Here is a 57,671-nt window from a genome sequence, read left to right on the forward strand (position 1 = left end):
GTCCCACCCGTCCCCCCGTGGTCATCGTCGGCGCGGGCCGGCTCGGAGGCGCGCTGGGACTGGCGCTCGCTGCGAAGCGCTGGCCGGTGCGCCTGCACTCCCGTGGCACCGAGGGACGTGAGCGCGCCGAAGCGCTCGGCCTGAAGTCCGCCTCCCCTGCCGACCTGCGTCGCGCCCGCGTCGTCCTCCTTTGCGTCCCCGACGCGGCCGTCCCCACGGTGGCCGTGGAGCTGTCCGCCACCCTGCCCCGCACCGCCGCGCTGGTGCACACGGCGGGGGCCCTGTCCCTGGACGCGCTTGGCGACGCGAAGGGCCGCGCGCGAGGCTCCTTCCATCCGCTGTGCGCCGTGTCCTCTCCCCGGGACTCTCTCGTCGGGCACGCGGTGGCGGTGAGCACTCCGTCGCGCGCGCTGCGGGACGTGCTGCGGCGCATGGCGGCGGACGTGGGGCTCCAGGTTCTCGACGTGCCGGAGTCGCACCGCGCGGCCTACCACGCGGGCGCGGTGATGAGCGCGGGCGGGCTGGTGGCGCTGGCGGACGCGGCGGTGTTGGCGCTGGGCGCCGCGGGCATTCCTCCCGACGCGGCGCTGGCGGCGCTGCTGCCGCTGATGCGCTCGGCGCTGCGAGGGGTGGAAGCCCGGGGCCTCTCCGGAGGACTCACGGGGCCCATCGTCCGGGGAGACGCGGGCGTGGTGGAGGCCCACCTGGGGGCGCTCCCGGAGGAGGTCGCCCCGCTCTACCGGCTGCTGTCGCGGCGCGCGCTGGGGCTGGCCGGAAACCGGCTCCGCCCCGAGTCACGCGCCGCGCTGGAGCGGCTGCTCAGGTCGTGATGATGAGCGAGCCCTGAAGGGACTTGCGCACCACGGCCAGCGCCTGCTCGGAAGCGGCCTCCGCCTCGGTGAGGCGGCGCAGGCACAGTTCGCCCTGCACCTGCGTCACCGAGCGCTTCAGGTCGGCGAGCAGCGTGAGCGCGGCCTTGAGCATCTCCTCGCCCTGCGGCGACGGCGTGGCCGGCTTGCCGGACTCCTTCACCATGTACTCGGTGAAGCGCTTGATGGTGTCCGCCGTCTGGTTCGGGTCGAACTTCTCCAGCAGCGGCTTGATGCGCGCCGAGTTGATGCGGATGAGCCGCAGCGCGCCCACCTTGGCGAAGCCCGGGTGCACGAGGCCAATCTCGCTCATCTCGAAGGCGCCCAGCAGTCCCTCCTCGGGGGCCTTGTGCGAGTGCGGAACGATGTCCACGAAGAGGGGCAGCGGGTCGGCTCCCTGGGCGAACATCTCCTTCTCCTCGTCATCGACGGGAGGGAAGCTCGCCGGGCTGCCGATGAACAGCAGCGGCAGGACGATTTCGTGCCAGAAGTCCTCGGGCGCCGAGCCCGTGCCGCCCACGGTGCCGAACAGGTGGGCCATCAGCTCGGCCAGGCGCGGGGCGCGGTCGGCCTGCTCGATGAGCGGCTTCGTCGCGTCCAGGCGCTGCAGGGACTGCACAATCTGGCCGTCGAACTGCTGGCGCGCCTCCTGCGGCAGGGGCGGCTGGGTGCGGCCCAGGGCGTTGCGCACGTCGCGGGCCAGCGCGTCCGGCTTGTTCTCCAGGGCCGTCTTCGTCTTGTTCGTGTCCAGGACGACGAACTGGAGGAAGCCCGGGTCGAACAGGCGCTGGTAGTCCACGGGGGACAGCTTCGGGGCCTGGTTGCCCAGGGCCTGGGCGGGGTTGACGCTCAGGCGGGCCTGTCCCAGCGAGCGGCGGATGTCCGCGGCCAGGTCGTCCAGGCGGGCCAGCTTGCCCTGCCCCAGCGAGTCCATCACCGCGCCGAACGGCGACAGCATGATGATGGCGTCGGGGAAGCCCAGCGTGGCGCCCTCGGGCGAGTCACGGTTGGGGAACCAGAAGGCCTGGTGCTCCTGGATGAGGCGCAGGGCGAAGGCGCCCGCGATTCCGAGCGCCAGCGTCTGGTGCTCCGGCTTGTTCACCTGGAAGGGGCCACCGAGCAGCTTGATGACGGCCTTCTCCACGTCAGGCCAGGGGGCCTTGAGCAGGTCGACGGGCTTGCCCTCGGACTTCTCGAGCGCGCCAGCAACCTGCATCTGGGCGTGGTGGACATGCTGGGGAACGGGATACCCCTGGGGAGCGGCGGGTTCGGACATGGAGGAATCCAGAATCGAAAGGGAGGCGACGCGCCCCCCAAATACCGTGAAAAACGCGGTCGTGGCTACGTTTTGTGCCCGTTAGGATGCCGCGCATGCCCGCTCCCCGCCGGCTGCCTTCCTGGCATGCCCTGGCTTTCCTTCTCCTCCTGACACACGTGGGGTGTGCCTTCGTCTCACCCCGTTTCCCGCAGAACATCCAGGCCTCGTTCGCTCGGGACGAGATGAGGAAGCTGACGACGGAGTCGCTGGAGCTCTACTACCCGGAGCACCTGCGCGGGCCGGCGCTGCGGATGGCGGCGCGCCTGGAGGGCTGCGTGGCCCGGCTGCGCGGGGACACGTGGAGCCAGGAATCGAGGGGCCGGGTGCTCGTCTACCTGACGAGCTCGGACTTCAACAACGCGTACGTGGTGCCGGACTACGCCAGCACGCCGCAGCAGATGGTGATGCCGGCGCACGTGACGCTGGAGCTGTTCCACCTGTTCGGCCTGGGGGAGGTGGACATCGGCGACGTGGCCTGCCACGAGGCCGTGCACTACGTGCAGCTCCAGCAGACGGACGGGCTCTGGGGGTTCCTCAACACCGTCACGGGCGGCCTGTTCCAGCCCAACTCCTTCACCGAGTCGTGGTTCCTGGAGGGGCTGGCCACGTACTACGAGGGCCGCTTCGGCAAGGACACGGGGCGTCCGCACAGCCCCGTGTGGCGGGGCTGGTACGAGTCGGTGGTGCAGGCGCGTCGCGGCGGGCTGAACCCGGGCTTCCTCTCGCCGGAGCACCGGGCGTTGGACCCGTTCGGTGGCAACTACATCACCGGCATGCACTTCGTGGAGTACCTCGCGGGGAAGTACGGCGAAAAGCGGCTGTGGCGGCTGGTGGATCAGCAGGGCGACTCCATCATCCCTCCGGTGGCGGTGACGCTGCGCTTCAAGCGGGTGTACGGGAAGGACATCGGGACGCTGTTCGAGGAGTACACGCGGACGCTGCAGCGGGGCGAGGACGTGCGCGAGCGGCCGGCGTCGCAGCGGGTGTGGCTGACGGATGCGGGGTACTTCTCGCGACTGGTCGCGCATCCGGAGAGCGGCGCGACGGCGCTGGTGAGCGTGGGACGGGAGGAGTACTCGCGGCTGACGGTGCGCGAGGCGGACGGGCGCGTGCGCTTCGAGCGTCCGCTGACGGAGCTGCTGCCCTTGCGCCGCTGGGTGCTGGGGAGTCCTTCGCTGGTGAGCGGCATGTCGTTCAGCCGCGATGGCGCGTGGCTGTACCTGGTGATGTCGGACCTGGACGCGGAGGGCGGCTACGAGGCGCGGCTGTGGCGGGTGGACGCGCGCACGGGCGAGGTGGTGCGGACATGGGACGGCGTGAAGGGAATGGGCGGCAGCGTCACGCCGGACAGCGCGGCGTACGTGTACGTGAGCGTCGAGGGTGACACGGCGAATGTGGCGCGGCTGGAGCTGGAGACGGGGCGGACGGAGACGCTCACCCGCTTCGACGCGAGCGCGCCGGTGGGGCCGCCCGCGGTCGCTCCGGATGGGGCGCGGATGGTGTTCCCGATGGCGGGGAACCAGGGCTGGGACCTGGTGCTGCGCGAGGCGGATGGGAGCCTGCGCTGGCTGACGCGGGATGGACTGTTCAACTACTCGCCGCGCTGGCTGGACGCGGAGCGCATCGTGTTCCTGCGCGAGCACGAGGGCCGGCTCCAGGCGCACGTGATGACCGTGGCCACGCGAGAGGTGGTGCGCATCACGGACGCGCCGCACCTGGTGATGGATGTGAATCCGGTGGGCACGGGCGAGGTGACGTTCCTCAACCGGGATGGAATGGGCTTCACCCTGGACCGTGCGCCGGTGGCTCCAGTGCCGGAACGGGCCGTTCCTCCCGCCGCGCAGGCCATGACTTCGCGGCCCGGGACTTCTTCGGGCACCGCATCACCGTCTCCCAGCGCGGAGACTCCTCCGGGCACCTCGTCACCGTCGCCCGACACGGAGACGCCAGCGGAAACCGCCGCACTCGCGGCACAGCCCACGCCATCGCCGGAATCGCTCGCCGGGCCCACGGGCTCGCAGTCCTCCACGGCCCCGGAAGTTGCAGCGTCTCCGGGTACATCGCCGCAAGTACCCTCGGATCAGGAGTTCGCGGAGTTCCCTGGCACCAGCGCGCAGGGCTCCACCGGCGACACCTCCGATGCACCCGAGGCCACGGCACAGGCTCCGGGGACGCCTCCCTCTACGGATGAATCCTCGGGAACGCCTTCGTCGCCTGAAGCCATCGAGGGCAACACGGAATCACCTCCGCCCTCCCCTCCCCCGGCCGACGCGCCCACGGCGCTCGCGGAGCTGGATGCGCCCGTTGTTCCACCGGCGGACCCGGGCAGCGACCTGAACATCCTCTCCGACAAGCCCTACTCGACGCTGGAGGGCTTCTTCATCCCCGAGTTCCGCCTCCCCTACATCCTCTTCGGCACGGACGCGGCGAATGCGGACCGGACGCTGGTCAGCGGAGGGCTCGCGCTGTCCGGGCAGGACCGGCTCGGCTTCCACGGGTACTCGCTGCTGGTGTCCTTCAGCTCGGAGGAGGACGAGCCGAGCGCGGCGGTCTCCTACGGCAACGGTCAGCTCGCGCCCTGGTACGTGCAGGCCTCCGTGTCACGCATTCGCGAGAACACGCGCACGGACCTGCAGGGCACGCTGTACGCGTCGCGCACGTTCTGGACCACGCCGGTGGCGATTGGCCTGCTGGCACTTCGGCGCGAGTACGACCGGACCGAGCGCTTCCCCGGTCTCGTCACGCGGCTCATCGGCCCGGAGGCGTCCATCGCGTACTTCTCGGGAGACTCCACCTCGTACGGAGGCACGCAGCGCGGCCTGGGCGTCACGTTGGGCGGCGGCGTGTACCCCGGCGCCTTCCGTCGCGACTCGACGATGGGCGACGTGCGCCTGGGCCTGGACGGCTTCCTGGGAGGACTGCCCTTCACGGGCCGGGACAATCTCCATCTCACCGCGGTGGCGCGCTTCCTGCCCGGCGCGCCCGCGGGCCTGCTGGAGGTCGGCGGCATCAGCGCGGGCGAGCTCTGGTACTCCAGCCGGGACTCCACGGAGACGTCGCGGCTCCCGCTCGAACTGCAACCCGGCGTCGCCTTCAGCGAGTACCTGCGCGGCTACGAGGACCTGACGACGCGCGCGCGTAACGTGCTCCTCGGCAGTGCCACGTACCGCTACCGCGTCCCCATCGACTATGGCTGGGCGTCCACGCTGTGGCTGCTGCCCTCCCTCTTCGTGAGCAACTTTGAGCTGGAGGGCTTCGGCTCGCTGGCACGCGTGGACAACCGGAACAACCTCGGCGCGGTGGGCACGTCGGCGACGCTGAGCGTCACCTTCGGGCAGGCGGTGCCGGTCTCCCTCTTCTACCAGTACGCCTACCGCTTCGAGCCCGGCCTGGACCACCTGCACCTGTTCGGCTTCGTCCTCTAGTACCCGGGGGGACGAGGCAGGTCCTCCCATTCGCGGAGTCGCACGAGCCACAGCTCGGCGATCCTCACCGCGTGGCGCATGTCCCCGCCATTGCGACCGTCCAGGTTGCGGGAGGCATCCTTGCTCCCGGAGATTCCCATCAGCAGCTCGAACTCCCAGACACTGCCCTCTGGCAGCGGAGTGAACCGGAGGTAGCGGGTCTCGCCATCGACGACCCTCTCCACCGTGAGGCGGGGAATGCCGACGAACTCCTGCTCACGAAAGCTGACTGGCCCAACGCTCGCGAACAACTCCGTCAGGGCCTGGCGAAGCACGTCGAGTCGGGACATAGCGCCTCCGGGTCTACCCTCGCACTCCCAGCCCGTACAACCCATGCGCCCGCGCGTGCGCCAGTGACCCCGCGGGCACGAGCTCCGCGGGCTCCACCCCGCGCGCGAGCATGTCGCGCACGAGCGTGGAGGACACCTCCGCCAGCGGAGGCCCCACGGTCTCCGGCGCCGGGTAGCCCGCGCGGTAGAGCACCACCACGCGAGACATCTCCCGGATGCGATGGAAGTCCTTCCAGTGCGGCAGGTCCTTGAGGATGTCGCTGCCGATGATGAGCGACCAGCGGGTGTCCGGATAGCGCTCCACCAGCAGGGACAGCGTGTCCACCGTGCGCCCGGTGAGCCCCGGCTCGCGTTCAATCAAGGTCGTCTTCAGCCAGCCGGACGTCTCCGCGCACATCGCCTCGCACATGGCGACGCGGTGCTCGAAGGACTCCATCTGCTTGCCGAAGGGGTGCTGCCAGGACGGCATCAGCCAGACCTCGTCCACGCCCTGGGTGGCGTGCACGTACGTGGCGGCCATCAGGTGTCCCACGTGGGGCGGGTTGAACGAACCGCCGAGGAGCGCGACCTGCACGTCGGGCCTCACTTCACTTGAGGGTCAGCTTCGAGGACTTCTTCTCCAGCACCAGCAACCGAGGCGCCACGATTTCCCGTCCATCCAACCGGAACGCGGAGAAGCCCAGATCGCGGTCCACCTTCTCCAGCAGCGCGCACGTCTGCTCGGCCGCGCCCACCAGCCGCCCCGGGGTGATGAAGTAGCGCGGGCCAATCTGCACCACCTTCGGCTCCGACTCCTTCCCGTGGATGAACACCGACGCGTTCAGCAGGTCATCGCGCGTCAGGTCGTTCTTGTCGTGCACGATGCAGCACAGCGTGTCGGCGACCATGTCCATCGCCTTGTTGTTGATGGACGGATCCCGGTACTGGAGCGACTCGCGCTCCGGCACGCGCACGAAGCGCTCCATGACGAGCCGCCGGTCGTCTTCGGAGCTCACGTCCGCCGGAGCCGCCCCGCGCGCGGGCGTGCGGGGCAGCGTGTCCTGGCTGCCCAGCCAGTTCGTCACGTCGGCCAGGAAGTCCGCGTCCGAGTACTCGCGTCCGCCCCGCGCGCGCTGGCGGCGCCAGAGCACCCACTCGTCCAGGTCCGTGTAGCGAGCACCAGCGAAGATGAAACGGCGAGCGCCCTTCGAGCGCAGCAGCTCATAGGCCGCGTCGAAAGCCTCCATGTCGCCGTGGCTGTCGGAGAAGACGCCAATCACGTGTGGAACACCCCACGCTCAAGCGTACAGCAGGTAGGGCGCCCTTTGCTTCGCGAAGGTCTCCGTCTGGGCGGAGAACCCCTCCATCAGCCGGTCCAGGGGCCACCCCTCCTCGATGCCGCGCCGCACCTGCTCCGTGCCGCACAGCAGGTCGAAGGCCGGCACGTCCTCGACGAACTCGTACGCGTCCGCCCGCCAGCCGAAGTGCTTCGGCCCGATGTCGTGCAGCGCCTGGAAGATGGCGATGCCCGTGCGCAGGGACAAAAACGCGTTCCGGTCCGTCACGTGGATGAAAGCGCCGTTGCAGGACTCACCCTTGTACTTGTCGAAGGTGGGGGTGAAGCCCACGGCGCGGAAGGCCACGCCCGGCAGGTCCTCCTTCGCCAGCCGCGCCAGCAGCGCGTCCGTGTCCACCCACGGGGCGCCGAACTGCTCGAAGGGACGGCAGGTGCCGCGGCCCTCGGAGACGTTGGTGCCCTCCCCCAGGCACATGCCCGGGTACACCAGCGCGGTGTCCGGCGTGGGCATGTTGGGCGACGGCGAGATGAAGGGCAGCCCCGTGTCGTTCCAGAACTGCGCGCGGCGCCAGCCCTCGCACGGCACCACCGTCAGGTCCGCGCCAAAGCCCTCCTGCGCGTTGAAGAGCCGGGCCAATTCGCCCGCCGTCATGCCGTGGCGGTTGGGCAGCGCGTACAGGCCCACGAAGGAGCGGAAGCCCTCGCCCACGAGGTTGCCCTCCATGGCCGCGCCGTTGAGGGGGTTGGGCCGGTCCAGCACGTAGAAGGGCACGCGCGCCTTCGCCGCCGCCTTCATGGCCAGCGCCATGGTGTAGACGTAGGTGTAGTAGCGGCTGCCCACGTCCTGGATGTCGAACACGAGCGCGTCCAGCCCCTCCAGCCACTCCGGGCGGGGCGACAGCGACTCGAAGGTGGAGCCGTAGAGGCTGTGCACGGGCACGCCGGTGCGCCTGTCTCGCGCGTCATCCACGGCCACCATGTACTGGGCCTCGCCGCGCACGCCGTGCTCCGGCCCGAACAGCGCCGCCAGCTTCACGCCGGACGTGCCGGCCAGCAGGTCCGCCAGGTGGCGGAAGCGCGAGTCCACGCTGGTGGGGTTGACGATGGCGCCCACGCGCTTGCCCTTCAACGCGGAGAAGCCCTGCTCCACCCAGACATCCAGTCCCGTCTTCACCTTCGTCACGGTGTTTCCTTCCTCACTCACCCCAGGCCCGCGGGCCGGGCCGTCAGTCCTTGAAAGCCTTGAGCGCGTTCTTCGCGGCGTTCTTCGAGTCACACTTGCCGAGCCCGAGGAAGCCACCGCCGCCGTCATCCGGCCCGCCGTCCTCCTCCAGGTCCTCCAGCTCGCCCACGGCGCTCTTCAGCTTGAGCGCCGCCACCGCGTACGCCGCCGCGCTGCGCACGCCGCACTTCGGGTGCTCCAGCAGGTCGATGATGCGGTCCTCCGCGTCGTCGCTGCCCGCCCGCACCGCGCTCCGGTACGCGTCGATGGCGTCCCCGGCGTCGCCCTGTGCCTCGGCCAGCCGGCCCGAGAGGTAGTGGCGACGGCCCGGGTCCTTTTCGTCCTGGATGAGCCGCTTCGCCTCGCGAACCAGCGGGAGGCGCTCGTCCTCGGGAGCATCCTCCACCGCGTCGATGGCCCGCATCGTCGCGCCGCCGCCGAAGGCGACCACGGCCGCGCCGGCGACCACCGCCGTCAGCCCCAGGCCCACCAGCACCTTCCGCCCGGCGACCTTCTCGCGCAGGCGAGCGCCCAGGCCGGGAGTCTTCAGTTCCTCGCTCAGCCGCGAGAACAATGACCCACCCACTGTGCGGGCCTGCTGCCCCAGCACGGACGCGCCCGCCGCCGCGCGCTGCCCCAGCACCGACGCCCCCGAGGCCGCGCGCTGGCCCAGCACCGCCACGCCCGCCGCGGCGCGCTGGCCCAGGGCGGACAGGTCCACCGGTGGGGAGAGCGTGGACTCGGGCACGCGCGACAGCGCCAGGTTGCCGAAGGGCGGCATCTTCTCCGTGCCCGGCGCCTCGGCGATGGTGGCGGCCGTCGGGGCCTCCACGCGGTACGGCGCGCGGGGCACGTGGAAGACGCGAATCTTCCCGGGGATGCCCTTCAGCTCGAAGGCACCCACCTCCTTCGAGGGGACCTCCGCCTTGTTCATGGCCAGATAGACGGCCTCGGTGAAGTACACCTCTCCGGCCTCGGCGAGGCTCTCCACCCGGGCGGCGATGTTGACCGGCTCACCGAAGACGTCGTTGGACTCCAGCCGCACCTCGCCCACGTTGATGGCCACGCGCACGTGGAGCTGCTCGGGCTCCGGGACGGAGCGGTTGTGGTGCCACAGCCGGTCCTGGATGGCGATGCCGCTGAGCACCGCCTGGGTGGGCGACTCGAAGGTGACGAGGAACGCGTCACCGATGGACTTGATGATGCGTCCACCGAAGGCCTTGAAGAGCGGCGCCAGCAGGGCGTGGTGGACCTGCAGCAGGCGCTGGTTCTCCTCCAGCGTCTGCCGGCTGGTCCGCTCGGTGAAGCCCTTGATGTCGGTGAAGACGATGGCGAGGTTGGCGGTCTTCAAAGCGGGCGCAGTGTACGTGCCACCGCCCGGGGCGCAATCGTCACGACCCGGTGGACGCCCGCCCGCTGTCAGCGACGCGAAGGCTTCAGCTCACGCAGGACGCGCTTCTGTTGCGGCTCCATCGACTTGCGAACCTTCTGCGCGAGCTGGGGGCGGCCCGTTCGCTCGTAGAAGTCGGCCAGCCGCCGGAGCACCAGCGGGCTGCCCGGCTGATAGGTCCTCGCGGCCAGGAGTTCCTTCTCGGCATCCAGGAGCCGCTCCTGGTTTTCCAGCACCTCGGCCAGCTGGAGGCGCACCTGCACCCACTCCGGCTTTGCGCGGGCGAGGTAGCGGTAGTGCAGCTCGGACTTGAGCCAGTCCCCCTGGGAGGCCCACAGGCCGCCGAGCCGGAAGCGGGCGTCCTCGTAGGAGGACCGGTACTGGACCGCCTGCTCGTATGCCCGGATGGCCTGAAGCCGGTCACCCCGCTCCTCCCACAAGAGCCCGCGCAGGTACCAGGCCCGGGGGTTATTGGGAGCCTTCGCAATCACCGTGTCGAGGTGCGCTTCGGCCCGGTCCAACGCCCCGCCCGTCTTCAGGAGGAGCCGGGCCGCCTCCAGCCGGGGCAACTCCCAGGCGGGCTGGGCGCGGATCAGCGCCTCCAGGGCGGAGAGCGCACCCGCGTCGTCTCCCGCGGCCTCGAGGGCCAGGGCGTCTGGGAGTGAGGAAGGGGCCGGCGCGGCTACGGGCGCGCCGGGTGCCGTCAGGGTGGACGGTTCCGCCGCGTCAGTCGCGCCCGCAAGCAAAGCCGCCAGGAAGACCCACTTCATGCGTGGCTGATAACAGAGCCGACCCGGGCTCCTCAACAGATCCCCTTGACGGCCGACCAGCCGCGCATGAAACCCATGACCGTGCAGATTTCTCAAAGGACATTGGAAGACCTGGGCTTCTCGGAAGTGCTCCGCGCGCTGACGCAGCGCTGCCGCACCGAGCCCGGAAGGGAACGGGTACTCGCCCGTCCGTTCCTCGACACCCCGGAGCAGGTCGCGGAGGCGCTCGCGCTCGTCGCGGAGGCCCGCTCCCTTTCACAGGAACAGTTCTCCCTCCCGCTGGGCGGCGTGGTGGACCTGCGCATCCCCATCGGCCACGCGGCCAAGGGTGGCATGCTGGAGCCCCGCCAGCTCATCGACTCGGCGCAGCTCCTGTTCGCCTTCGTCCGCACCCGTGAGGCGCTGGACGAGCGCAGGGAGCGCGTCCCCCGGCTGATGGAGATTGCCCGCCGGCTGCCCATGCTGGAGTCGCTGGCCCGCCGCATCGACCAGTGCTTCGAGCCGGACGGGGAGATTTCGGACCGCGCCAGCCCCGAGCTGCGCGAGGCCCGTGACAGGGCGCGCGGCCTGCATCGCCGCATCAAGTCGCGGCTGGACGAGCTGCTCCACGACGAGAGCTTCCTGCCGAAGCTGCGGGAGAACTACTACACCATCCGCAACGGCCGTTACGTGGTGCCGGTGGTGTCGAACTACCGCTCCGAGGTGGACGGCATCGTCCACAACGCCAGCCAGACGGGCCAGACGCTCTTCATGGAGCCGCAGGCCATGGTGGGCCTGGGCAACGACCTCGCCATCGCCCAGTCGGTGGTGGCGGAGGAGGAGCGCAAGGTCCTCCAGGAGCTGAGCGACCTCCTGGGCCGCGAGTCGGACCGCATCCTCGAGGGCCTCGCGGCGGTGGCGGAGCTGGACGAGGCGGAGGCGGTGGCGATTCTCGCCGCGGACCTGGATGCGACCACGCCCGAGTTCGCGGAGGTGAAGGACCTGGAGCTGCGGCTGTTGCGCCATCCGCGCCTGGTGCTGCGGGGCACGGAGGTGGTGGCCAACGACGTGACGCTCACGGGCGACGCGCGGGCGCTGGTGGTTTCCGGCCCCAACGCGGGCGGCAAGACGGTGACGCTGACGGGCGTGGGCCTGTGCTCGCTGATGCTGCGGGCGGGCCTGCCGATTCCGGTGGCGGAAGGCTCGCGGATGCCGCTGTACCGCTCGGTGCACTCCACGGTGGGCGACGCGCAGGACCTGGCCCAGGGCCTGTCCACGTTCAGCGCGCACGTGGTGATGCTGCGAGACATCATCGCGGCGGCCGGCGAGGGCTCGCTGGTGCTCATCGACGAGATTGCCGCCGACACGGACCCGCGCGAGGGCGCGGCCATCGCCATCGCGGTGCTGGAGGACCTGATGGCCAAGGGCGTGGTGGTGCTCGTCACCACGCACCTGGAGGAGCTGAAGGCCCTGGCGCACATGGACCCACGCTTCCTCAACGCGCGGGTGGGCTTCGACTCGAAGCGGATGGCGCCCACGTACCGCCTGCAGATTGGCGCGGCGGGTCAGTCCTCGGCCATCGAGATGGCGGCGCGGGTGGGTCTGCCCCAGCGGGTGTGCGAGCGCGCGCGGGAGCTGTCGCTGAACGCGGGCGGTCCTTTGTCCAAGGCGCTGGCGGCGGCCGAGGAGGAGCGCCGCAAGCTCTACGAGGAGCTGGAGCGGGCGCGCGTGGCGGCGAAGGAAGCGGAGGCGCTGCGGGCGGACCTGGAGAAGCAGAAGCAGCAGTTCGAGCGTGAGCGCCGCGCGAGGATGATGCAGTTCAACGAGGACGTGCACGCGGCGAGCGAGCTGGCGGCCAACGAGGTGCGCGAGCTCCTGGCGAAGCTGCGGGCCGAGCAGAACGAGAAGGCCCTGTCGGAGGCCCGGCTGCAGCTGCAGCAGCGGGCGGAAGAGGCGCAGAAGCGGGCGCTGGCCGCGAAGGCGGAGCTGTTCCAGGTGGAAGCGCCGGGGCCGGCGAACCTCAAGGTGGGCGCGTGGGTGCACCACTCGGGCCTGGGCCGGGATGTGGAAATCCTGGAGCTGGCGGATGGGCAGGCGGTGGTGTCCGCGGGTGGCGCGCTGAAGATGCGGGTGCCGACGTCGGAGCTGTCGGGCTCGCGCTCGAAGAAGCCGCAGCAGGCGAAGTTCCCGGAGCGTCAGAAGCAGGAGGCGGCGCTGAAGAAGGCGGCCTCCGTGGCGCCCTCGGAGGTGGAGGCGACGAACTTCCGCTGCGACGTGCGCGGCATGCGCGCGGACGACGCGCTGAAGGAAGTCGAGGCCTTCCTGGATGGGGGAATGCGCAGCGGCGAGGAGGCCGCGCTCATCATCCACGGCCACGGCACGGGGGCGCTGAAGCAGGCCATCCGTGACTACCTCGCCGCCTCGCCGTACATCCGCATGTTCCGCCCCGGTGAGAGCCACGAGGGCGGAGACGGCGTCACCGTGGTGTCGCTGCGGGCGTAGGCCCTCGCGCCTCCAGGTCTGGAATCGAACGGGGCCGGACGTCGCTGGAGACAGCGGCTTCCGGCCCTGCTGCTTTCACGTCTGGCTTTTATGCTTACGCGCCATGAACTCTCCAGAGCTGGTCATGCCCGACCTTGTTGGTGATGCCCAGGGCATTCGAAATTCAGTAGGCCAGGGCGTGACGCTGCCGCGACGGAGTACGGGAGCCTTGCTCCGCATCGCGACACTTTCCCGGGTGGAAGAAGCGGGCATTGATGCGCCCTACCCCACCGAGGATGCGCTCCAGGCGCTGCGCGCGGCCTCACGGCATGCAGCCTTTGGAGGCGAGGATTTCTGGCTCTGCTCCGGATATACGCTCAGTCGACTTCCGGATGCCGAGGAGGTGCTGGAAGCCTCGGGCCAGGTCAGCGTCATCTTTGAGGTCTGGGACAGCAAGACAAGCGGGTTCGTATCCTGGTTTTGTGCCTTTCGCGGCAAGACCAAAGCTCGGTGTGTCCTGTTGCGGCGCGGGCAGTTCATCTTTCGCAGGCGAGACCTCCATGACGAGCCTCGCAGCGTTCAGAAGCTTGCTCGGGTGCTGGAGCTGGGCGCTGGAACCATCCGCTTCGACGGGCTGAACCTGACTCTCGTTCTCCTGATTTGTGGCGAGAACAATGCGGTGACGGCTTTGCGCGAGACGGCGAGCAAGTCTGACACTCCCGCCTTGCGGCAAATCGTTTCGGCTCCTTGGGCTGTGCTCAATCCCAGCCACCATGCGTACTGGCCCCAGTCCAAAATGACGGGTTTCGCCAAGGTCGGTCGGGTTGGCAATGCAGGCCCTACGCTGGCTCACCACGTCCAGTCTGGTCAGGGGAGTGCGAGTTTCATCCTCCACTGCAACAATTATCTGCGACGGGACTTGAATCCGGACGCGGAGCGCAGGACCCGTCAGTACGCTTCCGTGGTGTTCACAGAGGCCACCGGGCGAACCCCACTCGCGCCGACCGCGAGTTCACCGACGAATTGTCAGAACAGCCCGGCTTGGTACGCAGTTCGTTATCAAGTGGCTCTTCCATCTGGAGCGCTGGTCGGAAACGCCAGGAGCACGTAAGAGTCTTGCCCCACCACCAAGGCGGCCTGAGTTTCCAATCCACCACGAGCCATCTCCAGGAAGTAGGCCGCGGCGCCAAGGGGTGGCGAAGCGCGTGGGGGGGCCCGCCACCCAGGCCACCTGAGTCACCTCCCTCCACGCCTCGCAGCGAGCGTTCATGTCGATTTTTTGCAAATGCACCTGAATTTCAGGTGCAGCTCCACGTCAGGACGGGCTCCCAGGGAGATCGGGTCGGCGACTCCCAACGGAGAACCCACATGAACGGACGAAGTACAGGTGTGTGCTGTGTCACGGGGCTCGCGGCATTGCTGTCGATGACGGCGTGCGACGAAGCTCCCAGCAGTGTCAGTAGCGACAGCCCTTCCAGCAGCGCCACGCGGGAGGAGGCTCTCGCGGCCTCCCCCACCCGGGCCCTGGTTCAAGGGCAGGACTTCGCGGTGCTCTCGGTTACGGGCCCGGCGAGCGCACGGTTGGGCGAGCCATTCGACGTCACGGTGACGGTGTGCAACCAGGGCACGGAGAGCAACACCCCCCGAGGGTACCTGTACCTGTCGCCGGACACGGTCATCTCCCCGGATGAGCCGCGCACGCCCGGCTCGGACATCCTCCTGGGCAGCTTCCCCACGAACCAGCTCTCCCCCGGGCAATGCCTGACGCACACGGAGCGTGTCCAGGCCAACCCGGGCATCCAGGGGGCGTACTACCTGGGCGCCCTCTTGGACCCGCTCAATCGCACACCGGATGTCGACAGGAGCAACAACGCCCGCGCGGGGACGCGCATCGGCATTGGCAGTCGTCCCGATTTCGTCGTGTCCGCCGTGACGGGTCCCACCAGCGCCGTCCCGAGCACTCCCTTCCCCGCTTCGGTGACGGTGTGCAACCAGGGCACGGAACCCGGCACGCCCTTCGTGGAGCTGTACCTGTCCGCAGACAGGTTCGTCATCCCGGACGTGCCCCTCACGCCCGCGTCGGACGTCCCCCTCTCGGACCTCTCCATGGGCGTGCTCGTCCCGGGCCAGTGCCGGACCGAGACGCTGAACCTGCAGCCCCCGCACGTCATCGATGGACCCTGGTACCTCGGTGCCATCGTGGACCCGGCCAACACCGTCTTCGAGCTCATCGATGACAACAACACGAAGGTGAGCACCCGCTTCGGCGTGGGCCTGGGGCCCGACTTCGTGGTGACCGCCGTAACGGGGCCCACGAGCAGCACCCCGGGAGCGTCGCTGACCGCCCAGGTCCAGGTCTGCAACCAGGGCACGCATCCTGGCGGGACTCCCGTGGAGCTGTACCTGACCCCGGACGACATCCTCTCGCCCCACGTGCCTCCCCTTCCTCCCTCGACGGACGTGCGCCTGGGCATGCAGGACACCGGGCTGCTCGAGATTGGCGCGTGCAAGACGCTGACCTTCACGGGCTCGCCGGGAGGCGCCACGGGCGCGTACTACCTGGGTGCCATCGTGGACCCGGCCGGCTTCATCCTGGAGATCAACAAGGAGAACAACACGCGGCTGAGCAGCCGCCTGGGTATCGGTAACGGCCCCGACCTCGTCGTGGCCTCGGTGTCGGGACCGCCGAGCGTCGAGCGCAACCTGCTGTTCGAGGCCACCATCCAGGTGTGCAACCAGGGCACCGCCCCTTCGGGTAGCGCCACGGCGGAGCTGTTCCTGTCCGCGGACGCGACCATCACCCCTCAGGACGCGCCGCAGGGCCCGGTCAGCATCTCCCCCCTGGCTCCGGGTGGCTGCCAGACGTTGACCGTGAGCACCGCCTACCCGCCGACCGTCTGGGAAGGGAACTGGTACCTGGGCGCCATCGTGGACCGGCAGGCCGTCGTCCCCGAGCTCCTCGAGGAGAACAACGCTCGGGCGGGTACCCTCATGGGCGTGGGGCTCCGTCCCGACTTCGTGGTGGCTTCCGTGACGGGCCCCACCAGCCTCCCGCATGGGCAGCCGCTCAGCGCCACCGTCCGGGTGTGCAACCAGGGCACCCAGGCCGCGGTGACGCCCGTGGAGCTGTACCTGTCCGCGGACCCGGTCATCACTCCGCGCGTGCCGAACCTGCCTCCCGTGGATGTGTTCGTGGGCGGCTCGCAGACGGGGCTCCTGGCCGCCGGCGCGTGTGAGAACGTGACGGTGGAGGGCATCCCCCTCTCGGCCAGCACGGGCGCCTGGTACCTGGGCGCCGTCGCGGACCCGTCCAACGCCGTGGTCGAGTTCTTCGAGAACAACAACGTGAAGGCAGGCAGCCGCGTGGGCCTGGGGAACCGTCCCGACTTCGTCGTGACTTCGGTCGTCGGCCCCTCCAGCGTTCGCCTGGGCCAGCCCTACGAAGGGCGCTTCACCGTCTGCAATCAGGGCACGACGGAGGCTCCGCCGACGGAGGTGGAGCTGTTCCTCTCCCGGGATACCGTCATCTCGCGCGACCGCCAGCCTGACGGAACGCGCGACACCCCCCTGGTCATCATCTTCCTGGACGACCCGCTGATTCCGGGACAATGCCAGACGAAGACGGTACCAAACCTCAGGGGCGCGGATGACCTCGGTGACTGGTACCTGGGCGCCATCGTGGACCCCCCCAACGTCGTGATGGAGTTCATCGAGGACAACAACGTCCGGGCTGGCACGCGCATCACGTTCAACTGAACCGTGGACGTCACGCCTGGCGGGGGCCCCGTGCCCCCGTCAGGTGTTCTGGAGGTACGCCGCCACGACGTCGAACATCGCGGCGAACCGCGGGTCCCGCTCGCGCAGGTCGTTGGCGAGTTCCTGGAAGTGGGTCACCCACTCCGCCTCGGTCTGGGGGGCCCCGGAACAATGTGTCGCGCCGACCCGGGCACCTGAGGAGGGCCCCTCCTCCGGTGGGACTCACGGCACCGAAGTCCCACCGGCGGGGGCTCCCATCAGCGGAAGTACGGAGACACGGCCGCGTCGATGCGGGCCAGGAGGTCCTCGGTCTGCAGCCGCTCATCGCCGCTCAGCGACGGGAGCTGAGCGGTGAGCATGTCCTGGGCCTCGCGCAGGGTCGCGTACGAGGCCAGCGTCTGGTGGACCTTCAGGATGTCCACCATGGTGCGGCGCGCGGTGAAGCTCCGGACGCCGTCCACGTTGAGCAGGATGCCCCGGACATCCGCAACCACCAACGGCAGCAGCTCCGGCGAGTTGGGCGGATTGGCGGTGAAGGTGCCGCGGCTCGCCGCCGGGTCCAGGTACAGCCGCGCCAGCGTGCGCCACGCGACCTCGTCCGCCTGTGCCGCGTACGTCGGCGGCGCGTTGGCTGGAATCTGCAATGGCGGCCGCAAGGGGGCCATCGTCATGACATACGCGGAGGCCCGCGTCGCGGCATCGCCCGCGCGCACGAACTGCAAGGGGAACTTCACGTTGTAGTCGAAGGTCCGCAGCAGCTGCGAGATGGGCCGCGTCCCGCGCAGCCATCCGTTCAGCTGCGTGTGGAACCGCGGCAGATAGTACTTCGTGAGCGGGTCATCGAAGCGGTCGGAGAGGTTGCAATACGGGTCCACGTTCGCGTCCTCGTCCGTGCAGAACGCGTGCGTGGGAAGCTGCGTGGACAGCCCATACAGATAGCGGACCGCCGCCACGTCATAGGGCCCGAGAGTGTCCACGTGGACGGCATCCACGTCGTCGAAGTACTCCATCACCGTGGTGGAGCGCGGGCTCCCGGGGCTGCCGTCGTACACCCGCGAGCCCATGAAGTTGTGCCGCAGGCCCAGGGTGTGGCCAATCTCATGCAGCACCACGTTCGTGAGATACGCCTCCACCTTCTGCTTCTTGGTGAGCCCCGGGGCGTCCTCCGCCAGCTCCGCCTCGGGAGGCACGGGCAGCTCCAGCTCGCACAGCGTGTCGCCCTTCATTCCGGCCCACGACATGCGGGTCGATGGGGCGCGTGTCGGCGCGGCGACGCGCGCGGACGGGTCGTCACCGAACTGCTGGTCCGCCCACCACACCCAGAGCGCGGGGACATAGATGCTGGCGCCACGAATCTCCCCGGTGTTGGGGTTGGTGCGCCAGTTCGCGAAAGCGAAGGGCACGGCCTCGTCCGTGTCGAAGATGAGGGTGTTCTTCTCGTCATCCGCGAAGCCCGACGAGTCCTCGGCCATGACGGCCTCCAGCGCCGTGAACCCGAACGCCTGGTTCCACCCTTCGATGCCGCGCTTCACCGCGCCCACCAGGTCATAGCCCTGGTAGCGCGGGTCGTTCTGCACCGTGAGCAGGCTGGAGGTGATGTGCCACCGGATGGGCCGCATGCCCGGATGGATGGCCCACTTCGCGGCCACCTGCTCGGTCAGGAGCGTGTTGGGGATGAGGCGCGCCGGCCCCCGGAAGTAGTGCTCCCGGGGAGGCAGGGGCGTGGGCGTGTAGCCCGGGCTCTCGGCGTACCTGCGCAGCGCGAGCGCCAGCGTGCCCGAGCTCTGGAAGACGTTGTCCCCCGGAAGCTCGATGGGCCGTTCGAGGGGGACGTCCGCATGGCCGGTGAAGACCTGCTCGAAGGCGACTCCGTCCGCGAGCCGGCGGAAGCGCTGGGCGAAGCTCAGCTCCACCTCGAACCGGACGCCGCGCTCGCCGAGCTTGTCTCCCATCACCCCGAAGCGGTTGAGCCCCGCCGTCGGGTCGATGAGGACGTACCGGTCCGCGCCATGTGAGCGATTGAATGGACCATGGTCGGTGACGATGGGGTATGCCTCCACCACCACGTCCGGGTCGAACACGTCACTCATCACCTTGCGGTCGTCCACGTCGAGGACGAAGAGCTTGCCGTTCTGCTCCTTGAAGCTCACCACCCGCGTGCCCAGGGACCTGGCCGCGCGGTTGACTGCGCCCCCCGGATGCTGCTGCTTGAGGTACGCGGCCATGAACCACTTCTGGCTCAGCTCGCTGCGCCGGATGGCCAGATAGAAGCTGGTGCCCGAGTTCTCCACCACGCCGCGAAGCTTCTGCTCCACCTGCTGCTTCTGCTCCGCGCTCACCACGCGAGGCACGGCCACGAAGGCATCCTCCAGCTCCACGGATGCCCCGGCCTCCGGAGCATCGGGCGCTGGAGTGTTCGTGGGATTGCTACAGCCCGTGCTCAGCGCCAGGACCAGGGACGCGGCACTCAACCATGCACGCCGTGAAGCGAGTCGACTTCTCCACATGTGGGGGGCCTCCGGATTGGGGACGCGCCCATCGCATCCCGCTTCTGGCCAACGGCCTCGCCGCGCGTCCTTGCCCGCTTCCTCCCCGGCCATGGGAATACCCGTCAGGGGACAACGGTCTCGCCCATTCGCGATATGGCTCCCGGGCGAGCGCGTTTGTTCACCCTCTTTCCGCCGCGGTGGCGTTCCACGGGTGGAACAGTGATTTGCTCGGCACGGCATGGTGGAACGCCGGCCCGCCGAGCAGAATCCCACCATGTCCTCGTCCCGACCTGACCGTCGCAGCGTCCTCAAGGCCGCCGCCCTCGGCGTCGCCACGACCCTGCCGCTCCCGGGCTGCCGCGACTCGGCCCGCGCCGAGCGCCCGTCCCAGGAGGGAGCCCCCGTCATGTCCCAGTCCTCCGAGCCACGCCTCCCGGTGCTCTTCATCGGGCATGGCTCCCCGATGAACGCCATCGAGGACAACACCTGGACGCACGCCTTCCGGGCGCTCGCCAGCCAGCTCCCGAAGCCCCGGGCCATCCTCGCCATCTCCGCGCACTGGTTCCTCCCCGGCACCTTCGTCACCGGGAACGAGCGCCCGCGCACCATCCACGACTTCGGTGGCTTCCCCCGCGCGCTCTACGAGATGCAGTACCCGGCCCCCGGCAGCGTCGAGCTCGCGCAGCGCGTGGTGAAGCTCCTGGGGCCTTCGCGCGCGTCCGTACAGACCGACTGGGGGCTGGACCACGGCACCTGGACGGTGCTCCACCACCTGCGCCCCGACGCGGACGTGCCCGTCGTGCAGCTCAGCATCGACGCGCGGCTCGCGCCCTCCGAGCACCTCGCGCTGGGCCGCGCGCTCGCCGGCCTGCGGGACGAAGGCGTGCTCATCATGGGCAGCGGCAACGTGACGCACAACCTGCGGCACGCCTTCACGAGCATGCGCGCCGGCAACCTCGCCACCCCGCCCTGGGCCGAGCGCTTCGACCAGGACGTGGCCCGGGCCCTGGAGCAGCACGACGGCGCCTTCCTGGCGCGCGTCATCGAGACCGAGGCGGGCCAGCTGTCCCACCCGAGCATCGACCACTTCCTCCCGCTGCTGTACGCGGCCGGCGCCGCCCGGGACAACGACGCGGTGCGCTTCCCCATCACCGGCTTCGACCTCGCCTCGCTGTCGATGCGCTCCGTGCTCCTCGGTTGAGCGCCGCCCGGCTCACCCTCCGGCGGGAGCGGTCGAGAGCGGCCGTCCCTTGAGGAACTCCAGCAGGAAGTCTCGGAAGGCCGACACCTTCCGCGGGACGTGCTGCGTCCGCGGGTACAGCATCACCAGCGACGTGGACGCGTGCGTGTAGCGCGGCAGCACGCGGACGAGCTGCCCGGACGTCACCTCCGCCTGGGCGAGGAAGGTGGGGAGGATGGCGATGCCCGAGCCCGCCTTCACCGCCTCGCGCAGGAAGAACATGTCGTCGGCGAGCACGCGTGCGTTCTTCTCCGAGATGCCAATCTCGCCGAGGTACTTGAGCCCCCGGAACGCGACGATGTCGTGGTGGGCGAGGTCCTCGGGAGCGCGGGGCGTCCCCCGGCGCGCGAGGTACGTGGGGGACGCGAAGAGCTGCACCTCGATGGGTGACAGCCGCCGGACCACCAGCGACGAGTCCGCCAGCTTCGCGCCCGAGGCACGCAGCGCCAGGTCGAAGCCCTCCGCCACCAGGTCCACGTTCCGGTTCGTGAGCCGGCAGTCGATGCGCACGGAGGGATAGCGCGTGGTGAAGCGCGCGATGACCTCGGGCAGGAAGGTGGCGCCCATGTCGTGCGGCGCGGTGAGGCGCAGCTCCCCGGAAGGCGCCTCCTCGCGCTCGGGCAGCGTGCCCACCGCCTCCTTCAGCGAGGCGAGCAGCGGCGCCGCGCGCTCGTACAGCGCCGCGCCGGCGGTGCTCAGCGACACGTGGCGCGTCGTGCGGTGGAGCAGCTGCGTCCCCAGCGAGGCCTCGAGGCTCGCCACGCCCCGGCTCACCGACGACTTGGGCAGCCCGAGCCTGCGCGCCGCCTCCGAGAAACTGCCGGTCTCCGCGACGGTGACGAAGAGGCCGAGGAGGTTCAGGTCCATTGTTCCACCGGGGGAATGGTCTGGGGCCGCTGATGCCGCTCCAGCAACACCCACTCTATCGGGCCCGGCGCCCTCACGAAGGCTCTTCCAAAAATAGGTCAAATGACCTATTTTGTTCCCATGCATACTCACGAAGGCATGGTGCGGGACACCGCGCGGCACGACCCCGAGGGGGCGGTGGTGCTGGCCGGGGGCTATGGCGTCGTTGGAGCGGAGGTCGCCCGGATGCTCCGGGCCCGTCATCCGTCGCTGCCGCTGGTGCTGGCCGGGCGGACACCCGCCCGGGGTGAAGCCCTGGCGTCGGAGGTGGGAGCCTCGCTCCAGACAATGGACCTGTCGGGCCCCTCCCCGCTCGACTTCTCCGCGCGCGCCGTCGTCACACTGGTGAATGACCCCACGGACCGGTTGCTGCGCGCCTGCCTCCAGGCGGGCATCCCCTTCGTGGACATCACCCGCTGGACGGCGCGCGTGCAGCAGGCGCTGGCGCTGGCGGCGGTGGAGCCTCCCCGGGCCCCCGTCGTCTTCGCCTCCGGGTGGATGGGCGGCCTCGTCCCGCTGGTGGGCGCGGCGCTCGCACGAGAGCTCGGGGGCGCGTCCGTCATCGAGACCGCCATTCTCTACGACCTGGCCGACCGCGCGGGGGAGGACTCCATCGAGTTCATGGACCGCCTGCACGTCGGCTTCGAAGTCACGGAGGAAGGCCAGCGCCGGGTGGTGGAGCCGCTCACCGGAGCGCGCCGGGTGGAGCTCGCGGGCCGGCCCCGCCGGGTGGTCCGCCTCGACACGCCCGAGCAGCTCACGCTTCCGCTCGTCCTGGGGGCGAGGACGGTCTCCACGCGCATCGGCTTCACGGACGAGTCCGCCACGCTCGCGTTCCAGGCCCTCCAGGGACTGGGCCTCTTCCACCTGCTCCGGGGCGAGCGCTTCCGGAGCCTGCGCCGTGCGCTGCTGCGCGGCTCCGGCAAGGGCGGCCGGGCCGTGGTCCACGTCGAGGTGTCCTCGCCCGGAGGGACGCGCGCGGCCACGCTGGTGGATGCCCGGGGGCAGGCGCACCTGACGGCGACCGGTGCCACCCTGGCGCTGGAGCGCGCGCTCGGGCTGGACGGGGACGCGCCTCCCCGGGGTGTCGCCTTCCCGGAGCAGACGCCCTCTCCCGAGCGGGCCCTCGCGGCGCTGCGCTCCCTCGGCGTGGAGCTGGAAATCCACCCGGGCGCGGACGTGGAGCGCCGGGCGGCATGAGCACGCGTGGCGCTTCCCGGAAGGGACAGGAGCGAAGCGAGGCCATCCTCGAGGCCGCCGAAGGACTGCTCGTGGACGAGGGCCACGCGGCCCTCACGCTACGGGGAGTGGCGCAGCGGGCCGGCATCCGGCTGGGCAACCTGCAGTACTACTTCGCCACCCGCGAGGAGCTGGTGGCGGCCCTGCTCACGCGCGTGCTGGAGCGGGCCAAGGCCCGGCTGGCGGAACGGGTGGACGCGGCGGGTGACTCGGTCGGGGCGCTCGACAAGGCGCTGGAGTTCCTGCTGGAGGACCAGCGGGAGCCCGCCAGCTACCGGCTCTTCTATGACCTGTGGGCGCTGGCGGCGCGGGAGCCCGCCATCGCCGCGGAGCTGCGACGCTTCTACGCGCACTACACCGACGCGGCGGCGGAGCTCCTGACCCGCGTGGCACCCGAGCTGCCCCGCGCCGAGGTGCGTGCGCGAGCGGAGCTCCTCGTCTCCCTGCTGGAGGGACTCTCGCTCTTCCGGTCCGGGACGGCGGGTGCACCGGACCGGCGGGTGGAGGCCGAGCTGCGGCGCTTCGTGTCGTGGCTCGGCACGCGGAGCGAACAGGGGCCCGGCCCCGGTGGCCGCGCTCCCCGGAGCTGAAGTCCCCTGCTCTCCGTCCGAGCGGCCTCAGCCCAGGGCCGCCGGACCGACGCTGGCGGGGAGCGGCTCCGGCGCCCGCGCCGGGGTGCTCACCTTCACGGCAATCCAGAACCCCGTCACGTACAGCACCGTCTGCGCGACGAGGGTGAAGGCCACCATGGGCCCGACGATGGGCGGCCCGTAGAGGGAGATGACGACCCAGCCGAGGACGAACGGCACCAGGTGCTTCGCGCCGGAGCGCAGGAAGGGCACGTACGCCGCGAAGAGCCACACCCCGCCCACCGCGCAGTACGTCCACGGCGCGAAGGGGCTGCGGAAGGACGACAGGCTCAGCAGCGCCAGCCACACCACCAGCTGCGTCAGCCGGAAGCGCGAGCCCTCCTCCCCGCCCGTCTCGCGCTTGTACAGCCGGTGCGCCACCGCCACGGCCAGCGCCACCACCAGCAGCGAGTACACCGCGATGATGGCCCGCGCCACCGCCAGCGGGTCGCTGAACTCGACGCCCACGAGCTGCAGCTTGAAGGGCACGCCGAACGGCGAGTAGTTCACCAGGATGGCCGGCGTGAAGTTCCACACGAAGTCGAACAGCTCGCCGCTGGAGATGCGCGGCACCGCGCTGGTGAGGTAGTCCACGAAGGGCTTCTCACCGAACACCAGGAAGGCGCCCACCGTGTAGAGCACGCCGAACCCCGTCGTCCACAGGGCCGCCTTCCACTTGCGCTGCACCAGCAGGTAGATGCCCAGCACGCCCGGGAAGATCTTCGCCAGGATGGCGAAGGCCAGCATCGCTCCCCCCAGCGCGTGGCGCCGCTTCTGGAAGGAAATCATCGCCCCCAGGCACAGGCCGTAGACGAGCAGGTGGATGTTGCCCAGCTGCACGTTCACCAGCGTGGGCAGCGAAATCCACACCACCGGCGTCAGCGCTCCCAGCACCGCGCCCTCTCGGCCCCCCACCCACGACGCCACGAGCAGCATGGCGACGAGCGCCGCGGCGGCATACAGCACGTACCAGCCCGCCCGCAGCGCGAAGAAGTCGCGGCTCATGGTCAGCATCAGCTTCGGCAGCAGCAGGAACTGCGGCGGGTACGCGTAGTAGTCCCGCTCCAGCGGCTCCACGTGCGGCAGCACCGCGTCCATCTCGTGGGACTTGTAGAGGCTCAGGTCGAAGAGGTTCTCCTTCCCCTGCTCCGCCATCACCGCCGCGCTCATGTAGCCGGACAGGCAGGTGTGCTTCACCATGAACTCCACCTTCGGGGTGAGCGAGTACTGCTTCAGGTTCGGGTCGAGCATGAAGACGCCCAGCCGCGCCATCGCCACCACCACGAGCACCGACGCGAGCGTCAGCAGCACGAAGGCCGTCCGCGATTTGCCCCGCAGGTACTCCACCCACGGAGCGGGCACGCGCGGCACGAGGACGAAGAACAGCAGCGCGAGCGCCGCGAGTCCCACCGGCAGCGCCGCCCCGAAGGGCACCCCCACCAGCACGAGCAGCACGACGAGCAGGGGCGCCAGGAGCCCCGAAATGAATCCCGCCATCAACGCCGAGCCGGCGCTGAGCGAGGAACGGAATGCTGCGGACCGCGCGGACATGGGTCGTTCTCTCCGGTGATGCACAGGGGTTGGGACTACTTGCTGGCCGCGGCCTCGGGGCCACCGGCCTTTTCCAGCACGAAGGTGACATGCGCGGAGAAGGGCGCCGCATGGCGGTTCCTCTCCAGGCACTGCTCCACGCCCCACAGCCGGCGGTAGGCGAACTGCGGCACGAAGTCCGGCAGGAAGGTCCGGTACTCCGTCTTCACCAGCGTCCAGCCCTCGCTGAGGGGCCCCGTCGTCTCCTTGAGCCACACCTCGGTGCCGTCATCGATGTCCTTGATGAGCGGGAAGATGTAGCTCATGTAGAAGCGGAACAGCGGGTTGGTGACGTTCATCTCGTGCACGACGAAGCGGCCGCCCGGCCGCAACACCCGCCTCACCTCCTGGAACGCCTGCTGCTGCCGCTCCACGTCCGGCAGGTGGTGGATGACATTCACCGCGTAGACGAAGTCCTGGGACGCGTCCTCGAAAGGCAGCTGGGAGATGGAGCCTTGTCTCACCAGGTTGGCATCCGGCCCCAGGTATTTCCGGGCCTGTTTGATTTGATTCTCTGAATAATCAATCCCCTCCACCAGGTAGCCCCGGGACAGCATCTCCTTGAGGTACCAGCCCTGGCCGCAACCCGCGTCAATTCCTCGCACGTAGCGGTCCTTCGGCAGATGGCTCAGGTTGAGTTCAATCTTCCGGTTGAGCAGACGTAGCCGGATGTGCTCGGGCACGTTGTCCTTGTACTCCTCCGCGATGAGGTCGAAGTGGTTGGCGGCCTCCGTTCCCCGGCCGAGCCGCCGGCGGATGTGGAGGATGGCGCCCAAAGCGGCCAGGATGACGAGCCAGTAGGTGAAGGCCCGCACCAGCGCCGCGGAGAAGACCGCGACCTCCGCCGCCACGCCCGCTTGCACCAACAGTTCAATCATCCCGCGCCCCACGAGCAGGAAGCCCGGCTGCGTCAGCGAGGCCACGCCCTGCACGTGGCTGGCCGCGTAGATGCGCAGCGACTCCGGGAGTGCGATTTCCACGCCGAACGTCCGCAGGGTGATCCACAGCGACGCCCCCGTGACGCCCCAGATGAGGACGGCGAAGCCCTGGGCGAACAGCAGGCTGATGGCCATGGGGACGACGCCAATCCGCCGCTCCCGGCTCTTCGTGGGCAGCAGGGCCAGCGCGAACGCCCCCGCCACGAACACGGCCAGCGCCCCACCCAGCAGGGAGTACGACGCGAAGGCCGCCAGCAGCGCGATGGCCACCGCGTCCGTGGCCAGGTCCGCCGCCAGCAGCGCGAGCGCGCGCATGAAGCGCTCCCGCAGCGGAGCCACCCTCAGGGCATACAGCACGTAGAACGGCGTGAGGTTGCCCACGAAGGACGCCAGGAAGGCGAGGAACAGCTTGCGGCTGGGCGCCAGGACATGCCCGGCACGTAGCAATACCATCCACTTCAAATACCGCCCCGTCAGGTTGACGATGGTGATCGCCACGACCAATGCAATACATAGGGCGAGCGATGCCGGTGGGGCGTGCTCGAGGAGACCTGATACATCTCCGGGAATGTTGTACTGATGAAACGTGTCGAGTGAGTTGGCGATGGCGAGCCCCACTCCGGACACGATCAGTATTGCGGCAATGGATTGCACCCAGACACTTTTCATGCGAGACTTCCCCGCCTGTTCAGCCGGTCGCCTGCGTCGATTTTGGGGCTGGTCCGCGGAATGCTCACAACGAAGCCTTCCACCAGACAATCACTCAAACACATACCATTGCCATGAACGGATCTCAACCGGGTCAGGTTTATTGCATCATCGGTGCTGGCGCCGCGGGGCTGGCCGCCGCGAAGGCCTTCAAGGCGGCGGGGGTTCCGTTCGAAGTATTGGAATCCGCCTCCGGAATCGGTGGCATCTGGGATGCCTCGCGAGAGGACTCGCCAGTGGGGAGGAACACGCACGTCATCGCGTCGAAGACGGTGCAGGCGTATCCGGGCTTCCCCATGCCGGCGTCCTACCCGGACTATCCCAATCACGCGCTCGTGCTGGACTACCTGCGCGCCTACGCGGAGGACGCCGGCGTCATGCCGCACATGCGCTTCAACACGGCCGTGGAGCGGGTGGAGCCGTCGGGTCAGGGCTGGCGCGTGCGGGTGCGGGGCGGTCCGGACCGGGAGTACGCCGGGGTGGTGCTGGCCACGGGACATGACCGGACGCCGCGCATCCCCACGTTCCCCGGGCGGCACGACATCCAGGTGCTGCACTCGCACCGCTACAAGAGCCCGGCGCAGCTGATGAACAAGCGCGTGCTCGTCGTGGGCGCGGGCCAGTCCGCCGCGGACATCCTCTGTGAGTCCGCCATGAACGCGGCGAAGACCTTCCACAGCACCCGGCGCGGCTTCTTCTGCATGCCCAAGTACCTCATGGGCCGCCCCACGGACACCATGCTGCAGGCGCAGGCCCCGGGCTTCCTCCGGCGCCTGTCGTACTACCTCTTCTTCCGCTTCCTCTGGCGGCGCTCCCGGGGCCTGGGCATGCCCGTGCCCGTCATGAAGGACGACCTGGTCATCCCCGTGCTGGGCGACCTGCTGCATCACCACTACACCCACGGCGACATCACCCATAAGGGCCACATCGCCCGCATGGAGGGAGACCGGGTGTACTTCGACGACGGGACGGACGAGCAGATCGACGTCGTCTTCCTCGCCACGGGCTATGTGCCCGCGTACCCCGTCATCGACCGCAAGCACCTGAACTGGGCCGAGGGTGAGAACCGCCCCTCGCTGTACCTGCACATCTTCCCGCCGGAGACGGACAACCTCTTCGTGGTGGGCATGGTGCGGCCGGTGGGCTCGCACTGGGACGTCTACGAGTACCAGGGGCGGCTCATCGCGGCCTACCTCCAGGCTCGCGCGAGGACGCCCGAGAAGGCGCGGCGGTGGGAGCAGCTCAAGCGCGACCCCCAGCCGGACTTCCGGGCCGGCATCCGCTTCTACAACTCCGCGGAGTACCCGCTCGTGGTGGAGAAGCAGGAGTACGTGAACCACGTGAAGGGTCACCTCCGGAAGCTGGCCTGAGGCACCCCGCTCAGTCCCCGGACACGGTGCGTCCGGGGACGAGCGCGGCCAGCTCGCGGCGGAGGGCGGCGGTGAGCGCCGGGCGCTGCTCGTGCAGGTAGAAGTGCCCGCCCGGGAAGAGCTCCACGGACTCCAGGTTCGACGCGAGCTCTCCCCAGGCGCGCAGCTGGCCCGGCGTCGCGCGCTCGTCGTCCCTGCCGCCGTACACATGCAGCGGGCAGTCCAGCGGCCCGTCGTCCTCGTACTCATAGGTGTCGAAGACCTCGAAGTCCGCCCGGAGGACGGGGAGGAAGAGCGCCAGCAGCTCCGGCTCGGAGAAGACCTCCTCGGGCGTGCCGCCGTAGCCGCGTATCTCCGAGAGGAACTCGGCGTCGTCGAGCCGCCACAGGAGCCGGCGCGTCCTCGGAAGGTGCGGCGCGGCGGCGGCACTGAGGAAGAGCGCGCGCGGGCCCGGAAGGCCGGCGCGGCGCAGGTGCAGGGCCAGCTCGAACGCCAGCAGCGCGCCCATGCTGTGGCCGAAGAACGCGAACGGCAGGTCCAGGTACGGCGACAGCCCCCGCGCTATCGCCGCCACCAGTGGCGCCGCCCGGCGGATGGCCGGCTCGCGCAGCCGTGCCCTCCGTCCCGGCAGCTCCACCGCGCACACCTCCACGTCCTCCGGGAAGTCCGCCTGCCAGCGGCTGTAGATGGACGCGCCGCCTCCCGCGTAGGGAAGACAGAACAGCCGCAGCCGGGCGGCCGGCGAGGGCCGTCGGTAGATCCATTGCTCTCTCATCTCGAAGGTCGCACCGCGAGGCTCCGCCGGCTCTGGCCGGGCAAAGCGTGAGACGCGACGAGTATTCGAGCGGTCTGACATCCGCCGGAGATGTCAGGTCATGCCGCCGTGCGTTGTGAACGCGGTTTTTGCCGCGTCACGAACAATGTCAGACCCCCCGATTACACAGCGAGACTCGGCTTCTCCGAATGTGGCGACTCACCCCGTCACTGATAACCCATACGCACGGTGGAGCCATGACACCGCAGGTCTGAAAAGGAGATGGGTGGAAACGCACCTCATCGTGGTGCGGCGATACCCCGCGACTCATGCGTCAGACGACACCGGGAATGAGCAAGGCGAAACGTCCGCCTGGGCCGACCTTCATCGAAGCGCTGAGAATGACGCCAGACCTGACGCGTGACGCACTGGGGGCTATGAGCCGGATATCCCAGACGCATGGCGACATGGTGCGGGTGAAGATTGGCCCGATGCTCGTGTATCTGCTCAACCACCCGGACTACGCGAAGCACGTCCTGCAGGACAACCACACGAACTATCGCAAGAGCTCCATCTACCACGAGTTCAGCGTCCTGCTCGGCAACGGCCAGTTGACGACGAACGACATGGAGTACTGGCGGAGCCAGCGCAAGCTCATCCACCCGGCGTTCTCCCGCAGCCACCTGGAGCGCTACTTCTCCAAGGTCGCGGAGAGCTCGAGCGCGATGCTGGCGCGGTGGGAGGCGGCGGCCTCGGCGGGCAGGCCGCTGGATGTCTACAGCGAGTTCATGCGCCTGATGCTGGGGCTGACGGGGAAGATTCTCTTCAGCATCGACCTGGCGGAGGAGGCGCCGCAGGTGAGCGAGGCGATGCGGGTCGCCTTCGACTTCATCATGACGCGGGTGAATGCCCCCATCAAACTCCCGAGAGACTTCCCCACTCCGGCCCGGCGGCGCGTGGCCCGGCACGTGGATGTGCTCAACGACATCGTCCGGCGGCTCATCGAGGAGCGGCGCGAGGGCGAGGACCGGGGCGACCTGCTCACCGCCCTGGTGCGGGCGCGCGACGAGGCAGGCAAGGGCATGAGCGACGAGCACCTCCGGGACGAAATCAAGACGCTGCTCGTCGCGGGGCACGAGTCACCGGCGAACGTCCTGTCGTGGGCCTGCTACCTGCTGGCGCTCAACCCGGACAAGGAGGAGCGGCTCGCCGCGGAAGTCACCCAGGTGGTGGGGGACCGGCCGCCGACCTTCGCCGACCTGCCACGTCTGCGTTACTGCCAGATGGTGCTCGAGGAGACGATGCGGCTCTACCCGCCCGCATGGGTGGTGGAACGCACTCCCATCCAGGACGACGTGATTGGTGGGTATCACATCGAGGCTGGCGCCCGTGTGACGATGTTCATGTATCAAATCCACCGACACCGGGACTTCTGGGAAGACGCCGAGCGTTTCGAGCCCGAGCGCTTCTCCGAGGCTCGCTCCGCGGGCAGGCATCGCTTCGCGCTCTTTCCCTTCTCTGGAGGGCCGCGCATCTGCCTGGGGAAGGACCTCTCCATGGTGGAAATGCTCATGTGTCTGACCATGGTCATCCAGCGGTTCCGGCTGAGACTCGAGCCGTCACATCCGGTGGTGCCGTTGCCATCCGTCAACCTGCGACCCAGGGATGGAATCGTGTTTCACCTCTCCCCGCGCCGGAACTCGGTCGCGGCCGCCGGGTGATGCTCTCTTGCCTGCCCTGTTGGGTTTGCCTTCCACCGCCCTCCCTTGAATCCGCAAGGAATGGCGGAATACCTTTCATGAAACATCTCCGGCCTGTCACGAGCCGCGTCGCGCCTTCGAGGGGGGAAGGCGGACAGGCCTGGCGCTGCGTGCCGCGGACCCCGCCCCACTGACCGATCAGCGATGAGACAGAGGTCCAACATGAGCTCGCTCGGGCCGGTGTGTTCCGCAGGCACGGGACACCGGGGGCGGGATGCCGCCGTCATCGGAATGGCCTGTCGCTTTCCCGAGGCGGATGACCCCGCCGCCTTCTGGCGCAACCTCGCGGCGGGCATCAACTCCGTCACCGAGGTTCCGCCGGACCGGTGGGACGTCGGCCGGTGGTACTCGCCGGACATCAGCGCGCCCAATCGCTCCACGAGCCGCTGGGGCGCGTTCCTCCGTGGGTTCGACCGCTTCGACAACGGGTTCTTCAACATCTCGCCGCGCGAGGCGCGGAACATGGACCCGCAGCAGCGCCTGCTCCTGGAGGAGACCTGGCACTGCATCGAGGACGCGGGCGTGTCCGTGGAGACGCTCGCCCGGGCCCGCACGTCCGTCTACGTCGGCGCGATGGCGATGGACCACTACGCGTCCGTCCACGCGCCGGGGGCCGAGACGGAGAGCCACGCCTGCGCGGGCGCGTACGCCTGCATGATGGCCAACCGCGTCTCGTACCACCTGGGGGTGAGCGGCGAGAGCGTGACGCTGGACACGGCCTGCTCGTCCTCGCTCGTGGCCCTGCACCAGGCGCGGCGGGCGCTGCTGCTGGGCGAGGCGGACTACTGCCTCGTCGCGGGAGTGAGCCTCGACTTCAGCCCCTGGAAGTACGTGTCGTTCGGCAAGTCGCGGATGCTGAGCCCGACGGGGCAGTGCCGCACGTTCGACAAGGACGCGGACGGCTACGTGCCCGGCGAGGGCGTGGGCGTCATCCTGCTCCAGCGCCTGGAGGATGCGGAGCGGGACGGCGGCGTGATTCACGGCGTCATCCGGGGCTCGGCGGTGAACCACGTCGGCCGGGCGACGTCGCTCACGGCGCCGCGTGTGGGGGCCCAGCGGGACGTCATCCTCGCGGCGTGCCGTGATGCCGACGTGGACCCGGCGACGCTCACCTACGTGGAGGCGCACGGGACGGGGACGTCGCTCGGCGACCCGGTGGAGATCGCTGCGCTCACGGAGGCATTTCGGACGAGCACGGACCAGCGAGGCTTCTGCGCCATCGGCTCGGTCAAGACGAACATCGGACACCTGGAGGCCGCGGCCGGTATCGCGGGGCTCATCAAGACGCTGCTGATGATGCGGCACGAGCGGATTCCCCCGACGCTGAACCTGCGGACGCTCAACCCGCTCATCGACTTCGAGCGCTCGCCCTTCGTTCCCGCACGGGAGGCCCGGCCGTGGGTCCGCCCCGCGGGGGTTCCGCTTCGCGCGGGGGTCAGCTCGTTCGGCTTCGGCGGCGTGAATAGCCACGTGGTGGTGGAGGAGTACCGGGGCGGATGTGACGGCACGGCACCGGTGGCCGGCGGCGGAGCGCCGCTCGCGTTCGTCCTCTCCGCGAGGACGGAGCCAGGCCTCCGCGCGCTCAAGGCGCGGTGGGTGGAGCGCGTGCGCTCGCCGGACTTCGACGGCGCGGCGCTGCGGGAGGCGTGCCTCGCGCTCCAGGAGACCGGCCGCTCCTTCAAGCGACGCTTCGGCGCGGTGGTCCGGACGCCGGCCGAGCTGGAGGCGGCGCTCACGCGGGAGGAGGCGCCCACGCCCGCGCTTCCGGTGGGCCTCCCTGCCCTCTTCTTCGGCGACTTCCCCGAGAATGGCCCGGCCGCAGCGCGCGAGCTGGACGCGCACGACCCGCTGTTCGCCGCGGCGTTCGAGCGGCTCGCCGCGCCCCTGGTCGAGCGGACCGGGCATGGCTCGGCGGCGGCGCTCCTGGCAGCGGAGGCCGGGCTTCCGCGGGAGCTTCGTCCGGCGCTCGCGCTGTGCGTGCAGTGCGCCCTCGCCGAGAGCCTGGAACGGGGAGGCCTCGCCTTCGGCGTGCGGGGTGGCAACACGGCGGCCACGCTCGTCACCTCGGGTGCCCTCTCCTTCGACGATGCGTTGAGGGCGCTGCTCCCTGGAGGGGACGGTGCTCGCGTGAGGCTCCGGCGGCCCCGGGTGCCCTGTGTGCATCCCGTGACTGGAGAGGTGCTGGAGCCCTGGGAGGCGGACGTCGCGCTGCTCGGTGGGCTCATCTCCGGGTTCCAGGTGGACGGGGACGGCGTGCGCCGGGCCGCGGCGGAGGCGCGGCTGCTGTTCGGGACGCAGCACACGTTCTCGCGTCACCTGGAGGAGTGGCGACAGCCGCTCGCCGCGGTGGGCCGTACGCTGGAGTCGCTGCTCGATGGGACACCTCCTGGCGAGGAGCGGCTTACCGCGCTGATCCTCGCGGTGAGCCGCCTGCGGCTGGAGCGGAAGTGGTCCCTGGGGGCGCCCCGGCTGCCGGGGGACGCGAGGCTCGAGGAGCTCGCCCTGCTCGTCGCGGACGAGCTCCTGCTCCCCGATGAAGTCGTCCGGTGGATGTGCGCTCCCGATGAGGAGGCCGCCGCGGCCATCGCGGGGGCGCTCGCGGGCCGGCTCAATCGCGGCTCGAAGTCCGGCGCCTGCTCGGGCGCGCGGGGACCGGGAGCGGCGCTCTCGGGGCCGGAGGGGGAGCTCGCCGCGTCGGAGCTGCTCGGCATGGCGCTCGGGCGGGAGGGGCTGCTCCCTGGGGGCACCGGGCCAGTGCTTTGCCTCGGACGTCCGCACGCGTCCCTGGACGGCTCGGCACTCGTCGTCGCGCTGGAGGGCGAAGAAGGCGAGGCCGCGAAGCTCGGCGTGCTCGTCTCCCTGTGGCGCGGGGGACTGGAGATTGCGTGGAGCCGCTACGCGGAGGGGCGCCCCCACCGCCGGTTCCGCCTGCCGGGCTACGTGTTCGACGGGACGCCCTTCCCACCTCCCCGCGTGGACCCGCCGGTGCCGGGCCCATCCACGAGTTCCGATGCAGCGAGGGTCACCGAGATGAACACCGCGAACGTCGAGAGCACGGCCTCCAGCAGCAGCGTGGCGCTGGGGATCGCTGGCGGGACCTGGCGCGCGACCGACCCCATCATTCGCGACCACCGCATCACGGGGTGCCTGCTCACTCCGGGCGCGGCCCTCATGCGAGCCGCGCTGCTCGCGGCGCGCCGTCAGCTCCCGGGCGTCAACACGCTGCACGAGGTCTCGCTCCACACGCCTGCCCTCGTGGAGGAGGCGCTGGCCTACACGGTCGACACCGGCACGCCGGGCCGCTTCATCGTCCGCGCGGGGGACACGGCGCTCTGCTCCGGCGGGTTCAGTGCGAATGAGTCGACGGAGGCCATCGGGCCTCGGGCTGCCGACCTCCGAACGGCGCTCGCCGAGCCCTCCGACCTCTACGCGCGTCTCGCGGGCCTGGGGTACGGCTACGGCGAGAGCCTTCGCGTCATCCGGGGACTTGGCCGGACGGAGGGGCGGCTCGTCGCGCGCCTCGTGGGTGCCCCGAGCGCGGGGGACGTGGACGCGGCGCTGCTCGACGGCATCCTCCAGTGCGTCGTCGCACATGCGCTCTTCGAAGGACGGCTCCAGGGCGGCTCGCTCCTCATCCCCTTCTTCATCCGGCGGCTTCGCTTCCTCGGGCCGCTCGCCGGAACGGTGACGGTGGAGCTCGCGGACACGGCCGTGAGCGAACGGGCGGGCGCGCTGCATGCCGACGTGGTCGCACGCTCAGCGGAGGGGGCCCCGCTCGTCGTGCTGGAAGGCGCGGTCTTCCGACGGGTTCCTGTGGGTTTCCTCCAGGAGCGTGCATCCCGGGAGGGCGCCCTTCCCCACGAGACAGTGCAGGACGGAGCGCTCATGGCCGCTGACCTCCGCGCTTCGGAGTCCGTCATCACCGATGCTTCGTCCTGGCGGGCTGCTGACTCCCGGGCGGCGAGCACCACGCACGGCGGGACGCCCATGGCGAACCGGCACGCCGCTGACCTCCGCGCTTCGGAGTCCGTCATCACCGACGGTGTCCGGCCAGGTGCTCCGTCCTCGCGGGGGGGCGACTCCCGCGCCGAGGAAACGACGCCCGTTCTCATCGACAGCGCCTCGCCTGTTGCTTCGTCCTCGCGGGGGGCTGGCTCTCGCGCTCCGGATGCGGCGCCCATCCTCATCGATGGCGCCGGGCTGTATGCGCCGCGCTGGCTTGCCACCGAGCAACCCACTCCGTCCGCGGTGCGCGTCGCGTCGCTCCTCGTCCTGCCTCATGGCACCGAGGATGAAGCGCTCAGGCGCGTACTGGCGGCCGACGGTCCCGTCCTCGTGGCGCGCGCCGCTCCGGAGGGCCGGCCTGGAGAGATCCTCTTCGACCCCGAGGACCCGGCCGGCTGGACGCACGTGCTCCGCCGCGCCACCGAGGAACTGGGGAGCGTCGACGGCCCGCTGTGCATCTACGTGCTCCTCGCGGCGGACGGAGCACCCTCCTCCACCGCGCAGGCCTTGTGGCGCCACCAGACGCACGGCCCGCGAGCGCTCTTCCTCCTCGCGAAGGCCGCAGGGGCGTCACGCTTCAAGTCGGTGCGCCTCGCGGTCGCAGTTCGTGACGCGTTCTCCGTCATCCCGGGCGACCTGGCCTCGGGTTACGCCTCGGCGGGCGTCGCGGGCGCGGCCCGCACCGTCGCGCTCGAGTTCAAGAAGCTCCGCCCCGTCGTCGTCGATGTCGAGCGTCAGGGCTCGGACGACGTCGCGCTGCTGACCACGCTGCGCGCGGAGTGTCTCGCGGGCTCCGAGCAGGTGGTGGCCTACCGGAGCGGTCGCCGCTTCGTACCCCGCGTGGCCCGTGCGCGACGCGGCCGGGCAGGCACGCCGTACCGTGACGGAGGCGTCTACGTCATCGTCGGTGGCGCGGGTGGCATCGGCCGGAAGACCGCGGCACACATCGCCGCGCGAGGCCAGAACGTCCGGCTCGCGCTCGTGGGCCGCTCTCCCCTGTCGCCGGACATCGAGCAGGTCCTGCGCGAGCTGGAAGGCACTGGCGCACGGGCCCGCTACTTCTCCACCGACGTCACCGAGCGGGATGCACTCGCGGCGACCCTCGCCCGGGTGAAGGAGGCCTTCGGTTCCATCCACGGGGTCATCCACTCGGGAGGCGTCCTCGCGGACCGGCTCATCTTCAGCAAGGAGCCCGACTCGTTCGACCGCGTGCTCCGCCCGAAGGTCCTCGGCGCGTGGCTGCTGGACGAGCTCACCGCGGCGGAGCCGCTCGACTTCTTCAGCGTCTACTCGTCGGTCGTCTCGGAGCTCGGCAACGTCGGCCAGGTCGACTACGCGGCGGCGAATGCGTTTCTCGACGCGTTCATGGACTTCCGCCGGGCCCGGGGCCGTCCGGGACGCAGTCTGTCCGTCAACTGGACGCTCTGGGCCGAGGGCGGAATGGGCCGAGACACGCGGGCCATCGAGCAGCTCGCCGCGCGGGGCATCACGCTCCTCGACGACGGGCCCGCGTTCGCCGCGCTCGACGCGGCCCTGACGGGGCCGGAGGAACGCATCATCGTCCTCGGTCCCGGCGAAGGGCATCCCTTCGGCGAGCGGCTCGTCACGGCGGACTTCACGCCCGTGGCCCCCATCGCGCGGGGGGAAGCGCGCCCGCCCGAGCCCGCCGCGAAGCCGGAGGACCCGGCGGCCATCGAGACCTGGTTGACCGGGCTCGTCGCGGCGCGCATTGGCGCCAACCCGGCGACGGTCGACCGCGAGGAGTCCTTCTTCGCCCTCGGAGTCGAGTCCGTGATGGTGAAGGACCTCATGCGGGAGCTGGACGCGCGGTACGACGGCCTCTCCCCCACGGTGCTCTTCGAGCGACCCAACCTGCGGGAGCTGGCCGCCCATCTGGCGTCCCGTCCACGGCGGGCAGGCGCGCAGGAGGCCTCCGCCCCCGTGAACTCCGCGCCCGTGACGACAGGCCGTGCCGAGCCGCGCGCGGAAGCGCCGTCGCCTCCGACGAGGGCCTCCGCGCCCCTACCCGAGCGGGCCATCGCCATCATCGGGATGAGCGGGCGCTTCCCGAAGGCGCCCGATGTCGAGACCTACTGGCGCAACCTCCTCGCCGGGCTCGACTGCATCACCGAGATTCCCGCCGAGCGGTGGGACTACCGCCGCTACTTCCATCCCGACCCGACCCACGCGGACACGACGTATGGCCGCTGGGGCGGGTTCATCGACGACGTCGACACGTTCGACCCGTTCTTCTTCAACATCTCCGTGCGCGAGGCGGAGCAGCTCGACCCCCAGCAGCGCCTCTTCCTGGAGTGCGCCTGGGAGACGCTGGAGCACGCGGGCTACGGCAACCGGAAGCTCCTGCGCGAGGCGAACGTCGGCCTCTTCGTCGGCGCGATGTGGAACGAGTACACCCTCATCACCGCCGAGCAGGGCTCATTCCGGGGGCGCTACGCGGGGCCCGGCTCGCTCTACTGGCAGATCGCGAACCGCGTCTCCTACTTCCTCGACCTCACCGGCCCCAGCATCGCCCTCGACACGGCGTGCTCGTCGTCGCTGACCGCCGTGCACCTCGCCTGCCAGAGCATCCTCGACGGGGAGTGCTCCATGGCGCTCGCGGGCGGCGTGAATCTCTCGCTCCATCCGGAGAAGTACATCTACCTCGGCCAGCTCCGCTTCCTCTCCACCGATGGACGGTGCCGCAGCTTCGGCGAGGGCGGAACCGGCTATGTGCCGGGTGAGGGCGTGGGCGCCGTGCTGCTCAAGCCGCTGGAGAAGGCGCTCGCGGATGGAGACACCATCCATGCGGTGATTCGTGGGACGTCCGTCAACCACGGCGGGCGCGCCTCCGGCTTCACCGTTCCCAACCCCCGGCAGCAGGGGCGCCTGGTCGAGACGGCGCTCGCGCGCTCGGGCGTCTCCGCCGCGGAGCTTGGCTACATCGAGTGCCACGGGACGGGGACGTCGCTGGGCGACCCCATCGAAATCCAGGGGCTGAGTCAGGCGTTCGCGCAGGCTGGCGCGGCGAACCGGAAGCAGGTCTGCGCGATTGGCTCGGCGAAGTCCTCCATCGGTCACCTGGAGGCCGCGGCGGGAGTCGCGGGGCTCATCAAGGCGGTCCTCTGCCTGCGGCGCGGGAAGATTCCTCCGAACCTCCACAGCGGCGTCAAGAACCCCAACATCGACTTCACGTCGAGCCCGTTCTTCGTCGCCGAGGAGGTGCTCGACTTCCCGATGCGGGAGGGGTCGCGCTTCGCCGGGCTCAGCTCGTTCGGCGCCGGCGGGTCCAACGCCCATGCCGTCCTGCAGTGGTCCGCGGACTGGGAGCTGACGACGGTGGACGACGCGCGGCCCGAGCTGTTCACCCTCTCCGCCGCCAGCGAGCCCCAGCTCGTGGAGGCGGCCCGCAGGCTGCACCAGGCGCTCACGGCGGAGCACACGGCGCGGTATGCGCCACGCGATATCGCCGCGACGCTCGCCATCGGGCGTACCGAGCTGGCCGAGCGCCTCGCCATCATCGCCAGCTCGCGAGCGGAGCTGGTGGGGGCGCTGGAGTCGTTCCTCACCGCGCCCTCGCGCGCGGCGGCGGTTGTCAGGGGGAGCACGAAGGAGCGGGGCGACACGCCGCCGGACCGCGACGCCATCGCCGGCCTCGTCGCGAGCCGCGACCTCGGCAGGCTCGCGGCGCTGTGGGTGCGCGGTGCCCCGGTGGACCTGGGCGCGCTGTACGCCGGCCGTTCCTGGCGCCGCGTCGCGCTGCCCACGTACCCCTTCGAGCGCCGCCGCTGCTGGATTCCCCCGGCGCCGGGCACGGCTCCCACGGCGACGGGGGCGGCGGTGCTGCACCCGCTCGTGCACACGAACACCTCCACGCTGCGGCAGCAGCGCTTCATGACGGCGCTGAACGGCGAGGAGTTCTTCCTCGCGCACCATGTCGTCGGGGGACGGAAGCTCCTGCCGGCGGTGGCCTCCATCGAAGCGGCGCGGGCGGCGGTGGAGCTGTCGGGCGAGCAGGCGGTCCGCCTGCGGGACTTCGTCTGGATGCGGCCCATCGTCGCGGGTGACGACGGATGCCGTTTCCAGGTCCACCTGCATCCGGCGGAGAGCGACCTGGAGTTCTCGCTCACCGAGGCGGGTGGGGACGGCGACGTCGTCTACGCACGGGGCCGCATCCTGCGCGAGGCGTCGCCGGTGGCTCCGGTGGCGCCCGTCGACCTCGCGGCATTGAAGGCGCGCGCGACGGAGCACGTCGGGCGCGGCGCCCTCTATGCCCGGTTCCAGGCGCATGGCTTCGACTATGGCCCCGCGTTCCAGTCCATCGTCGAGGTGTACCGGGCCGGCTCCGAGTCATTGGCCCGTCTGGAGCTTCCCGCCGTGGCGACTGCTCCGGCGCTCCAGCTCCATCCCTCGCTCCTCGACGGGGCACTCCAGACGGCGCTCGTGCTCATGGATGAGGGTGGGGATACGCGCCAGCCCCCCCTGCCCTTCGCGTTGGGCGCGGTGGAGGTCCACGGAACGCCGGACGGGGCCTGCTGGGCGTGGGTGCGCAGGAATGATGCTCACCGGCTCGATGTGACGCTCGTGGATGACGCCGGGCGGGTGCTGGTCGCGATGCGAGACCTCGTGCTGCGGCGACCGGGAGAGACGGCCCGCCCCGCGACGCCGCGGCCGGAGGTGGCGCCTCCGCTCGCGGCGGCACTGGCGGCCTCGGCCTCGGGACCCACGGAGGGCCTGCGCGCTCATGTCGAGCAGCAGCTCCTCTCCGTCTACGCGGAGCTCCTGAAGGTCGCCGTGGCGGAGCTGGACCCCGAGGTGCCGGTGAGCAACTACGGGGTCGAGTCGGTGATGATGATGACCGTCCTCAGCCGCGTGGAGGCGCTGTTCGGCCGCGCGGTCGAGCCCAACGCCATCGTCGAGCATCCGGCGATTCGGGACTTCGCCACGTACCTCATCGAGGAAGGGGTGGCGACGGCGGAGGCGGTGCGAGGTGGGAGCGCCAGCGGTGGAGCTGCCTCGGCGGTCGGGGCTCCGGAATCTCCGGCGAACTTCCGCGAGGCCTCCGAGGTGCCGCCCTCCTCCACCCGCGGGGCTTCCACGCCAGCCGCGGCGAGCCGCACCCGATCGCCTCGCGTCGCGGTGGTCGCGATGTCGGGACGCCAGCCGCGGTCCGCGAACCTGGAGGAGTTCTGGCGCAACCTCACCGCCGCGCGCCGCCTCACCGGCGAGGTGCCCGCCGACCGCCTCCAGGACTTCCGCACGGCGGGGGGCCTCCCGGACGACCTGCGCCATATCCGCTTCGGTGGGTTCGTGGACGGCATCGACCTCTTCGATGCCTCCGCGTTCGGTGTCTCCGACGCCGACGCGCTCCTCATGGACCCGCAGCAGCGCTTCCTCCTGGAGCTGAGCCGCGAGCTGTTCGACGCGGCGGGGTACCGGCAGGACGAGCTGCTCGGGCGCCGCGTGGCCGTCTTCATCGGCGGCGCGGAGAGCGCGTACCTCCGGCGCCACCGGGCGAGCGTCCCCGACGCGTCCGCTGGCCGGATGGTCGTGAGCACCATCCAGAACATGCTCGCCGCGCGGCTCTCGGACCACTACGGGTTCACCGGCTGGTCCCAGACGGTCGACACGGCATGCTCCTCGTCGCTCGTGGCCATCCACCAGGCCTGCCGCACCATCCTCGCCGGCGAGGCGGAGATGGCGCTCGCTGGCGGCATCGAGATCATCCTCGACCCGTTCTACTTCACGGGCTTCGCGCGCGCGGGCGTGCTCACCGACAGCCCCAACTCGTACGTCTTCGACGAGCGGGCGAACGGCTTCGTCCTCGGCGAGGGCGCGGGGCTCGTCCTCCTCAAGTCCTACGAGGCGGCGCTGCGCGACGGAGACCCCATCCTCGCCCTCGTCGCCGGGTCGGCGGTGAACAACGACGGGCGCACGATGGGGCTCACCACCCCGAACCAGGAGCGCCAGACCGAGCTCATCACCGAGGCGCTCCAGGTGAGCGGCCTCGCGCCCACGGACATCACGTACCTCGAGGCCCACGGCACGGGGACGCTGCTCGGCGACCCCATCGAGGTCCGCGCGGCGACCAAGGCCTTCGGCCGGGGCGCGGAGCGCTGGTGCGCGCTCGGGAGCGTCAAGTCGAACGTCGGCCACTCGCTGCACGCGGCCGGGGTGACGGCCTTCCTCAAGACCGCCCTCGCGGTGGAGCGCGGCGTGATTCCCGCCACCCTCAACTGCGACCACCCGCATCCGCGCTTCCGGTTCGAGGAGTCTCCCTTCCGTCCGAACACGACGACGTCCCCCTGGGCACCGCCGGGAGGAATCCGGCGGGCGGGCATCAGCTCCTTCGGCTTCGGTGGCACCAACTGCCACGTGGTGCTGGAGCAGTTCGTCCGGAACGGGACGCCCCAGACCCGCGGCCCCCTGCCCCCGACGCGCTTCCGGCGCCGGGCCTACTGGCTCGGACGTGCGCCGACCGACGAGCGCATGTCACGGCACGAGCTGCTCCTCCGGCTGAGCCGGGGGGAACTCTCTCCCGAGCAGGCGCTCGAACTCGGACGACAGGCGCGGCACCTCGACTGACAGGACACACCCATGAGTCTGACCGAACGGGACATCTACGAGCGCGTCGCACGGGGAGAAGTCTCCGTCGAGGAGGCCATGAGGCTCCTCGCCGGCCTCGATGCGGGCACCGGGCGCACGGAGGAACTCGGGGACGCACCCCGCGCCTCCGCTGACACCGCGGCCGGTGGGGACTTCGAGGCGCGGGTCCTCCGCTTCCTGGAGGAGCGGCTCCGGCGCGTCCTCCAGCTCACCGGGGAGCTTCCGGTGGACCGGGGCTTCATGAACCTGGGGGCCAGCTCGGCGTCGCTCCTCGGCGCGACCCGGGAACTCGAGCGCGAGCTGGGCGTGGAGCTGTTTCCCACCATCTTCTTCGAGCACGGCAACCTCGCGGCCCTCGCGGCGTACTTCACCGAGCACCACGCCGACAGGATGCGCGAGCTCGTCGACACGCGACCCGCCGCCCCCTCCGTGCCACGGGAGCAGGTGCCCGCCGCTCCCCGGCTCCCAGCACCGGTGCTCGCGCCCTCCTCTGCCCCGGCCCGTGAGCGAGGCGGACGTTCCCCCGGTCCGGTCGACATCGCCATCGTCGGCGTGAGTGGCCGCTATCCCGGAGCGCGCAACGTCCGGGAGTTCTGGCGGGTCCTCGCGGAGGGGCGCGACTGCATCACCGAGATTCCGAAGGACCGCTGGGACCACTCCCGCTACTTCGCCCCGGACCGCGAGAAGCCGTACGGCACCTACAGCAAGTGGGGAGGCTTCCTCGACGATGTCGACAAGTTCGACGCGCTCTTCTTCAACATCTCCCCGAGAGAGGCCGAGCTCCTCGACCCTCAGGAACGGCTCTTCCTGGAGACCGCCTGGGGCGCGCTGGAGGACGCCGGTTACACCCGGGTTGGCATGCGCCGCGGCGGCATCCGCTCCGAAGAGGTCGGCGTCTTCGTGGGGGTGATGTGGAGCAACTACCAGCTCTACGGCGCCGAGGATGCACGTCTCGGGCGCGGCCCCCTGCCCGTCTCCGCGCACTGGTCCATCGCGAACCGCGTCTCGTACTTCTTCGACCTCCAGGGGCCGAGCATGGCGGTGGACACCGCGTGCTCGTCGTCGCTGACCGCGCTCCACCTGGCCTGCGAGAGCCTGCGCACCGGTGACTGCCGGCTCGCCATCGCGGGAGGGGTGAACCTGTCCACCCACCCGTACAAGTACCTGGCTCTCAGCCAGGGCCGCTTCGTTTCGAGCGATGGCCGGTGCCGCAGCTTCGGCGCGGGTGGTGACGGCTACGTCCCCGGTGAAGGCGTGGGCGCCGTGGTGCTGCGCACGCTGGAGGACGCGGAGCGCGACGGTGACCACATCTACGCGGTCATCAAGGGGACCGCCATCAACCATGGTGGCCACGCGAACGGCTTCACCGTACCGAACCCGAACGCCCAGGCCGCGCTGATCCGCCGCGCGCTGGAGCGCTCGGGCGTGGAGCCCTCCACCATCAGCTACATCGAGGCCCACGGGACGGGGACGGCACTGGGGGACCCCATCGAGATCGCCGGGCTGTCACAGGCCTTTCGCGAGCACCTGGCCGGCCGGGACGTCTTCCCCATTGGCTCGGTGAAGTCGAACATCGGGCACCTGGAGTCCGCGGCGGGCATCGCCGGGCTGACGAAGGTGCTGCTGCAGCTGGAGCACCGGACGCTCGTCCCCTCCCTGCACAGCACGCCGGCCAATCCCCACATCGACTTCGCGAGCACGCCGTTCCAGGTCGTGCGTGAAGCCCAGGAGTGGCGTCGTCCCGCTCGTTCAGACGGCGGAGAGGTGCCACGGCGCGCCGCCGTGAGCTCCTTCGGTGCCGGCGGTTCGAACGGGCACGTCATCGTCGAGGAGTACCTGGGGACACGGCGGAGCGTGAATGCCGAGTCCGGGCGGCGTGAGCTGGTCCTCCTCTCCGCGAAGGACCGCGAGCGCCTGCGTGAGCACGCGGCCCAGCACCTGGCGCTGCTGTCGGAAGCCCCTCCGCCGCTCGTGGACCTCGCCTACACGCTGCGGGTCGCCCGGGAGGCGATGCCGGAGCGGCTCGCGCTGCTCGTGCGGGACCATGACGAGCTGCGCGCGAAGCTGGCCGCCTTCGTCGAGCGCGGTGAGCTCGCGGAGGGCGTGTACGCGGGAACGGAGACGGGCGCCCAGGCGCGCCTGCGCGGAGCCGACGCGGAGGACCAGGCGTACGTCCGCATGCTCTTCGACGCCGGAAAGCTGGAGCGGCTCGCGTCCTTCTGGACGTCCGGCTCCGAGATTGACTGGAGCCAGCTCCGCGCCAGCGGCGGGCAGAGGGTGCCCCTGCCGACCTACCCCTTCGCACGTGAGCGTCACTGGCTCGAGGAGGTCCCGGGCGGTGCGGCGCGGGTGACGCCCGAGCCACGGACCGACACGGAGGCTTCGGCTGTCCGCCCGAGCTGCCTCGTGCGGGAGTGGCATGTCTCGCCGCTGTCCGGTGCGCCGGTGCCCCTCTCCAATCGGCGGCTCGTCATCCTCCATGATGCTTCCGCACCCGAGTCGCTCCGCCAGGCGCTCGCGACGCTCGTCCCCGAGCCGCTGCGTGTCATCGAGGTCGGTCGCGTCTCGCGCGCCGCGGCTTCGGGGCGTCCCTCGCTGGACCGGGATGACCTGGACGCGGGGCTCGCGCTCGCCCGCGAGGTGCTCACCCGCGCCCGGGATGTCGAAGGGGTGCTGGACCTCTGCGACCTCACCCGGGCCGACGATGGCGGTCGCGTCGAGTACGGGCGCATCGGCTTCTACCAGGGCGCGCTGGCGGAGCGTGGCGCCGCTCCGTTCCTCCTGCTGCACGTCACGGCGGGGCTCCTCTCTGGAGAGACGCTCGCCGGGGCACCGCTCCATGGACTCGTGACGGCCATCGCGGGCGAGTACCGCGGCGTCACCGCGCGCAGCATCGACGTGGAGCACGGCGACCTCGACCCCGAGCACCTGTTCGCGCTGCTCGCGGCGGAGGCGGCTCGGGGCGCGGCCACTTCCTCGGACCCGCTGGCGGACGAGCGCCAGGTCCGATACCGGAACGGGCAGCGGGAGGTGCCCACGCTCCGGGAGGTGCCGCTGTCGCCGGGGCTCTCCGTCACTTCCGACCGTGCGTATGTCGTCTCGGGCGGGACTCGCGGGCTGGGCGCGGCGTTCGCGCGCCTGCTCGTCGAGAGGGGCGCACGGCGGCTGGCGCTCCTCGGGGCGCAGGCGCTTCCGCCCCGCTCGGAGTGGGCCCGGGTCGCCGGGGAGGATTCATCCGACGGGCAGAAGGTCCGCGCCATCCAGGAGCTGGAAGCGCGCGGCGCGACGGTCCTCCTCTACACGGGACGCATCACGGACCGCGCCGCGCTCCGGCGCTTCTTCGGCGAGGTGCGCGCGAAGCTGGGGCCCGTCGGCGGTGTCCTGCACTGCGCGGGCGCGGTGTCCGACGAGAGTCCGGCCTTCCTCCACAAGACGCGCCGGGGATTCGAGCGCGTGCTGGAGCCGAAGCTGGAGGGCACCCACGTCCTGGCCGACCTGTTGGAGGACGAGCGCCCCGACTTCTTCGTCCTCTTCTCCTCCGTCTCCGCTGTCATCCCCGGTCTCGCGGTGGGACTGTCGGACTACGCGCTCGCGAACGCGTTCCTCGACCGCTTCGCGGAGGTGCAGCACCAGCGGGGGCGGACCTGGTTCCGCTCGTTCAACTGGCCCTCGTTCCGCGACACGGGCTTCGGTGAGGCGACGACCGACGCCTACCGGAAGGCCGGGCTGGCCACGCTCACCGTCGAGCAGGGATTCGCGCTCCTCGACGGGGCCCTGGGCATCGCGGGGGCGCCGGTCGTGCTGCCCTGCATCGGCACGCCCGTGCTCGCTCCCCTGGCTTCCGAGGTAAGCGCTTCGGTCCCGACGGGACGCTCGACGCGGCCGGAGTTGCTCGCCGCGGCCACGCTGTCGGACTCCGCGATGCACCCGCTTTCCGGTCCATCCGTCCCGGCCTCGCGGGAGCGCGCGACACCCCCAGCGTCGGTCGCCAGGGCCACCGTCTCTGCCGGGGCCACTCAATCACGCGCGGAGAAAAGAGAGCAGCAGACGGCAGCATCACGAGGAGATGGTCGCGCGGCGGCGTATGCGGCGCTCGTCCATATCTTCTCGACCGAGCTGAAGCTCGCCCCCGAACGCTTCCGGGGCGACGTCCGTTTCGAGGAGTACGGCGCGGACTCGGTGCTCATCGCCTCGGCGGTGAAGCGCATCGAGAAGGTCGTCGGCGCGGCGTTCGAGCCTGGGCTCCTGCTGGAGCACCCGACGCTCGACTCCCTTTCCTCGCTGATCGCGGAGCGCTACCCGGCGAGCTTCGCCGCCGCTCCTCCCATGGCGGGCGCGGAGTCCGCCACCATTGCCCGTCCGGCCGGCGTACCCCTGGCCTCCGGTATCGGAACGCCCATCCGGGCAACCCCCGCCGAGGCTGCTCATCCGTCTCCAGCCCGAGGACTCCCGAACACGCCAGCCCTCACGGATGAACCCGCCGGGTCAGTCCCGGTGGAGGTTCCTCACCCGGCTCGCGTCTCCCCGGCCACCTCCGCCGCTCCTGGCCGCTCCGTGGCGGCGGAAGCAACGGTTCAATCGATCCCCATCGCCATCGTCGGCATCGCCTGCCGCTTCCCCGGCGCGGAGGACAAGGACCGCTTCTGGGACAACCTCGCGCGCGGCGAGTGCTCCATCCGGGAAGTCCCCCGTGAGCGCTGGGAGTCGGCCCGGTTCTATTCGCCGGAGCCCGGTCCGGGGCGCACGAACAGCAAGTGGGGCGGCTTCATCGATGGCATCGACCTGTTCGACCCCGCGTACTTCCGCATCCACGAGTCCCTCGCCCCGCTGTTGGACCCGTTGCAGCGATTGATGCTGGAGACCTCCCTGCTCGCGACGCTCGACGCCGGCTATTCGCGCGACGAGCTGTCGAACCGCCGGGTTGGCGTCTACGTCGGCACGCGCGTCGGCAACTACATGAGCCGTGTCGAGCAGCCGGAGAAGGCCACCATCGTCGGTATCGGCCAGAACTTCATTGGCGCGCGCATCTCCGACTACTTCAACTGGCGCGGCAACAACGTGGTCATCGACAGCGCCTGCTCCTCGTCGCTGGTGAGCGTCCACCTGGCCTGTCAGGCGCTCCGTGAGCGGGAGGTCGACGCGGCCCTCGCGGGCGGTGTGGACATCCTGCTCGACGAGGTCACCTACCTGACGCTGAGCGCCGCGGGCGCGCTCTCGCCGGACGGCCGTTGCCACACCTTCGACGAGCGCGCGAATGGCTTCGTCCCCGGCGAGGGCGTGGGCGCGCTGATGCTGAAGCGCCTCGATGACGCACTCCGTGACGGAGACCGTGTCTACGCCGTCATCCGTGGGTCCGCCGTGAACAACGACGGGCGCACCATGGGCATCACCACGCCGAACATGGAGGCGCAGATCGAGGTCATCGAGGCGGCGCTCGCCAAGAGCGGCCTGTCACCGGCCGACCTCTCGTACGTGGAGGCGCACGGCACGGGGACCATGATTGGCGACCCCATCGAGCTCAAGGCGCTGGCCACGGTGTTCCGCCGTGAGACCGATGCCCGCGGGTTCTGCGCGGTCGGCAGCGTGAAGACGAACATCGGCCACCTGCTCTCGGCCGCCGGAGTGGCGGGGCTGGTGAAGCTCGCGCTCTCGCTCGACCGGAAGCTGCTCCCGCCGACGCTGCACTGCGAGCGGCCCAACCCGCGCTTCGCGTTCGACCAGTCGCCCTTCTACGTCAACCGCGAGCTGCGCCCCTGGGAGCTCGCCAGCGGACAGCGGCGGCGCGCGGGCATCAGCGCGTTCGGCTTCGGCGGTACGAACTGCCACATGATTCTCGAGGAGCACGCGGGCCCGTACGAGCCGCGCCGGACGCCGCTCCCCGCCCCCGCCTTCAACAAGCGCAGCTATCTCCTCCCCGCACGCCGATGGAACGACACCGGTGTGCCCATCGCGGCCGCGCCGCCGCCGAGCAACGACGCGCCCCTCCTGCGCTTCGAGCCGCTCGCGAGCGTGCCCGGCGACGCCGCCCCGGTCCTTCGCTTCGAGCCTCTCGTGGCCGAGCGGCCGGACCGTTTCCCTTCCAAGGGTGCCAAAGCGCCATGACGAGCATCGTGTTCCCCAGTGTCCAGACGTTGCTGCGCTACGACGACCCCGTGGTGCGCGACCACCGCGTGCATGGCGTGCGGATCCTCCCGGGCGTCGTCTACCTCGACGGGCTCTGCCGCATCGCCGCGGCCGCCGGCATCGCGCCGGAGCGGCTGGAGCTGCGCGACATCCTCTTCGAGACTCCCGTCGCGCTGGCGGAGGGCTTCGACCAGCGCATCTTCTTCCGCTCGGAGTCCACGAACGACGGCGTCCGCGTGCGCATCAGCTCGCGGCGTGAGAAGGACGGCCAGGACCTGGGCTCCAGCGAGGAGGCCATCGCGTCCTGCTCGCTGCACGCGAGAGGCACGGAGCGGATGGCGCGGTCGCTGAACCTCTCCGAGCTCCGGAGCGTCGCGAGCGCGGGCGTGCCGCTCGACGCCATCTACGAGCGCACCGAGCGCCTGGGCATCCAGCACCGCGACTTCATGCGCAGTCGCGGCACGGTCCACCACGCGGGAGACCGCGTCATCGCGGAGCTGTCCCTGGGCAACGAGGCCCTGCGCCGCCGGGAGGACTTCTTCCTCCATCCGGCGTTCCTCGACACGTCGACCATCATCCCGTTCATCGACCCGCACTCGGAGGTGGAGGCCGGGAGCGCGTACATCCCGATGTTCATCCATGCGTTCCGGGCGTGGGGCCGCTCGGGCGAGAAGGTGTACGTGGAGGCCCGCGCGGGAGCGGCCGTGAGGGACCGCGATGTCCTGGAGACCGACCTGAGGCTCTACGACGCCGATGGGCGGCTCATCGCGGAGTACGAGCGGCTCACGGTGAAGCGCGTCCGCGGCAGCGACCTCATCCGCAGGCTGACGACGCCGGTGGCGCGTCCCTCCGTCCCGGACGCGCGGCCTGCCCCGGTCGTCCAGGCCTCCGACGCCCCTCGGCCCCAGACGCGGCGCGCGCGCATCGTCGACGACCTGATGGACCTGGTGACGACGATTGGCCACCTCTCGCGCGCGGACGTCACGGCCGGCGTCGGCTTCTACGACCTCGGTCTGGAGTCGTCCCATCTCCTCGGCATGGCGAAGGCGCTCGAAGGCCGCGTCGGGAAGGCGCTCTACCCGACGCTGCTCTTCGAGTACCAGACCATCGATGCGCTCGCGGGCTACCTCGACGCGCAGTTCGGTGACCAGTACCCGCTGCGGGCCACCACACCCGCGAGCGATGCGCGCCCCGCGGCTCCCGAGGCGGCGCTTCCTCCGGCGGCTCCGGACGACGAGGCGATGTTCTTCGGCTTCGACTGGGAGCCCTCTCCCGTGCTCGCGGATGCGCCGCGCGCCTTGGAGTCGCTGCTCGTGTTCGAGGGCGACGGCCCCCCGCTGCCCATCCCGGCGGCGATGCGCGTGGTCCGCGTGCGCCGGGGCGCGCGATTCGAGGGGCACGGCGACACGTTCACCGTGAATCCCTCCTCGTCCGAGGACCTGCGGCGGCTCATCCGCCAGTTCCAGGCGGAGCAGCGCTCGTTCTCGGCCGTGCTCCACCTGTGGGGATACGGAGCCACCGGGCCCGAGGACACCTTCCTGGAGGACGTGTTCCTCCCCTTCCGCGACCTGGCACGGGCGCTCGCCGAGGTGGGGACGGTGAGCGAGCGGCTGTACGCGTTCCTTCCAGACCGTGACGGGCTCTCCCGCGCCTGGGCCGCCGCGCTGGGAGGGTTCGCCCGCACCGCGCGGCTGGAGGTACCCCGTCCGGCCATCCGCTCCGTCCTCGTGGATGCGTCGGGTGAGCGGGACCTGCTCGCGGTCGCCGCACGCGAGGCCGCCATCGACGCACCGGAGACGGAGGTTCGCTACGTCCAGGGACAGAGGGAGGTGCGCGGGCTCGCACCGCTGGCGCCGCCGCGGCCGGGGCATGCGCTTCGTCGGGAGAGCGTGGTCCTCATCACCGGGGGACTGGGCGGACTCGGGCGTCTGACGGCTCGGCGCCTCGCGGCGACGCTGGGGGCGCGGCTGGTGCTGACCGGACGTCGTGAGCGTGACGCCGAGGCGGACGCCTTCTGTGCGGAGCTGCGGGCACTGGGCGGTGACGCGCTCTACGTCCGTGCGGATGTGTCCTCGGCGGAAGACGCCGCGCGCGCGGTGCGCCTGACGCGCGAGCGATTCGGGGCGCTCCATGCCGTCCTGCATGCGGCCGGAGTGCTCCGCGACGGCTTCATGCGTGGGGCACGCCGGAAGGCGGCGGAGGAGGTCCTGCATCCCAAGGTCTCCGGCGCGCTGAACCTCCTCCGAGCCGCTCGGGGAGATGACCTGGAGCTCGTCGCGTACTTCTCCGCGCTGGCGGCGGTGACCGGCAACCCCGGCCAGAGCGACTACGCGGCCGCGAATCGCTTCCTCGACGCGCTCGCCGAGGAGCAGGAGGCGCTCCGGCTCCGAGGCGCGCACCGTCACCGGACGGTCAGCATCAACCTGCCGCTGTGGCGTGGAGGCGGCATGGGCGTGTCCGCCGCCCAGGCGGAGGCGCTTCGGAAGGGCGCGGGGCTCGGGCTCCTCCCCGACGAGGAGGGGCTCGACCTTCTCGAGGCGTGCCTCGCGGGAGACAGGGCGCAGGTGGCGCTCGTCTGGGGAGAGCCGGAGAAGGTCCGCGCCCGTCCCGAGTTCCACCGTGAGCCGCGCGCCGTCATTGCCTCCACCCCTGCTCGCTCCAGCCGCCGCCTCGACATCGCCGTGGTGGGGATGAGCGGCCGATACCCTGGCGCCTCGGACCTCGACGAGTTCTGGCGGAACCTGGAGGCCGGGCGTGACTCGGTGACGGAGGTTCCCCCGGAGCGCTGGCCCCAGGGCACCTACCCCACGGACGGCGCCCCGCTGTGCCGCTTCGGCGGGTTCCTGAGCGACGTGGACAGGTTCGACCCGCTGTTCTTCCGCATCCCTCCCGGGACGGCGGCGTTCCTCGACCCGCAGGAGCGGCTCTTCCTGGAGACCGCCTACGCCGCCGTCGAGAACGCCGGCTACAAGCCCGAGGACTTCACCGCGCCGAGGAACCGGGTCGGCGTCTTCGTGGGCGTCATGTGGGGCGACTATCGCCTCATCGGCGCCGACGCCGCTCGCCAGGGGGCGCCCGTCGCCACCTCGTCGCTGTTCTCCTCGACGGCGAACCGCGTCTCGTACTTCTTCGACTTCGTCGGGCCGAGCATGGCGGTGGACACCGCCTGCTCCTCGTCGCTGACGGCGCTCCACCTGGCGTGCACCAGCATCGCGCGGGGCGAGTGCGACGCCGCCATCGCCGGTGGCGTCAACCTGCTGCTCCATCCGGACAAGTACCTGCTGCTGCGCCGGATGAACATGACGTCGTCCGACGGGCGGTGCCGCTCCTTCGGTGCCGGGGGCGACGGGTACGTGCCCGGCGAGGGCGTCGGGGCGCTCTTCCTCAAGCCGCTGGAGCGCGCGCTCGCGGACGGCGACACCATCCACGGCGTCATCCGCGGCACGGCCGTCAACCACGGCGGGCGCGCGGCGGGCTACACCGTGCCCCACCCCGTGGCGCAGGCGGAGGCCATTCGCCGCGCGCTGGACGAGTCGGAGGTCGAGCCCGACAGCATCGGGTACATCGAGGCGCACGGCACGGGCACGTCGCTCGGTGACCCGGTGGAGGTCGTGGGGCTCGGCCGGGCCTTCGCTGGCCGCACGCGTCCGCTGGCCATCGGCTCGGTGAAGTCCAACATCGGCCACCTGGAGGCGGCGGCGGGGGTCGCGGCGGTGTCGCGGGCCTTGCTGCAACTGCGGCACGGGCGCATCGCGCCGTCGCTCCACTCGCAGACGCTCAACCCCGCCATCGACTTCGCGTCGACCCCGTTCCGCGTCCCCCAGGTCGTCGAGCCCTGGCCCCGCCCGAGCGGCCCGGAAGGCGAGCTGCCCCGTCGCGCCGGTGTGAGCTCGTTCGGCGCGGGCGGCTCGAATGCCCACGTCATCGTCGAGGAGTTCATCGACACGCGGCCCGTGGCCTCGGTGCGGGAGCGGGAGCTGCTCGTGCTGTCGGCGCGCTCGCCGGAGCGCCTGCGCGTCCATGTCACGCGGATGGCCCGGTACCTGCGCACCACCGACCGCACGGACTTCGGGAACATCGCTCGTACCCTGCAGGCCGGCCGCCCCGCGCTGGAGGCGCGCCTCGCGCTCGTCGCGGAGAACGTCGGCGACGCGGCGGACCGCCTGGAGCGGTACCTCGCCGGGAACGCGAGCGGCGTGTTCACGGGGACGGCGGAGACCTGCGGTGATGCGTCGGAGCTCGCGGAGCGCTACCGGGCCGGTGATTTCGAGGGCGCGGCGGCGCTGTGGGTCCGGGGCACGCCCGTGGACTGGAGCGCGCTCAATGGTGGGCCCCGTCGGCGCATCCCGCTCCCGGGCCAGCCCCTGGAGCGGAAGCGGTTCTGGATCGACGTGCCCGCCTCCACGCCCGCGACCGACATGGGCTTCATCGCCCAGGTCCGCCGGACCTTCGAGCAGGGCCTCACGCCGACGAACGAGGAGCTGGAGCGGGGCCACGGGAAGCTTGGCCACTACGCCGCCGCCGCGCTCTACCGGCGCTTCCGCACGATGGGCTTCCCCGCCGAGGGAGAGACCTCCGACGTCCGGACGCTGAAGGAGCGGATGCGGGTGCGGGAGACGTTCGGCCGTCTCTTCGACGCGTGCCTGGAAGTCCTCGAACGTCACGGGGCGATTGCCCGCGAGGGAGAGCACGTCCGGGTCATCGGCACCGAAGAGGACGCGGCACGGCTGCGAGAGGAGCTGCTGACGCGGTTCCCGGAGATGACGCCCTACCTCCGCCTGCTCGACACCTGCCTGGACGCGTACCCGGAAACGCTCCGGGGCGAGCGCGCGGCCACGGACGTGCTCTTCCCCAACGCGAGCCTGGAGCTCACCAGCGCCATCTACCGGGGCAGCCGCGCGTACGCGTTCACCAACGACCTGGTCGCCCGGTTCCTCACCACCGCCGTCCAGGCGCGACGGTGCCCGTTCCGCATCCTGGAGGTCGGCGCGGGGACGGGAGGCACGTCGAGGGCGGTGCTGGAAGCCCTCGCGCGCCTCGGCGCCGAGGTCGAGGTCCACTACACCGACATCTCCGGCGGGTTCGTCGCCCACGGGCGGGAGACCTTCTCTCGGGCCTACCCCTTCACCCGCTTCCGCATCCTCGACATCGAGAAGGACCCCATCGCCCAGGGGTTCACGGCGAATGGCTTCGACGCGGTGTTCTCCGCGAACGCCGTGCACGCTGTGGCGGACATCCAGGGCGCCCTGGGGCACATCAAGCAGCTGCTCGCTCCGGAGGGACTGCTGGTCCTGAGCGAGGCGACGTCGAACACCGAGGCGCTGGCGCTGACGTTCGGGCTCCTCGATGGCTGGCACCGTTATCGCGACCCGGAGCGGCGCATCCGGAACTCGCCGCTCCTGTCCGTCGAGGGTTGGCGCGAGACGCTCACCCGCTCCGGCTTCAGGAGCTTCACCGCCTATGGCCCGGGCCTCTCCGCCGACGCGGACCTGAGCCAGCGAGTCATCGTCGTCGAGAACGACGGAGTCGTACCGGCGCGGAGCACGGTGACTCCCGAGGTGGCCGCTGCCCCGGTGCCCGCGCCCATGGCGGCCCAGGGCAGGGAGCGGCCGGAGGCACTGGAGCGCGCCATCGCCGCGCTCGTCGCCGAGGGGCTCGGAGCCAGCCTGGAGGACATCCGGCCCGAGCGGTCCTTCTCCGAGTACGGCGTCGACTCGATTCTCGCGGTGAAGATTGTCGAGCGCGTCAACACGCGGTTCGGACTGAGCCTCAAGTCCACCGTGCTGTTCGACCACCCTTCCGTGCGGGCGCTGGCACGCCATGCGGCGGCGCAGGGGGCTCGCGCGCAGGCCGAGGCGCCCGTGGCTCCGGAGCCGCCCGCGTCCCCTGCTCCCGCCGCGCCACGTCCCACGGTGTCGAGCGCTCCGCGTCCGGCGTCCGGTACGTCCCTGGACATCGCCGTCATCGGCATGTCGGGCCGCTTCCCGGGCGCTCGGGACTACCGCGAGCTGTGGGCGAACCTCGTCGCGGGCCGTGACTCCGTGACGGAGGTTCCTCCCGAGCGGTGGAACGTGTCCGACCACTTCCAGCCGTGGCCGCCGGTGCTGGGGAAGACGTACTCGAAGTGGGGCGGCTATCTGACCGATGTCGACCGGTTCGACCCGCTCTTCTTCAACATCGTCCCGGCGGAAGCGGACTTCATGGACCCGCAGCAGCGCCTCTTCCTGCAGGAGAGCTGGAAGGCGCTCGAGGACGCGGGGCTGGACGCGAGCCGCCTCGCCCGGGCCCGCTGTGGGGTGTTCGTCGGGGCGACGTCGTCGGACTACGCGACGCTCATCCGCGAGCGGGGGCTGTTCGGCTCGAACCAGGTGTTCACGGGGAACAGCCTGGCCATCCTGCCGGCGCGGGTGTCCTACCACCTGAACCTGAAGGGCCCCTGCTTCGCCGTGGACACGGCGTGCTCGTCGTCGCTCGTCGCGCTCCATCAAGCGTGTCAGAGCCTGGCGAGTGGCGAATGTGAACTGGCCCTCGCGGGCGGGGTATCCGTGTTCGTCACGCCCGAGTACCACCTGCTCGCGTCGTCGCTCGGGATGCTCTCGCCCGGAGGGCGCTGCAAGGCGTTCGATGACTCCGGCGACGGCTTCGTGATTGGCGAGGGAGCGGGAGTCGTCGTCCTCAAGCCGCTCGTGCGCGCCATCGCCGACGGAGACTTCATCCACGGGGTCATCAAGGGCATCGCGGTGAACCAGGACGGGCGGACGAACGGCATCACCGCGCCCAGCTCCCTGTCCCAGACGGAGCTGGAGCTGGAGGTGTACGAGCGCTTCGGCATCCACCCGGAATCCATCGGCTACGTCGAGGCGCATGGCACGGGGACGAAGCTGGGCGACCCCATTGAAATCGAGGCGCTCACCGCGGCGTTCCGCCGGTACACCGACCGGCGCCGGTTCTGTGCCATCGGCTCCATCAAGTCGAACATCGGCCACCCGTCCCACGCGGCGGGAGTCGCCGGCCTCATCAAGGTCCTGCTCGCGCTGCGCGAGCGGCGGCTGCCTCCATCGCTGCACTTCCACACGCCCAACCGGCTGATCGACTTCGAGGCGTCGCCGTTCTACGTGAACACGGAGCCGCGAGACTGGGAGAGCACCGGTCCCCGGCGCGCGGCGCTGAGCTCGTTCGGCTTCAGCGGGACGAACTGCCACCTCGTGGTGGAGGAGCACCCGGATTCTCGGCCTCGAATGAGCGGACAGCGGCAGGTGCTCGTCCCGCTGTCGGCCCGCACGGAGGCGTCGCTGCGCCGGTACGCGACGGAGCTCGGCCAGTTCGTCGCGGACCATCCCGGCACCGACCTCGCCGACCTGGCGTCCACGCTCCAGATGGGGCGCGCCCCGTTCGAGCACCGGATGGCGCTCGTGGTGGGCTCGGTGGAGGAGCTGCGGACGAGGCTCGCCGCCGTGGCTTCGGGCGCGGAGGCTCCAGGGCTGTACCGAGGGGCCGTGGACCCGGATGTGGTGTCCGACCGGGTTCGGCTCGCGCCGGAGGCGGACCCGCACGCGAGCGCGAAGGCGTGGGCGTCGGGCACGGCGGTGGACTTCTCCAGCCTCTACGTGGGGACGGCGCCCAGGCGCATCCCGCTGCCGACGTACTCGTTCGAGGCCGAGCGGTGCTGGCTTCCAGAGGTGGCATCGACACGTGTGCTCCCCCTGGCTTCGCGACCCGTGATGGCTCCCTCCCCTGAGCCCACCGGGAACGTGGAGGCACCGCTGGCCGCGCCTGAATGTTCCGCGCTGTCGCCCACGGCGGGGCCTCGGACGTCCCCTGCCCCAGCCTTCACCGCAGTGCCCCTCGTGAAGCCCGCTCCCGTCGCCGGGACTGACGCGCGGCCGAGGCTCGCCGCGCAAGAAGCCGGTGGCGCGCGCGGCGAGCAACTCGCCTCGGTGCTTCTGCGTGCCGCTTCCGAGCAGCTCAGCGTGGCGGCCGGGGAGCTGGACTTCCATGCTCCATCCGAGGAGCTCGGCTTCGACGAGGTGACCCGCGCCGCGCTGGTCGAGCACCTGAACTGCGAGCTGGGCACCGACCTCCGGACGGACGTGTTCTCCGTCGGGACCTCCCTTTCCGAACTGGCCGGGCAGCTCGCGAGCGCTCCGGTCCTCCCTCCTCCGCAGGTGAAAGAGCCTTCCATGAATCCACCGCGTTCCACTCCCGAGGCGAAGGTCATCGACGAGGACCTGCGCCGCCGGGCGACGGACTACATGAAGCGCTCGCTCGCCGAGGCGTTCCGGCTCCCGCCGGAGCGTCTGCGGACGCGCACGCCCCTGCAGGACTACGGAATCGACTCCGTCCTCATCAACCAGTTCAACAAGCAGCTCGAGGCGTCCTTCGGCCCGCTGCCGAAGACGCTGTTCTTCGAGTACCAGACCCTCCACGACCTGGCCGGCTACCTCGCGCGGCACCACGAGGAGCGACTCGTCGCCGTGCTCGACGGGCGCTCCGGTGGAACGAACGTTCCTTCCACGCCGGTGCCGCCGCCAGCCGCGCCCGTCAGTCCTCCCCCACCCTCGCCCGAGCCGCGGCCGGCGCGAAGCCCCTCCCCCGAACGAGGCACCATGAAGCAGGACATCCAGGACATCGCCATCATCGGCATGGCGGGGCGCTACCCCATGGCCCGCGACAACGACGAGCTTTGGGAGAACCTCCTCGCCGGGCGAGACGGCATCGTCGAGGTTCCCCGGGAGCGTTGGGACCACGGCCAGTACCTCAGCGACGACAAGGACGAGCCCGGCACCACCTACGCGAAGTGGGGAGGCTTCCTCTCCGACGTCGACAAGTTCGACCCGCGCTTCTTCAACATCTCTCCGAAGGAAGCGGAGACGATGGACCCGCAGCAGCGCCTCTTCCTGGAGACGTCGTGGGCCGCCCTGGAGGACGCGGGGTACACGCCCCGCCGCCTCGCCGCGAGCGCCAAGGCCCGGGGAAAGAAGGACGCGGGCGTGTTCGCCGGGGTCATCTACGGCGAGTACAGCTTCTTCGTCGACATCCCCATCGCCGGGTACTGGGCCGTCCCCAACCGCGTCTCCTACCACTTCGGGTTCAACGGCCCGAGCTTCGCCGTGGACACGGCGTGCTCGGCGTCGCTCACCGCCATCCACCTGGCCTGCGAGAGCCTGCGGCGCGGCGAGTGCGCCTACGCCATCGCGGGCGGGGTGAATGTGTCCATCCACCCAGGCAAGTACCTGCTCATGTCCTACGGCCGCTTCGCCTCCAGCGACGGCCGCTGCCGCTCGTTCGGTGCCGGCGGTGACGGCTACGTCCCCGGCGAGGGCGTCGTCGCGCTCATCCTCAAGCCCCTCCAGGATGCTCGCGAGGATGGCGACCGCATCTACGGCGTCATCCGGGCCAGCACCATCAACCACGGTGGCCACACCAACGGCTTCACCGTGCCGAGCCCGAACGCCCAGGCCGAACTCATCACCGAGGCGCTGGAGCAGGCGCGGGTCGACCCTCGGGACCTGAGCTACGTCGAGGCCCATGGCACGGGCACCTCGCTCGGGGATCCCATCGAAATCACGGCGCTGACGAAGGCGTACCGCCGCTTCACGCAGGACCGGCGGTACTGCGCCATCGGGTCGGCGAAGTCGAACATCGGCCACCTGGAGGCCGCCGCCGGGGCGACCGGTATCGTGAAGACGCTGCTCCAGCTCCAGCACGAGACGCTGGTGCCCTCGCTGCACTCCCAGACGCTGAACCCCAACATCGACTTCGACTCCAGCCCCTTCTACGTCGTCCGCGACGTCCAGCCCTGGCCGCGCGGCCGAGGCGGAGACGAGGGGCAGCCGCGCCTCGCCTCGGTGAGCTCGTTCGGCGCGGGTGGCTCGAATGCCCACGTCATCATCGAGGAGCACCTCGAACCCGTGAGCACGGCGAGGCCGGCGGGCGGGCCGCAGCTCATCCTGCTGTCGGCGCGCCGCGAGGAGCGCCTCCAGGAGGCCGCGCGGAACCTGCTCCGGTTCCTCCGCTCCAGCCGGGGGCTGCGGACGCCGCTCGCGGACATCGCCTGGACGCTGATGGTGGGCCGCGAGGCCTTCGAGCACCGGCTCGCGCTGGTGGCGTCGTCGCACGAGGACCTCATCGCCCGGCTGGAGGACTTCGTTGGTGGCCGGAAGGCGCAGGGTGCCTTCGTCGGCGTGGCGCGCACGCACCGCGACGCGGACGACCTCCCGGGCGAGGCCGAGCCGGATCGCGAGTACCTGCGGAACCTCCACGAGCGTGGGTACCTGACGCGGCTCGCGGAGTTCTGGAGCCAGGGATGGCTCATCGACTGGGAGGCGCTGCGCGGCCCACGGCGCGGGCGCATCGTCAGCCTGCCGTCCTACCCGTTCGCGCGGGAGCGCTACTGGATTGTGCCCGAGGAGTTCCAACGCCAGGGCGCGGCGCCGCGGTTGCCCGCCACCGCGGTCGCGACGCAGGCCACGACCCGGTCCGAGCCTGGAAATGCTGGAAGC

General features: G+C 70.6%; 25 protein-coding genes (1 of these 25 running past the window's edge). 13 read left to right on the top strand and 12 right to left on the bottom strand.

The window, feature by feature from the left end; all coding sequences use genetic code 11:
• The coding region (locus tag HG543_RS06770) for a DUF2520 domain-containing protein (RefSeq protein ID WP_246356816.1) at nucleotides 1-830 on the top strand (830 nt) is incomplete at its 5' end.
• On the opposite strand, the gene HG543_RS06775 is transcribed toward HG543_RS06770, so the two are convergent.
• A complete protein-coding gene (locus tag HG543_RS06775; RefSeq protein ID WP_169343860.1) occupies nucleotides 820-2,145 on the bottom strand; it encodes a hypothetical protein in 1,326 nt (441 codons plus the stop codon). The genes HG543_RS06770 and HG543_RS06775 overlap by 11 nt on opposite strands.
• An 86-nt stretch (nucleotides 2,146-2,231) precedes the next feature.
• On the opposite strand from HG543_RS06775, the gene HG543_RS06780 reads away from it, so the two are divergent.
• Nucleotides 2,232-5,612, top strand: a complete 3,381-nt coding sequence (locus tag HG543_RS06780) for a hypothetical protein (protein WP_169343861.1) — start codon at nucleotides 2,232-2,234, stop codon at nucleotides 5,610-5,612.
• Here HG543_RS06780 and HG543_RS06785 read toward each other — a convergent pair.
• From HG543_RS06785 to HG543_RS06810, 6 genes are all read right to left on the bottom strand, one after another.
• On the bottom strand, nucleotides 5,609-5,941 hold the full coding sequence (locus HG543_RS06785) for a hypothetical protein (protein WP_169343862.1): 333 nt from the start codon (nucleotides 5,939-5,941) through the stop codon (nucleotides 5,609-5,611). The genes HG543_RS06780 and HG543_RS06785 overlap by 4 nt on opposite strands.
• 13 nt (nucleotides 5,942-5,954) lie before the next feature.
• Nucleotides 5,955-6,527 carry a nicotinate (nicotinamide) nucleotide adenylyltransferase gene (gene nadD / locus HG543_RS06790; RefSeq protein ID WP_169343863.1) on the bottom strand — a complete coding sequence of 191 codons (573 nt, stop codon included), beginning with the start codon at nucleotides 6,525-6,527 and terminating at the stop codon, nucleotides 5,955-5,957.
• Between the two features lies 1 nt (nucleotide 6,528).
• A complete protein-coding gene (locus HG543_RS06795) occupies nucleotides 6,529-7,200 on the bottom strand; it encodes a hypothetical protein (RefSeq protein WP_169343864.1) in 672 nt (223 codons plus the stop codon).
• An 18-nt stretch (nucleotides 7,201-7,218) separates the two neighbouring features.
• Complete coding sequence (locus HG543_RS06800) at nucleotides 7,219-8,400, bottom strand: exo-beta-N-acetylmuramidase NamZ domain-containing protein (protein WP_169343865.1); 1,182 nt, start codon at nucleotides 8,398-8,400, stop codon at nucleotides 7,219-7,221.
• A 43-nt stretch (nucleotides 8,401-8,443) separates the two neighbouring features.
• Nucleotides 8,444-9,790 (bottom strand): adenylate/guanylate cyclase domain-containing protein, encoded by a 1,347-nt coding sequence (locus tag HG543_RS06805; protein WP_169343866.1) that lies wholly within the window; start codon nucleotides 9,788-9,790, stop codon nucleotides 8,444-8,446.
• A 68-nt stretch (nucleotides 9,791-9,858) separates the two neighbouring features.
• Entirely contained in the window at nucleotides 9,859-10,599 is a 741-nt protein-coding gene (locus HG543_RS06810; RefSeq protein ID WP_169343867.1) for a tetratricopeptide repeat protein, read from the bottom strand.
• Between the two features lie 75 nt (nucleotides 10,600-10,674).
• Between HG543_RS06810 and HG543_RS06815 the strand changes: the two genes are divergently transcribed.
• The 3 genes from HG543_RS06815 (at nucleotide 10,675) to HG543_RS06825 (ending at nucleotide 16,815) form a co-directional block, all read left to right on the top strand.
• Nucleotides 10,675-13,080 carry an endonuclease MutS2 gene (locus HG543_RS06815; RefSeq protein WP_169343891.1) on the top strand — a complete coding sequence of 802 codons (2,406 nt, stop codon included), beginning with the start codon at nucleotides 10,675-10,677 and terminating at the stop codon, nucleotides 13,078-13,080.
• Between the two features lie 103 nt (nucleotides 13,081-13,183).
• Nucleotides 13,184-14,170 (top strand): hypothetical protein, encoded by a 987-nt coding sequence (locus HG543_RS06820; RefSeq protein WP_169343868.1) that lies wholly within the window; start codon nucleotides 13,184-13,186, stop codon nucleotides 14,168-14,170.
• Nucleotides 14,171-14,640: 470 nt separating this feature from the next.
• Nucleotides 14,641-16,815, top strand: a complete 2,175-nt coding sequence (locus tag HG543_RS06825; RefSeq protein WP_169343869.1) for a CARDB domain-containing protein — start codon at nucleotides 14,641-14,643, stop codon at nucleotides 16,813-16,815.
• A 257-nt stretch (nucleotides 16,816-17,072) separates the two neighbouring features.
• Here the strand turns inward: HG543_RS06825 and HG543_RS06830 are convergent, their stop codons facing one another.
• Nucleotides 17,073-19,286 (bottom strand): zinc-dependent metalloprotease, encoded by a 2,214-nt coding sequence (locus HG543_RS06830; protein ID WP_169343870.1) that lies wholly within the window; start codon nucleotides 19,284-19,286, stop codon nucleotides 17,073-17,075.
• 292 nt (nucleotides 19,287-19,578) lie between these two features.
• Between HG543_RS06830 and ygiD the strand changes: the two genes are divergently transcribed.
• Complete coding sequence (gene ygiD / locus HG543_RS06835) at nucleotides 19,579-20,505, top strand: 4,5-DOPA-extradiol-dioxygenase (RefSeq protein WP_246356818.1); 927 nt, start codon at nucleotides 19,579-19,581, stop codon at nucleotides 20,503-20,505.
• A 12-nt stretch (nucleotides 20,506-20,517) separates the two neighbouring features.
• On the opposite strand, the gene HG543_RS06840 is transcribed toward ygiD, so the two are convergent.
• Complete coding sequence (locus HG543_RS06840) at nucleotides 20,518-21,411, bottom strand: LysR family transcriptional regulator (protein ID WP_169343871.1); 894 nt, start codon at nucleotides 21,409-21,411, stop codon at nucleotides 20,518-20,520.
• Between the two features lie 120 nt (nucleotides 21,412-21,531).
• Between HG543_RS06840 and HG543_RS06845 the strand changes: the two genes are divergently transcribed.
• Together HG543_RS06845 and HG543_RS06850 are read left to right on the top strand one after the other, a co-directional pair.
• Nucleotides 21,532-22,650, top strand: a complete 1,119-nt coding sequence (locus HG543_RS06845) for a saccharopine dehydrogenase family protein (protein WP_246356819.1) — start codon at nucleotides 21,532-21,534, stop codon at nucleotides 22,648-22,650.
• Nucleotides 22,647-23,279: a TetR/AcrR family transcriptional regulator gene (locus tag HG543_RS06850; RefSeq protein WP_169343872.1), complete on the top strand. Its 633-nt coding sequence runs from the start codon at nucleotides 22,647-22,649 to the stop codon at nucleotides 23,277-23,279. The genes HG543_RS06845 and HG543_RS06850 overlap by 4 nt, the downstream gene beginning before the upstream one ends.
• 27 nt (nucleotides 23,280-23,306) lie before the next feature.
• Here the strand turns inward: HG543_RS06850 and HG543_RS06855 are convergent, their stop codons facing one another.
• Together HG543_RS06855 and HG543_RS56745 are read right to left on the bottom strand one after the other, a co-directional pair.
• Nucleotides 23,307-24,869, bottom strand: a complete 1,563-nt coding sequence (locus tag HG543_RS06855; RefSeq protein WP_169343873.1) for a glycosyltransferase family 87 protein — start codon at nucleotides 24,867-24,869, stop codon at nucleotides 23,307-23,309.
• Between the two features lie 35 nt (nucleotides 24,870-24,904).
• The gene (locus HG543_RS56745; RefSeq protein WP_371876505.1) at nucleotides 24,905-26,344 is read right to left on the bottom strand and encodes a methyltransferase domain-containing protein; all 1,440 of its coding nucleotides are present in this window, start codon (nucleotides 26,342-26,344) and stop codon (nucleotides 24,905-24,907) included.
• 284 nt (nucleotides 26,345-26,628) lie between these two features.
• Here HG543_RS56745 and HG543_RS06865 point away from each other — a divergent pair, with 284 nt between their 5' ends.
• Nucleotides 26,629-27,924: a flavin-containing monooxygenase gene (locus HG543_RS06865; protein ID WP_169343875.1), complete on the top strand. Its 1,296-nt coding sequence runs from the start codon at nucleotides 26,629-26,631 to the stop codon at nucleotides 27,922-27,924.
• 10 nt (nucleotides 27,925-27,934) lie between these two features.
• On the opposite strand, the gene HG543_RS06870 is transcribed toward HG543_RS06865, so the two are convergent.
• A complete protein-coding gene (locus HG543_RS06870; protein WP_169343876.1) occupies nucleotides 27,935-28,699 on the bottom strand; it encodes a thioesterase II family protein in 765 nt (254 codons plus the stop codon).
• A gap of 329 nt (nucleotides 28,700-29,028) precedes the next feature.
• On the opposite strand from HG543_RS06870, the gene HG543_RS06875 reads away from it, so the two are divergent.
• From HG543_RS06875 to HG543_RS06890, 4 genes are all read left to right on the top strand, one after another.
• Nucleotides 29,029-30,399, top strand: coding sequence for a cytochrome P450 (locus HG543_RS06875; RefSeq protein WP_281404365.1), 1,371 nt, complete (start codon nucleotides 29,029-29,031; stop codon nucleotides 30,397-30,399).
• A gap of 201 nt (nucleotides 30,400-30,600) precedes the next feature.
• Nucleotides 30,601-41,025 (top strand): SDR family NAD(P)-dependent oxidoreductase, encoded by a 10,425-nt coding sequence (locus tag HG543_RS06880; RefSeq protein ID WP_343073290.1) that lies wholly within the window; start codon nucleotides 30,601-30,603, stop codon nucleotides 41,023-41,025.
• A gap of 12 nt (nucleotides 41,026-41,037) precedes the next feature.
• Nucleotides 41,038-47,148, top strand: a complete 6,111-nt coding sequence (locus tag HG543_RS06885) for a beta-ketoacyl synthase N-terminal-like domain-containing protein (protein WP_169343879.1) — start codon at nucleotides 41,038-41,040, stop codon at nucleotides 47,146-47,148.
• Nucleotides 47,145-57,671, top strand: the 5' portion of a protein-coding gene (locus HG543_RS06890) for an SDR family NAD(P)-dependent oxidoreductase (protein WP_169343880.1). 1,827 nt of this gene lie beyond the right edge of the window; the window shows 10,527 of its 12,354 coding nt (coding positions 1-10,527); the start codon lies at nucleotides 47,145-47,147; the stop codon falls past the right edge of the window. Before HG543_RS06885 ends, HG543_RS06890 begins: the two co-directional genes overlap by 4 nt.

The sequence above is a fragment of the Pyxidicoccus fallax genome, from assembly GCF_012933655.1.
GTDB lineage: Bacteria > Myxococcota > Myxococcia > Myxococcales > Myxococcaceae > Myxococcus > Myxococcus fallax.

Bases quoted from the DNA above. Each gene is read 5' to 3' on its own strand.
- HG543_RS06775 (WP_169343860.1), bottom strand. From the start codon at position 2,145: ATGTCCGAACCCGCCGCTCCCCAGGGGTATCCCGTTCCCCAGCATGTC.
- HG543_RS06780 (WP_169343861.1), top strand. From the start codon at position 2,232: ATGCCGCGCATGCCCGCTCCCCGCCGGCTGCCTTCCTGGCATGCCCTG.
- HG543_RS06785 (WP_169343862.1), bottom strand. From the start codon at position 5,941: ATGTCCCGACTCGACGTGCTTCGCCAGGCCCTGACGGAGTTGTTCGCG.
- HG543_RS06810 (WP_169343867.1), bottom strand. From the start codon at position 10,599: ATGAAGTGGGTCTTCCTGGCGGCTTTGCTTGCGGGCGCGACTGACGCG.
- HG543_RS06815 (WP_169343891.1), top strand. From the start codon at position 10,675: ATGACCGTGCAGATTTCTCAAAGGACATTGGAAGACCTGGGCTTCTCG.
- HG543_RS06820 (WP_169343868.1), top strand. From the start codon at position 13,184: ATGAACTCTCCAGAGCTGGTCATGCCCGACCTTGTTGGTGATGCCCAG.
- ygiD (WP_246356818.1), top strand. From the start codon at position 19,579: ATGTCCTCGTCCCGACCTGACCGTCGCAGCGTCCTCAAGGCCGCCGCC.
- HG543_RS06840 (WP_169343871.1), bottom strand. From the start codon at position 21,411: ATGGACCTGAACCTCCTCGGCCTCTTCGTCACCGTCGCGGAGACCGGC.
- HG543_RS06845 (WP_246356819.1), top strand. From the start codon at position 21,532: ATGCATACTCACGAAGGCATGGTGCGGGACACCGCGCGGCACGACCCC.
- HG543_RS06850 (WP_169343872.1), top strand. From the start codon at position 22,647: ATGAGCACGCGTGGCGCTTCCCGGAAGGGACAGGAGCGAAGCGAGGCC.
- HG543_RS06855 (WP_169343873.1), bottom strand. From the start codon at position 24,869: ATGTCCGCGCGGTCCGCAGCATTCCGTTCCTCGCTCAGCGCCGGCTCG.
- HG543_RS06865 (WP_169343875.1), top strand. From the start codon at position 26,629: ATGAACGGATCTCAACCGGGTCAGGTTTATTGCATCATCGGTGCTGGC.
- HG543_RS06870 (WP_169343876.1), bottom strand. From the start codon at position 28,699: ATGAGAGAGCAATGGATCTACCGACGGCCCTCGCCGGCCGCCCGGCTG.
- HG543_RS06875 (WP_281404365.1), top strand. From the start codon at position 29,029: ATGAGCAAGGCGAAACGTCCGCCTGGGCCGACCTTCATCGAAGCGCTG.
- HG543_RS06880 (WP_343073290.1), top strand. From the start codon at position 30,601: ATGAGCTCGCTCGGGCCGGTGTGTTCCGCAGGCACGGGACACCGGGGG.
- HG543_RS06885 (WP_169343879.1), top strand. From the start codon at position 41,038: ATGAGTCTGACCGAACGGGACATCTACGAGCGCGTCGCACGGGGAGAA.